The organism is Streptomyces sp. NPDC001663 (assembly GCF_042893105.1).
Taxonomy (GTDB): Bacteria; Actinomycetota; Actinomycetes; order Streptomycetales; family Streptomycetaceae; genus Streptomyces.
This window is the reverse complement of sequence record NZ_JBIAUR010000033.1, coordinates 1-56,432: the sequence shown is the minus strand read 5'-3', so window position 1 is coordinate 56,432 and position 56,432 is coordinate 1. Positions and strand designations below refer to the sequence as shown.

Here is a 56,432-nt window from a genome sequence, read left to right as displayed (position 1 = left end):
TCTACACCCGCGGCAAGGTCGTCACCACCCGCTGGCCCGACCCCGCCGACGCCCCCGCCGGCGTCGACCTCGGCTTCCCCCGCAACCACTGAGCATGCCCGGGCGCCGAAAAGCCGTGGGCAGTACAGCGGCGCTGGACATCGCGATCGACCGCACGAGTCCGGTACCGCTGTACTACCAGTTCGCCCAGCAGTTGGAGCAGGCCATCGACCGTGGCCTGCTCCTGCCGGGCGACCTGCTCGGTAACGAAGTGGAGGTTGCCGAACGGCTCGGTCTGTCACGGCCGACCGTCCGGCAAGGCATCAGAGCCCTGGTCGAGAAAGGGCTGTTGGTACGGCGCAGAGGCGTCGGCACCCAGGTCGTCCACAGCACTGTCAAGCGCCCTCTGGAGCTCACCAGTCTCTATGACGATCTGATGGAGGCGGGGCAGGGTCCGAGCACACGGGTGGTACGCAACGACGTCGTCCCTGCGTCTACCGAGGTAGCCGCGGCTCTGGGCATCAAGCAGGGCGACAGCGTGGCCCGATTGGAGCGGATCCGGTATGCGAACGGACTCGCCGTGGCCGTCCTGCGCAACTACCTTCCCACCGATCTGTTGCTCGACCTGGACACCGAACTGCTGGAGACCACAGGTCTGTACCGGCTCCTGCGCGCGGCCGGCATCGGTCTGCACAGCGCCCATCAGGCGGTCGGCGCCCATACGGCCACTGCTGAGGAGGGCGAATACCTCGGGGAACCCGCGGGTGCGCCGCTGCTCACCATGCGGCGCACGGCGTACGACGCCGGCGGTGAGGCCGTGGAGTACGGCACGCATCTCTACCACGCCGCGCGGTATGTGTTCGAGTTCCAGCTGCTGGTACGGACGTAGGAGGTTGGGCGCCCGATGCGCGGCAGGCAGGTGAAAGCAGGGGTGGTGGGGACGACCGTGGTTTCGTCCTCACCACGCCTGCGGCTCTTACTTCAGGAGCGCCGCTGCGGTCCGGTACGCCGCTTCGGCAGCCTCCCTCACCGGCAGCGCACGGTGCGTGTCCGAGAGGATCTCCACCCCCCAGGGGCCCGACCAACCGGCCGTACGGAGCGCTGCGATGATCCCCGGCAGGTCGAAGGAGCCCTCCCCGCACAGGCGGCGGCGCCGGACAGTGTCCTCGTAGAGGCTGCCGACGACCTCGCTGTCGGCGTCATTGAGCTCCACTCCCACGATGCGCGAACCTGGTACGTCCGCCAGCTCTGCCGGCGGAGTGTGGGCGCGCTCGGTGTGCCAGACGTCGATGATGACGCCGCCTGCCGCGTGGCCGGCTGCCTCGACGAGCCGGAGTCCGTCGTGCACGGTCTTGACATTGGACCAGGGCAGGAACTCGATCCCGACCCGCGCGCCCACGGCATCCGCCTGAGTTGCCAGCGCTGCGAACTCCTCGGCCCAGACGTCGAGGTGCAACGGTCCGTCGTCGACATCGCCATGGATCTTGATGTGGTGTGCGCCGAGCGCCTCGGCGGCCTCGAGGAGATCCCGGCGGACGGCGTCCGACGCAGCCCGCCGGGGTCCGTCGGTCCACCAGCCGGCGAGGGCTTCCAGTTCGACATGGACGAGGCCGTTGTCCTCGAAAATCGACCGGATGCCCGCAAGCCCGTACTCGCGCTCGGCCTCCACCAGGTCCGCGTGCAGCAGCCCGAAGCCCGTGAACCCGGCGGCGCTCGCCGCTTCCGCGCGTTCCCGAAGGCCCAGCGGACTGCGCTGGTCATTCCCGGCGGGATCAGCTTCGCCCGCAGTGGTCCAACACGTGGCCAACAGGTCCTCAGCAGTCATTTCCATTTCCTGCAATTCTCACGCTCGGAAAGATGCAAGGCGCGCCACAATCGGCAATGGCAAGAATAGACGCGAAGCTGCGTCGAAATTCTTAAGTGTCCTGCACGCGCCGGTCAATCCCCAAGAAGCCATCAAAAACACATCAGGTGCGTATACGATCACGCGGAGCTGCGAAGCACCGCGCGCAGATGTTCGGCGCTTTCCCACACGTCCTCTACCGGGCCCTTTTGCTTGGGTTCCTCGGTGAGGATGGTGTCCTGCTCCAGGACGTACCAGCCGTCGTATCCGCGCGCGCTGAGATGGGTGACGATGGCCCGCACGTCGACGTCGCCGGCGCCCAGCGGGCGGTACATGCCCTCGCGTACGGCTTCGGTGTACGTGAGGCGGCCCGACCGGACTTTGGCGGCGAGGGAGGCGTCCACGTCCTTCATGTGGGTGTGCGCGATGCGCTCGGGTGCCTGCCGGGTGAGCTCGGCGGGATCCGTGCCGCCGATGAGCAGGTGACCGGTGTCGAGGCAGAGGGAGATCGCCGAGTCCTCGAGGACCCGCCGGACCTCGCTGCCGTTCTCGATCATCGTGCCGACGTGCGGGTGCAGGACGGCTCGTACGCCCCGCTCGGCGGCCAACGAGGTCACTCGGTCGAGATTGGACAGCAGCCGCTTCCAGCCGTCCGCGTCGAGTTCGGGGCGGGAGTCGTAGCCGTCCTGCCCGGTGATGGCCGACAGCACGAGAACCTCCGCGTTCGAGGCGGCATAGCTCTCCAGGAGCTGGTCCACCTCGGGCAGCGGGTCGTGTCCGGGTACGTGCAGCAGCAGCGGCGTGAACCCGCCGACCGCGTGCAGGTCGTGGTGGGCGAGGACCTGGGCCATGGCGTCGGGCTCACCGGGCAGGAAGCCCTCGGGGCCGATCTCGGTGGCGGCCAGGCCGACCTCTCGCATCTCCTTCAGTACCCGATCGGGCGTCAACTGGTAGCCCCAGCCGGGCACTTCGCACACGCCCCACGAGATGGGCGCGCCGGCGATCCTGTTCAGGGATGGGATGGTCATGCCGTGGCCTTTCGGTGGTTCCAGTCGGGGTTGGCGACCGCGGCCGGCTCCCGGCCCGCGAGGGCGTCCGCGACACCGCGGGCGGCGTCGCGGAAGGTCAGTGTCATCGCCCGACGGGTCATGCCCATCAGATGCGGGGTGAGCACGACCTCGGGGTGGTCGAACAGCGGGTGGTAGAGGGCCGGTTCGGGGTCGAAGACGTCCAGGCCGACGCCGGCCAGCCGGCCCGACTCCAGGGCGGCCAGGGTTGCATCCGGGTCGAGGAGGCCTCCCCGGCCGCAGTTGATGAGGATCGTTCCCGGTTTGACGCGGGCCAGCAGTTCTTTGTTCACGAGGTGCCGGGTGCCCTCGGTGAGCGGGGCGTGCAGGGTGAGCACGTCGCTCGACTCGACGAGTTCGCCCAGGTCGCCGCAGGCGAGCTCGGACGGCACGGGGCTGTACGGATCGTGGGCGAGGGACCGCATCCCGAACGCGGCGGCGAGTTCGCCGACCCGGCGACCGATGCGGCCATAGCCGACGATGCCCATGGTGGCGCCGTCCAGGTCGCCGACCGGAACGGTGCTCCTCTCGGCCCAGCTGCCCGCCCTCACCAACTCGGTCAGCGGTTGCAGTCGCTTGGTCAGGTGCAGGGCCATCGCGAGCACGCCCTCGGCCACAGCGCGACTGCCGCTGTTGGGGGTGATGACCACGGGGATGCCACGGGCGGAGGCCGCCGCCAAGTCGACCAGGTCGACGCCGACGCCGGTGCGGGCGATGACCCGAAGCCGTGGGGTCCGTTGGAGGAAGTCCTCGTCGACGTGCTGGTCGGCGCGGACGATGGCGCCTTCGGCGACCGCGAGGTCGTCGGGGGTGGGGTCGGTGACAAAGGTGACCCGCTCGCCGAGAACGGGACCCACGGTGCCGGCGTCGACGGGGCCGAGGGCCACTACGACATGCTTGCTCATACGATCAGCTCCGCACCGGATGACCGAAGTTCGCCCCGGGCACCGCGAGCACCGGCTGCCAGGAGCCGCTTTCCGCAGAGGCGGCGGCCGCCGCTATCACCTGGGCGACGGCGTGCGCGTCCTCGATCGTCGAGTTGTGGTGCTCGATGTCGGCCACGGCGGCAAGGAACTTCTTGGCCTCGATGACCTTCAGGTCGTCGTAGCCCATGCTGTTGCCGGGGCCGGGCTGGAAGCTGGCGTAGTCGCCCATGTGGCCGTTGCCGAGCACGGTGGTGTAGCCCTGGTCGGGGCCGCTGCGGCCGAGGGCGATGCGCAGTTCGTTCATGCGCTCGAAGTTCCAGGTGAGCGAGCCGTCGGTGCCGTAGATCTCGAAACCGATGCCGCACTGCGGGCCGACGATGACGCGGGAAGCCTCCAAGCTGCCGACGGCTCCGCCGGTGAAGCGGACGAGGGCTGCGGTGTAGTCGTCGTTCTCCACCTCCGCCATCTCGCCGTCCTCGATCACCGCGAAGTGCGTGCCGGAGCCCATGGGCAGGATCGGGCGCTCGGTGTAGACGGTGCTGGTGAGCGCCGAGACCTCGCTGATCGGGGACACGACATAGCTGACGAGGTCCACGACGTGGCTCATCAGGTCGCCGAGCGCGCCGTGTCCGGCCAGGTCCCGCTTGAAGCGCCAGGACAGGGCGCCCCTGGGCTCGGAGGCATAGCCGGAGAAGAAGGTGGCGCGCACGTTGGTGATACGGCCGAGGCGACCCTCGGCGATCAACTGGCGGGCCCGCTCGACGGCGGGGGCGTGCCGGTAGTTGTAGCCGATGGAGGTGGCCACTCCGGCGGTGCGGGCGGCGGCGGCGACCTCGGCGGTCTCCTCGGCGCTGCGACCGACCGGCTTCTCGATCCAGAACGGCTTGCCGGCCTTGGCGGCGGCGATGCCGATCTCGTGGTGCAGGATGTTCGGTGCGCAGATCGACACGACCTCGACGCCCGGGTCGTCGAGAACGGCACGGTAGTTGGTCGAGGCCTTCTCGTAGCCGAGGACGTCACGGGCGTAAGCCGCGCGGTCCTCGGCCGTGTCGGCGGCGTGCACGAGCCGGGGCTTGATGCCCAGCTCGGGGTAGACGGACGGCAGTGCCTGATAGGCGCGGCTGTGCAGCTTGCCCATCCAACCGACACTGATCAGTCCAACGCCTATCTCACGGGCGGCACCCGGGGTGGTGGGGGTCATTGATGTCTCCTGATGGTGCTGAGCGGCCTTGGTGAGGTACGACGCCCCTTTAGGGGCGCGGGGAACTGCGCGACCAGCCACAACGGCGCCGCAGACGAAAGACGAGCCATCGCGGCATGACCAGCGGAGCGCCTACGCCCGGGCCTCGCCGAGCGCGGCGGACAGGGCGGCGGCGAGCAGGGTCGAGTCGGAGCCGATACCGATGAACGTCCAGCCCTCGGCCCGCTTGGCGGCCGCGGCCGCGCCGTCGTTGACGAGGAGCCCGCACGCCTTGCCGTGGTCGGCGGCGGCCTTACGGACGCGCTCCAGCGCCGCCCGGTAGACCGGGGCGCTGAACTCGCCCGGCACGCCGAGGTCGTGGCTGAGGTCGCGGGGGCCGACGAACAGCACGTCGACACCGTCGAGGGCCGCGATGGCCTCGACCTCGTCCAGCGCGCTCGCCGACTCGATCTGGACCACACCGAGGATCTCCCCCGCACGGTCCAGGGCTTCGGGGTCGAGTCCGAAACGGCAGGCCCGGTTGTAGGTGGCCACGCCCCGGTCCCCCGCGGGCGGGTACCTCAAGTGCCGTATCGCTTCCTGGACTTCGGCCGCGGAGTCGAGGCGCGGCAGCATGACTCCGGCGACGCCGAGGTCGAGGACGCGGCCGACGCGGATCCGTGCCACGGACTCGACACGTACGACGGTCGGCACTCCGTAGGCTGCCGCGGCGGGGACGGTCGTGCGGACCTGCTCCTCGCCTCCGGCGCCGTGTTCGAGGTCGAGCAGCACCCAGTCGGCTCCGGTGGCGGCGCACACCTCGGCCGAGACCGGGGAGGCGAGGCCGACGAAGGTACCCAAGGTTGCCTCGCCTGCTGCCAGTCGGGCACGCAGGCGGCCGTGGTCCAACGGGGAGCGATTCATCCGTACCACCTCTGGGTCGTCAGGCCGTCTTCGTACTCGCGGCGCAACTGCGCGACCGCCTCCTTCTCGGAGACCTCGGCGGGGGCCACATCCCACCACACCCCGGCACCGGGCAGGTCGGCGTGCGGGATCACGGGGACGACGAGGACGACGGGACCCTCGTGGTCACGGGTCTCGGCCAGGGCGGCGCGCACCTCGTCAGCGGTGGTGGCGCGGAGCGCGCGGGCGCCGAGGCCCGCCGCGGTCTGGACGAGGTCGATCTGGAGGTAGTCGCCCTCCAGGCGGGCGGGCTTGCCGGAGCCGATCTCCAGGCTGCCGTCGCGGTAGCGGAACTCGTTGCCGAACTCCCGTCCGCTGCGCCCCATTTGGAGCCGGTGGATGACCTGGTAGCCGTGGTTCTCCGGGATCACGATCGTGACCGGGAGCTTCTCCTGTGCGGCTGTGACCAGTTCGGTCGGTGCCATCAGGAAGGTGCCGTCGCCGAGCAGGGACAGCACCCGCTTCGACGGGTCCGGCTCGGCGAAGCGAACGCCGATCGCGGCGGGCAGTTCGTAACCCATGCAGGAGAAGCCGAACTCCAGGTGGGCGAAGCGGCCTTCGGTGGCGTCCCACACCTTCTGCAGGTCACCGGGCGGACCGCCGGCGGCAGCAATGATCGTGTCGCCGGACTGCGCGTGCTCCTGGAGCAGGCCGATCAGCTGGCCCTGGGTGAGGGCCGCATCGGTGTCGCGTACGACGTCGGAGTCGTCGGACAGCGACGCGAAGTCGAAGGGCGTGTCCGGGTCGAGCGCGGCGGCACGCTGTTGCTGCCACTGCTCGTCGAGAGTGCGCACCTTCTCCTGCCAGGCCGGTGACGTGGTGGTGCCGTTCGCACGTACGGCGTCGGCGAGCGCGGCGAGGGCCCGCTTGGCATCGGCCACGATCCCGGTCGCGCCCAGGCGGCCCGCGTCGTGCACGTTGACGTTGATGCTGGCGAACCGCACGTCCGGGTTCTGGAATATGGAGTGCGAGGCGGTGGCGAAGTCCGTCAGCCGCGAGCCCACGGTGAGCACCAAGTCGGCTTCCCGTGCGAGGGTGTTGACGGCCGGGGTGCCCTCCAGGCCGATGCCGCCGAGCTGCCACCAGGCGCGGCGCTGGACGGCGCCCTTGCCGGCGAACGTCTCCGCGACGGGGATCCCGGCCGCCTCGGCCAGCGCCTCCAGCTCCTCGCCGGCACCGGAGTACACGACCCCGCCACCAGCGATGATCAGCGGTTTCTCGGCCTCGGCGAGTAGGCATGCCACCGCCGTGACCTCGTCGGCGTCCGGCGCCGGGCGGCGAATCGGCCAGTCGCGTTCGGCGAAGAACTCCACCGGGTAGTCGTAGGCGTGCGACTGGATGTCCTGCGGAAGGGAAACGACAACCGCTCCCGTGTCCACCTCGGTGAGCGCGCGCATCGCCGCGGGCAGCGCGGTCAGCAGCTGCTCGGGCCGGGTGATGCGGTCGAAGAAGCGGGAGACCGGCCGGAAGGCGTCATTGACCGAGGCGTCGGCCTCGATGGGGTGCTGCAACTGCTGGAGTACGGGACCCTGGCGGCGGGTCGCGTACGTGTCGCCCGGCAGCAGCAGAACGGGCAGCCGGTTGACGGTGGCCAGGCCCGCGCCGGTCACCATGTTCAGGGCGCCCGGGCCGATGGAGGCGGTGACGGCCAGAGTGGCGTGCCGCTTGGTCGCCTTCCCGTAGGCGGTGGCGATGTGGACGAGCGCCTGCTCGTTGCGGCCCTGGACAAAGGGGAGTTGGTCGCTGAGCTGATCGAGGGCCTGGCCGAGTCCGGCCACGTTGCCGTGGCCGAAGATGCCGAGCGCGGCGGGGATGAGTCGGCGGCGGTGGCTGTCGGCCACGGAGTACTGCCGGGAGAGGTAGGTGACGACGGCCTGGGCGACGGTGAGGCGCACCGTGTGCTGTAGCTGTGGCGTCCGGTCAGTCATGAGTCGGCTCCTGATCGGGGGTTGTGCGGAGGGAGGGTGGCCGGATCACCAAGGGCGGCCGTGCAGCACGATGGTCTTGACCTCGGTCATCTCGCTGACCGCGGCGCGGGGGCCCTCCTTGCCGTAGCCGCTGCCCTTCAGGCCGCCGTACGGCATCAGGTCGGCACGCCACAGGGGCGTCCAGTTGACGTGGACGGAACCGGCGTCGATCTCCCGGATGGCGCGGACCGCTCCGGCGACGTCGGAGGTGAAGATGCCGGCGCCGAGGCCGTAGGCGGTGCCGTTGGCCTGCGCGATGGCGGACTCCCAGTCGGCGGCCGAGCTAACAGCCACCGCGGGACCGAACAACTCCTGCTGGCTGAACGAGGATTCGGGGTCGACGTCGGCGACCACGGCGGGCTGCACCACCGCTCCGTCGCGCGAACCACCGGTCAGGACACGCGCCCCGTCCGCACCGGCCTGGGCGATGGCCCGCTCGACCCGTTCCGCTTCTGCCGAGGTGATGAGGGCGCCCATGGTCGTGTCCGGGGACGAGGGGTCGCCGGTGCGGATGGCCTCGACCTTGGGGACGAGGGCGTCCAGGAAGTCGCCGGTGACGGCAGGATGGGTGATCACCCGCTGCACGGAGATGCAGACCTGTCCGGCGTTGACGTAGCCGCCCGCGGCGACGGCGCTCGCCGCGGCCTCGATGTCGGCGTCGGGCAGGACGACGACGGGGCAGGAGGCGCCGAGTTCCAGGGACAGCTTCTTCACTCCGGCGACGCGGGAGATGTGCTCGCCGGTGCCGGTCGAGCCGGTGAAGGAGATCTTGCGGACGCGGTGGTCGGTGACGAGGGCGTCGCCGAGCACCGAGCCGGAGCCGACGAGCACCGAGAGCACGCCTTCCGGCAGGCCCGCATCCACGAAGCACTCGGCGAGTTCGAGGGCGGTCAGCGGGGTGCTGGTGGCGGGCTTCAGGATGACCGCGTTGCCGGCCGCCAGGGCCGGGGCGAGCTTGTGCAGGACCAGCAGCGCCGGGTAGTTGAACGGCGTGATGGCCACGACGATCCCGCAGGGCTGGCGCAGCGTGAAACCGACCTTGTCGTGCCCGGTGCCGCGGTTGGCGTCGAGCGGGAGAGTCTCGCCGTAGAGCTGCGTGCCTTCGAAGGCGGCGAGCCGGATCAGGTCGCCCGAGCGGGACGCCTCGCCGGTGGCCTCGGTGATGGTCTTGCCGGACTCCGCGCTGATGGTCTGCGCGGTCTTCGGGGCTCGCTCGTCGGCGAGTTCCGCAGCGCGCAGCAGGATGCGCATCCGTTCGTGGGCGGGCGTACGGCGCCAGACTGCCGCGCCGCGCTCCGCCGCCGCGAGGGCGGTCTCGACGTCCTCGGTTCCGGCGAGCGCCACGGTGCCCGCCGTCGAGCCGTCGAACGGTGACTTGACCTCTCGGGTCTGCCCGGTTCCCCGGACCTTCTGCCACCGGCTGCCGATCAGCAACTCCACGGGCGCCATTGCCCTCTCCCTTCAGGAAGCCGTCAGAGAACGGCCGTGCGGGACATGGCACTCGGGTCTCGCAGGGCCGACGGCCAGGCCGTTTACGTGCTCGCAACGCTAGGACGGCGCCAGGGGGTTACTGAAGCCCTCGAATCAATCATTTGGCCATCATTGATGGCATCTTTTTTCCATCATCACGAGTGGGGTACCGCGCCTGGCCTACGGTCGGAGCAGGCCGTCGCCCCGGGCACGCAGCCGACCCGCAGCCCAGAAAGAAGCGATACGGCACATGGACACCACGGACACCTCGCACGCAGACCGGCACCGCTCCATCGCCTTCATCGGCCTCGGCATCATGGGCGGCCCCATGGCGGCCAACCTCGTCCGGGCCGGGCACCGGGTCACCGGCCACAACCGCAGCCGCGCCGCCGTCGACCGTCTCGTCTCGGTGGGCGGCCACGGTGCGGGAAGCATCGCGGAGGCGGTCAAGGACGCCGATGTCGTGATCACCATGCTCCCGGCCCTCTCCGAAGTCACCGAGGTCGTCCTCGGCGAGGCCGGCGTCCTGGCGCACGCCCGCCCCGGGATGCTGCTCATCGACATGAGCACGGTCAGCCCGCATACGGCGATCACACTCGCGGAGGCGGGCCGCGAGCGGGGGGTACGCGTCCTGGACGCGCCGGTCTCCGGCGGCGAAACGGGTGCCGTCGAGGCCGTGTTGTCCATCATGGCCGGCGGGTCGGCCGCGGACTTCGAGGAGGCCTCTCCCCTGTTCCACGCGCTTGGTACCACGGTGGTGCACGTCGGTCCGCACGGCGCCGGTCAGACCGTCAAGGCCGCCAATCAGCTCATCGTCGCGGCCAACATCCAGGCCCTGGCCGAAGCCGTCGTCTTCCTGGAAAAGGCGGGAGCCGATCTGGCGGCCGCGCTGACCGTCCTCGGCGGAGGCCTGGCCGGCTCGACGGTCCTGAGCCGCAAGCAGGGTGCCATGGTCAGCCGTGACTTCGCTCCCGGATTCCGAATCGATCTGCACCACAAGGACCTCGGCATCGTCATGGACACCGCCCGAGCCATCGGCGCGGTCCTCCCTGTCGGCTCCCTGGTCGCCCAACTCCTGGCGTCCTGCCGGGCCAACGGCGACGGCGGCCTGGACCACTCGGCCCTGCTGCGGGGGGTTGAACGCCTTTCCGGTGATGAGCGGATCGATTGAGACCGCCCGGGGAGGTCTGACAACCCCATCGGCTGACCGAGACGCGGACCCCGTCTCCTACACCTGAGACGCTCGGCGCGGTGACCCGGGGCACCCACCAAATGAGCCACCCTGTCCCGTAATTGGTTCCGCCGTCGCCACTCTGTGCTCAGAGGCTGCCTGGGCGGACCAGACCGGTTCTTTTGACACCGGTCAGGATGGGGGTGACGTCGATGGTGGAGATGCGGGTGAGAGCGCCGACGGTGTCGCTCACGAAGTGGTAGAGCGCATTGAGGTCAGCTGCGGCGACGGCCACGAGGAGGTTGGCCGGGCCGGTGGTGGCGGAGGCGAAGCGGACTTGTGGGTGACGGCTGAGCTGCCGGCCCGTCTCCTCCAGACCGCCGGGGGCGACGGTGATCCACATGAGTGCCTCGGTGCGGATGCCCAGCCGGGCGAGGTCGACCTCGGTCGCGAGTCTGAGGACCTGCCCGCCCACCAGTGCCTCCAGTCGGCGGCGGGCGGTGAGGGGGGTGGTGTCGGCGCGGCGGGCGAGGTCGGCGTATGAGGCTCGTCCATCCTCGACGAGCGCGCCGATCAGCGCGTGGTCGACGGGCAGGAGGGCTGAGCGGGCGGCTGGGGCGGATGTGTCCGGCCGCAGGCCGGCCAGCTCGTCTTCCGTGAGCAGGCCGCCGCTCCAGTCGAAGGCGGCCGGGAAGACCCGCAGGAGGACATGAGAGGTCCACGACTGGACCGCGGGGGTGGCGGGAAGATCGCGCAGCAGCAGCGTGTTGCGTGCGTCCGGCCCGTCCAGGAACAGGATGGTGCAGATTTCGTCGCCGCCGCCGAGGACGTCCACCCAGATGGTGTCGGGGCGGCGGGCCAGGGTGGCGGCGATGGCGCCGATCTGGTTGGGCCGGCACCGGATGCGCAGGGCCAGCGGAATCAGATCAGGGAACCACACGGGGTTGCGTATGGCTGTTGCGCGCAGCGTTCTGTCGTGAAAGAGCGGTGCCGCGCGACGCACCACGGTGCGCTCCGAGATGCCCAGGACGCGCCCGACAGTGCGCCACGAGGCACGTGGGGAAGCCAGTAGCGCGGCGGCGATCCGACCGTCCGTTTCATTCAAGTGATGGCTTACTTTCGCCATATTTCCTGATCGTTTGTCCTTCATTCGCGCTTCAGGCTCCTCATTCTGGCTCAGATCGATGCTCACGGATAGAAACGGCTCGGAGCAACCGAGACGAGAGAGGTGAGCACGATGACGGGCATCAGAGACCGGATCACGGAGACGGATCCCGGCAAGGTCAGGGGGGTCACGCAGGGGGAGGTGGTCTCCTTCCGGGGCATCCCCTATGCCGCGTCGCCGGTTGGTGCGCTGCGTTTCGCGCCGCCCCAGCCGCACCCGGGTTGGTCCGAGGTGAGGGAGGCGGTGCAGGCCGGACCGGCGGTCCCGCAGGCCGCCTCCCGGCTGGAACGGGTGATGGGAACCCGCGTGCCGGACTGGAACGAGGACGGCAGCCTGACCGTCAACGTCCACGCTCCGCTACGGGCGTTCGAGGGCGGTCCGACCCGCCCGGTCCTGGTGTGGTGGCACGGGGGCGGCTTCACCAGCGGCTCCGGAGGATGGGACTGGTACGACGGGGGCCGGCTGGCCGCGCTGGGCGACATCGTGGTGGTGACCGCGAACTACCGGGTGGGGCCGCTCGGTTACCTGTACCTGCCGGAGATCGGCGCCGAAAACCTCGGTCCCCAGGACCAGGCCGCCGTACTGCGCTGGGTGCGCGACAACATCGCCTCCTTCGGCGGCGATCCGCGCAACGTGACGGTCGGCGGACAGTCGGCCGGAGCGTATTCGGCACTGTCGCTGGCGCTGGATCCGCAGACCTCGGGTCTCGTCTCCCGGGTGCTGCTGCAGAGCGGCCCCTTCGGCCTCCTGCCGCAGGACCCGCAGAATGCGGCCAAGCACGCCGAGGCGTACCTGCGGCTGCTCGATGTGCCGGGCGGAGCTGACGCCGCAAAGGTACTGCGCGCGCTGCCCGTTGAGCGGCTGCTGTCCGCCTACGGCCGGCTCGCGGGGCAACTCGCGCGTCCCGGCAACGCCGCCCCACCCATGTATCCGGTGCTCGGCTGCCCCGGTGTTCCCCGCGACCTGCAGCGGGCGCTCGCGGACGGCGCCCTGGAGGGCAAGTCGCTGCTGATCGGTACCACCCGGGACGAGGCGACGGCCTTCACCGCCTTCGACCCGCGCATCCAGCACCTCACCGCCTCCGGCGCGCTGGACCTCCTGACCGGTCAACTCGGCGAACAGGCCCACGAGGTGTACCAGCGGTATGCCGCCCGGCTTCCGCAGGCCACACCGTCGCAGGTCTTCACCGCGGTGCAGACCGATGAGCTGTTCCGCAACGGCTCACTACGGATCGCCGACCATCACGCAGCCGGCGGCAACGCGACCTACGTCTACCAGTTCGACTACCAGCCGGCCGAGGACGAACACGCCCTCGGTGCCACGCACTGTGGCGAATTGCCCTTCCTCTTCAACACCTTCGACGCCTACCCGGACAGCCCGATGCTGGGCAGGCCCACCGACGCCGTACGGACCTTGGGGCACACCTTCGCGACCGCGGTGGCCGAGTTCGTCACGACCGGATCGGTGAGCGACTGGCTGCCCTACACGCCCACTACGGCCGCCCGCATCCGGCACTTCGACTGAGACAGGGGACGACCGTGAAGGGCCCCTTCGGCCGTGCCGCCATTCCGCCAGCGTCCCCTTCCCAACCCGCAGGGCGCCAGCCATCACGTCGCCGTGACTGCACAGGCCCGGCGGATGTCCGCGAGCCCTCACAGTCGAACACTGCAGTGACGCCCCCGTGACTGCTCCCCAAGATCTGTACCAGAACGCCGTTCTGACGTGCACGGCCGAGTGCTCCTACTCCGATTCCGGCCGTGGGCGCCATGTGCCGTCGAGCGGAATGCCGGCGGCCGCCGCGATCCGGTTGCGTGATTCGAGCAGTCGGGTCCTCAGCGCCGGCAGGTCCAGGCCCACCAGTATGCCGTCGCGTTTGACCACGCGGCCGGCGACGAGGACGGTGTCCACCAGGCCGGGATGGCCGGCGCTGACGATGGTGGAGGCCGGGTCGGTGACCGGGAACACGGTCAGGTCGTCGGCGCGCAGGAGGATGATGTCGGCGTCCTTGCCGGGCGTGATGCTGCCGGTTCGGCGGTCGAGTCCGCACGACTGGGCGGCGTCGACGGTGGCGAAGGCCAGCAGGTCCCGGGAGCGCAGGCCGCCGTCCAGGCCGCGCTGCACGGCGAAGGCCGTACGCATCGTGGAGAACATGTCGCCGCCGACCGACGGGACGTCGTCGATGGACAGCGTCGGGCGCAGGCCCGCGGCCAGCACCCGGCCGGTCATCGGCCAGCCGAACCCCATCTTCAGCTCGACGTCCGGGCTGATCGAGATCGAGCTGCCCGCGTCGGCGAGCATCCGCAGCTCTTCGTCGCTGATCCCGTTGGCGTGCACGAACGTTGTGGTGTCCCGCAACAGACCGTGCTCGCGCAACTCGGCGACCGGGCGCTGTGTCCCGTCGGAGGCGATGTGCAGGCTGGTGCGGAGGCCGAGTTCGGCCGCCAGCTTCAACTCCCGGGCGACGGTGTCCATGCCGGTGGACTCGGGCCCGCGCAGCCCGAACGCCATGGTGACCAGGCCGTCCCCGGCCAGGTCGGCGCTGACGCGGCGGACGGCGGCGTCGACGGGATCGGGGGTGCCCCATCCGGCGCCGAGACAGAAGATCGACCGCCCCGGCGCGTCCCGCAGCGCCGCGACGGCGGCGTCCTCGTGCTCGGGGCTCTGCGCGACGTGGTACCAGTCCAGCATCGTGGTCACGCCGGAGTGCAGGGCCTCCAGGCGGCCGAGCAGGGTGCCCACATAGACGTCCTCGGGCTGGTAATAGGGCTTGACCATGCTGTGCATGGCCACCGCCCACTCGGAGAACGTCCAGTCCGCGCCGACACCCCGGAACGCGGTCTGCCAGGAATGGCGGTGGTTGTCGACGAAGCCGGGCATGACGATCCGGTCGGTCGCGTCGATCACCTCGGCGTCCGGCGCGTCGATCCGTTCGGCCACCTCGACGATCACGCCGTCCTTGATCAGCACGTCGCCGCGGTCGAGATCGCCGACAGCCGGGTTCATGCTGACCACGGTGCCGCCAGTGAGCAGGGTCTTCATCGGATGCACTCCTTCACAGACGAGACGCTTTCGGATTGTTCAAGATCGTGTTGTGGTGGCCGGCTCGGCTCTGCTCGCGGCCGTAGATCAGCCGCGGGCGCTCAGGGCTTTCTCCCGCAGGTAGCCGACGAGGGAGAGCGCCACCGCCAGGCGGTCGGTGAAGTACAGCTGCACGCGGGTGTCGGGCCGGCGTTCCATGAGGGCCAGGACAGCTGGTACTCCGGCCAGCGCCACTCAGGTCAGTGCTTTCGCTGACCGGTAGTGCGAGGTCCTGTTCGAGACGGAGCAGCGGGCGCGTCGACGTGCGCCGTGCATCGGTCTGCGGAGGGCCTCTTCGGCAAGCTCCTGGACCTCTGGGGGCCGGTTGTGTCGGAGCGTTGTGGTGCGCCGTGCACGCAGACGTGTGGCCGTCGCACACGGTGCGGTGCGCGCTGTCGATGGTGCTCACGCCGCCCTGCCGCAGCCGTGGCCTCGGCCACGACGAGGGAGGGGCGCCTCAAGTCTCCTCATGCGTGCAACGGCCTCGGCGCAGCAGCGCAAACGGTCACTCAGGTGGTCGCAGCTTCGGCGAGCGCCGCGTCGGCCGCGGCGAGCGCGTCGGCGACCAGGTCGGCCGTGTCCTCCGTGCCCGCGGCCAGCCGGACCAGGCCCGGCGGAACAGACTCGGCGATCTGCTCCTCGCTGAGCATTCCGCGCCACATGGACGCCGGATGCACGGCCAGGGATTCCACTCCGCCGAGGCTGGCCGACCGGCGAGAGTAGCGCAGCCGGCCGAGGAATACGTCCGCCATTTCGAAACCGCCGGTGAACTCGATGCCCAGCACCCCGCCGAAACCGCTCATCTGACTGGCCGCCAGCTTGTGCTGCGGGTGGGTCGCCAGGCCGGGATAGTGCACCCGCGCCACTGCCGGGTGGTCGTGCAACGCCTCCGCGAGCGCCAGGCCGTTGGCGTTGTGCCGCGGCATCCGGAGGGGCAGGGTGCGCATGCCGCGCAGCAGCAGCCACGCATCGATCGGACCGAGCGTGGCGCCGGTGAGCAGGCCGACGTCCCAGATTCGGTCCAGGATCTTCGCCGGCCCGGCCAGCACTCCGGCGGAGACGTCCGAATGGCCGTTGAGGTACTTGGTCGCGCTGTGCCAGACCAGATCGATGCCAAAGTCCGCCGGTCGCTGGGTCAGTGGCGTGGCGAAGGTGTTGTCCGCCATGGTCAGCACGTCGTGCGCGCGGGCCAGGTCCGCGACGGCGCGCAAGTCGGTGATCTGCAGCAGCGGATTGCTCGGTGATTCCACCAGGATCAGGCGGGTCCGCGGGGTCAGTGCCTTCGCGTACGCCGCCGGGTCGGTCTGGTCCACCAGGGTGGTCGACACACCGAGGCGGGGCAGCAGGTTCAGCAGCACCGAGCCCGTGCCCCCGTAGGTGGACTTCTGCCCGATTACGTGGTCACCGGCGGACACCAGGGCCAGCACGGCGGTGGTGAGCGCGGCCATCCCGGAGGCGGTGACCATGGCCGCCTCGGTGCCCTCCAGTTCGGCGACGACGGCCGCGACCTGGGCGTGGTTCGGATTGCCGAAGCGGGTGTAGAAGTCCTTCCCCCGCGGGTCGACGGCGACCTGCGCGAACGTCTCGCCGTCCTCGGCCCAGAACGTCGCCGTCTGGTAGATGGGCGGTGCCACGGCGCGGCTGGGGTGGATTTCGCGATCGGCGTGGACGGTGATGGTGCTGTTGCCCGGCATGGCTGCCCTTCCGTGGACCGTTGGGTCTGACGCAATGAAGCGTGGCCGACCGTCGCTCCGATGCGACCGGTTCTGGGCAACTTTGGCAGCAAATTGCGCTCAGGGCGGGCGCATGATTGTGGTAGGCGAGCCCTAGGAGCAATAATCTGCCGCCATGGATGAGGTGGACCGGTCGATTCTGACCGTGCTCGAACAGCACGGTCGCATCAGCAACGCCGAGCTCGCCGCCCGGGTCGGGTTGTCGCCGTCACCCTGCCTGCGGCGCGTGCGGCAACTGGAGGAAGCCGGGGTCATCCGCGGTTACCGGGCGCTGATCGATCCCGCCGCGGTCGGCCGCAGCCTGCGGGTGTTCGCCGGGGTGCGGCTGATGCGGCACACCCGCGCGGACGTGGTCGCGTTCGAGCGTGGGGTCACCCGGCTGCCCGAAGTGGCCGCCTGCCACCACATCACCGGCAACTTCGACTATCTGCTCCAGGTCGAGGTCGCCGACTTGCCGGCCTACGAGGACTTCCACGCCAACCAGTTGGCCAGCCTGCCCGGCGTGGCCACAGTGACCAGCTACGTCACCATGAAGACGCTCTCCCCCGACGCCACCGCATGACGGGCGGTCAGAGAGTGATGGTGCCGCGGATGCAGATGATGGCGGCACCGCTGACCCAGACGGTGCCGTCCGCATCGGCGGCGATCTCGATCCTCGCGGCCCGTCCCAGCCTCGCGCCCTGGGAGACCCGGTAGGCGGAGGGCGCGGCGCCGGTGGAGATGAGCCACTGCCCGACGGCGGCGTTCATGCTGCCGCACGCAGGGTCCTCGGGCACCCCGGCGCCCGGGGCGAAGGTACGGATCTCGAAGCCGTACTCGGATCCCTCGGGGTAGGCGCCGATCGCGCCGACCATCGCGGCCGGGATGAGGGAGAAGTCGGGTTCGAGGGCGAGAACCTCCTCCGCCGTGGACAACTGGACCACGGCCCAGCCGGGACCGTTGTCGACCCACTGATGAGCCACAACCCGGTCACGCGTGATCCCGAATGCGGCCACGACCCGGTCCAGATACTTGTCGTCGAGCACGCCGTCACGCACACGCGGTGGGGCGGCAAAGGACAGAGTGTCCTCACAGCGGCGCACGGTGACCAGGCCCGCGGCGCACTCCTGCACGACACGGTCGGCGTGCCGTGGCATGCCGCCCCCGTCCAGCCAGGCCCGCGCGGAGCCGAGGGTGGGATGCCCGGCGAATGGCAGCTCGCCTCCCGGGGTGAAGATCCGCAGCCGGTAGTCCGCCTCCGGGACAGTGGGAGGCAGGACGAACGTGGTCTCGGACAGATTCGTCCAACGTGCCAAACGCTGCATCTCCTCATCGCTGAGGTCCGTCCCGTCCAGGACGACCGCCACCGGATTGCCGGAGTAGGGGCTCGTGGAAAACACGTCGACCTGCACGAACGAGCGTGTACGTGGCATGGTCATCAAGGCCCTTTCCAGCAGCTGCAGCGGATTCCGCGCGTCCCACCCGTCGGCGGAATCAGGTCCATCCCAACGGGCGCCCGCTCGGCCAGGACAGGGCCAATCACAACCAAGTGGATTGATTGGCCGGGACCTGAGGAAGACCTGCAGGTTCTCCTCGCCGCGGAGCGGGCGGCGTTGGCGGTGTGCAGGGTGAGGACTTCGGCATACCCTCCGGCATGGAGGTTCCCGGACCCTGCGGCGGCGTCAGTTCTGACAGTTGCACCCCGAACCGGCCTTCGTCTCGGTCACGATCAGTGCGGGGTCGGGTCGATGCGCCGGCCATGGTCGACCGCTGCCGAGTGTGCACGCAAGGTGGCGGAGCCAGTTACCTACATGTGGATCTTGGTACTGGTCAGCGTTCCCGCCGGGTGTGCTCGACGCCCTCGCGGTAGAGGACCAGGTGTTCGTGGAAGAGAACGCCGTCGCGAACGTCGCCGGTGGCGGTGAAGCCGGTGTCGTCGATGTAGTCGATGTGGTCGCCGGTGACGGTGTAGCTGCCGGTGTAGGCGCTGCGGCGGTTGCCACGGGCCTCGTCGTAGCGGCCGTTGGGCAGCAGTTCCTGGCGGATGAATCCGTCCGCGGTCACCCACATTCCGATGTACGGGTGTGAGGCGCGGGGCGTGTCGTTGTTGGTCATGGCTCTACGGTCGACCCGGCAGACCGCGACAACCAGGCCGCCGTCTTCCCAGGTGAGAGCTTCCTGGGTGCCGCGCACCCAGCATCGCGAGCGACGGGTCTCTTGGTGCGGTACGGGCAGCGGGGCGGGTCGTGCGAGACCGCCCCACGCCTGCTCCGTCGTACGCGCCGGGACGGATCGTGGGTGCCCGACACCTGGGATAACGGCGGCCTGGTTCCGATTCCACCGCGCGACGAACCTGGTGGTCAGGCGGCCGACGTAGCCGCCAGACACTCGCCTCGGACCCGCACCGGCGCTCACTTCGCGTATCGGCCACACCGACGAGGCGACTCCACCAAGGAGCACACAATGAGCGTCACTGGCACCGTGCGCTGGGACCCCGAGGCCCTCGACGAGATCCTCTCGAACGGCGAGGGGCGGCCCGTCCTGTTCACCAACGCCCGCATCCTGACGATGGACCCGCTGATCGGGACCATGACCGGCGCCGACCTCCTGTTCGTCGGCTCCCTGGTCGTGGGGGTCGGCCCCGGCATCATCACCGCGGCAGGGGACGACAACGCCATCGTCGTCGACTGCACCGGTTTGACCATCGCCCCCGCCGTCGTGGACACCGTGGCGCTGGCCGGCGGCCGCGGCCACCGCTCGGAGTACGTCGCGACGCTGACCCCGGGCAACACCCCCGACTTCCTGGTGGTGCCCGACGAGTTTGCGGCCGACGTGCCGAGCGCCGTGGCCGCGCTCCTGACCTCGCCGGAGCAGGTCCGCGCACTCGTCGCGGCCGGTCGGCCGGTCCTGTGGGCCGGTACCGACGTCCCCGGCCGGGCCACCGCTCCCGAGGCGGGCATCCCGGCCGCCGCGGACCTGGCCGGCAGCCCGCGCGTCGGCGTCTGGATCGACAGGAACGACTTCCTGCACCAGGAGCTCACTGCCGACGGCCGCTACGACGAAACCCGGGGCGGGCGCCCGCACGCCTACCAGGGCCGGTACTGGATCGACGGCGACCGCATCGACTACCTGGACGACCTCGGCTTCTGGGCCTACGGAGAGTTCCAGGGCGACGAACTGCACCATGCGGGCTACGTCATGAAGCTCGGCTGACCTGCCCCTGGTCGGCGCCCCCACGGTCTCGATCCTGGGTGCGCGACACCTGGGGAAACCGCGGCCTGGTTGCCGCAACCGGCGCGGCCGAGGCTGGTGTTCGAGCAGCCTTGGCCCTCCCCCAGCGACCCACCCTCCCCGCCCTCTGCAGCGGACGGCCCAACCTCCCGGCCCTCTCCGCCGTACCGAAAGAAGACCTCTCATGAACGTCAACGACACCACTAGCGCCGCCGTGCTCGAAGAGCTCCGGCGCCGACCCGCCGACCGCCGGCGCGTCCTGTTCACCGGCGCGACCATCGTCACCATGGACCCCGACCTCGGCGTCATCGACGGCGGCGACCTCCTCGTCGAGGGCGAGACCATCAGCGCCGTCGGCCGCGGCCTCGACGCGGGCGATGCCGTGGTCGTCGACGCCACCGGCACGATCCTCACCCCCGGCTTCGTCGACACCCACCGGCACGCCTGGGAGGCCCAGTTGCGCCGGATCATGCCGGACGTCGACGACCTCGGCGGCTACGTCATGGCCACCCTGGCCGGCTACGCCACCGTCTACCGGCCCCAGGACATGTACATCGGCACCCGGCTGGCCGCCCTGACCGCGATCGACAGCGGCATCACGACGATGCTCGACTTCTCCCACAACTCCCGTACCCGCGAGCACTCCGACGCCGCGATCGAGGCCCTCGTCGACACCGGCATACGCGGCGTGCACGCCTCCATGGGCCCGCACTTCGGCGAGTGGGACCGCCAGTGGCCCGGCGACCTGACCCGCCTCAAGGACCAGTACTTCAGCAGCGACGACCAGCTGCTCACCCTGCGTCTGGCGACCCTGGCCACCGACGAGATCGCCGGACCGGCGCTCGCCTACGGTCCCGAACTCGCCCGCGCCGCAAGGGAGCTGGGTATCGGGGTGAGTGTGGACGCTGTGTTCGGCACATCCGGCTCCGAGGCGGTCCTGCGCTGGGCCAAGGACGGCATTCTCAGCCCCGACGTCACCCTCATCCACTCCACCGGGCTGACCCCCGAGGCGTGGAAGGCAATGGGAGAGAGCGGCACCACCGTGGCTCTCGCCCCCACCTCCGACGCCCAGATCGGCCTGGAGACCGCGATCCCCGCCGTCGACGAGGCACTCGCCGTCGGCATCCGCCCCGGACTCAGCATCGACGTCGAAGTCGCCCTGGCCAGCGACATGTTCACGCAGATGCGAGCCCTGCACGCCATCCAGCGGATGCGCGCGGTCAACGCCGCCTACGGCACCGACCAGCAGCCCTCCCGCATCACCACCCACGACGTCCTCGACTTCGCCACCCTCCAGGGCGCCCACACCAACGGCCTGGCCGGCGTCACCGGCTCACTCACCCCGGGCAAGAAGGCCGACCTGCTGGTCATCCAGGCCGAGGACCTCAACAACATGCCGCTCAACGACCCGATCGGCACCGTCGTGCTGGGCTCCGACGCCCGCAACATCAGCGCCGTCCTCATCAACGGCGAGCCCCGCAAATGGGACGGACACGTCCTCGACGTCAACCTGGCGGCCCTGCGCGGCGAGGTGCACGGCTCGCGCGAGTACGTGCTGCACACCCCGGCTGCCTGAACATCCCAGCGATTGAACACCCCTTCGCCGCAGTCCCCCGGCCGCACCTCCCCCGGCCGGGGGCACCCACCCGGAGTTCCCATGTCCCACCCCACCGCGCCCCTCCGGCACACAGCCCGGACCAGCACACCGGACCAACCGCCGACCTGGGCACCCGCCGCGCCGACCATCGCCCTGCTGACCGCACTCGGCGTCCTGATGGTCGGCCAGATGTACACCGTCCTGGCCCTGCTGCACCCCATGGCCACCGCGTTCGGCACCACACCGGAGCAGGTCACCTGGACCGCGACCGCGTTCGGCTTCGCCTACGCAACGGGATTCCTCCTCGCCGGTCCCCTCTCGGACCGCTACGGATCGCGTGCCGTGATCACCGCCGGGCTCGTGGCCGCCACGGCAGCCACCCTGGCGGTCAGCGCCGCCCCCGACCTCCCCACGGCCATCGTCCTGCGCAGCGTGCAAGGACTGGCTACCGCGACCTTCGCGCCCTCCGCGATCTCCTACGCCGTCCACCACATCGCGCCACAGCGCCGCGGCACCGTCCTGACCTGCATCACCAGCGGCATGTTCGCCGCTGCCGTGCTCCTGCAGATCGGCGCCCAAGCCGTCGCGGCCGGGCTCGGCTGGCGCGCGGTCTTCTGGATCAGTGCCGTGCTGATGGCCCTGAGCCTGATCCCGGTGCGCCGCGTGCTGCGGCCCACCCTCCGCCACGGCACCGGCGGCGGGCTGCGCCAGGCGTTCGCGGCGATGCCGCGACTGCTGCGCCGACCTCGTCTGGTCGCCCTGTACCTGTCGACCGTGGCCCTGATGTCCGCCTTCGTCGCCGTCTACACCGCGGTGGCCATCGCCGGGCCGGCCGGCATCGCCGGGAACTCCTCCGCGATCCTGGCTCTGCGGGCCAGCGCGCTGCCAGCCCTGGTCGCCGTCCCGGTGCTCGCCCCCGTGCTCCAGCGCCTGGCCGCCCCCCTGCGCGCGGTCCTCGCCTTTGCGCTGGCCGCCCTCACCGTCACGGCCGGCTCCTTCCTCGGCGGGCACACTGTGCTGCTGGCCATCGCCCTGCTGCTGTTCGTGGCTGCCGTCGCGGCAGCGGCACCCGCCGCCGTCGAGACCATCAACGCAGGCGCCCCGCACGCACGCGGTGCGGCCGTCGCCCTCTACGGATGCAGCATGTTCATCGGCGCCAGCCTGGGTCCGCAGCTCACCGGCGCGCTGACCGGCCTGGGCTTCGGCGGCATCCTGCGTGTAGTCGCCGCCGCGCTCGTCCTGGGCGTCCTCCTGGCCCTGCCCGCGCTCCGCCACCACCGCGCCGAATGACCCCGTGCCCCTCCCGAGGGGACACCACGACCCGCGCATCAACGCACAGGCCGCCTGACGGCAGGAAGAGGAAGTGGAGCCATGAGCACCCACGACAGCGCGAAGGACCGACAGGAGCGTTTCGACCACGGCATGGCCGTACTGTCGAGCATCGACGGCGAGAGCGGACAGAAGGTCATCGACTCGCTGGCCGACATCTCCCCCGAGCTGGGACACCAGGTGGTCGCCTGGGCATTCGGCGAAATGTACAACCGCCCACAACTGGCCCCACGGGACCGCCAACTGGTCACCCTGGGCATGCTGACAGCCCTGGGCGGCTGCGAGCCGCAGCTCGACGTCCACATCAACGCAGCCCTCAACGTCGGCCTGAAGCCCGACGAGATCGTCGAGGCGCTGCTGCACGCCGCCGTCTACTGCGGCATGCCCAAGGCCCTCAACGCCACCTTCGTCGCCAAGAAGGTCTTCACCGAGCGAGGCATACCGGCCCAGCCGGACTCCCAGGAACGCTGCTCCTGAGAACGCCGTGGCCGACGCCGTCGCCGCCTACGCTCGGAGCTTCAGCCGATCATCCCTGTTGATTGAAAGGTGCTTGTCACCGTCATGCAAATAGTGAGCCATCCGAGCGGGCGTGCGCGGCTGTTGAGGCAGGCGGCCGTCTTGGCGGCAGCCGCGGCCCTGCTCGGTGCCTGCGGTGAGTCCGTCGCAGGTGCACCTTCACGTCCCACGGGCAGACCCTCGGTCCCCTCGTGCGTGACGCCGTCGGGGAATCTGCTGGCCGACATCGACGGCGACGGCCTCACAGACCGCGTGTCCGACCCCTCCCACATCGGTGCTCAACTGACCGTGTCCTTCGGCAAGAAGGAGGGCTATGGCACGCCGGTCGGGGTGCGGAAGCTGGTCGACAGCTCCGGTGCCGACGAGAAGGATGTGCTCGCGGCGGTGGCCGATTTCGACGGCGACGGCTGGAGCGACCTGGTCGTCGTGGCCACCGGGCAGAAACAGGGAGACGACCCGATCGAGCCGACCGTGGCGGAGCTGGTGTCAGGCCCCTTCTCGGCCTCCGGCCGGGGACAGCACACCCGGCATCTCGACCTCGGGGAGACACGTGGCATCGCCGTGGCCGACTACGATCACGACTCCCACCCCGACCTGGCCGTGTTCGCCTACGCCGGCGACGGCGTCTATCAGACGGAGGCGCGCCTCGGCGACGGTGACACGGGACTCGCCGACAGGACCGCCGACACGAACAAGTACAGCGTCTACGCCGACCAGACCGATGACGAGACCCCGAGCAACATGCCCGGCTCCGGCCTGCGCACGTTCTACTCGGAGTGCGCAAAAGCCGGAAGCCAGGGCTGAACTGGTACTGGTACGTGCAGCGGCCTCCCGCTCAGCCCGCGGCGGCGGTGAGCGCTCCGAGGGCGCTTGCCTGGGTACGCCAGTCGGTCTGGTTGGGGCCCGCGCCGGCCCAGCGTTCACCGAGGGCGTTGAGTGAGCTGCGGTCCTGCGCCCATAGGGTGTCCGCCTGCTTCTGGACGTAACTCCGGTAAGTGCTGGAGCCGGTGGCCTGCGCGAGGTCGGCGAAGTTCCGCATGAAGATGCCCTTGAACTGCTTCTGGTTGTCGTCGCAGGACGCCGAGCCGATGTCGCAGGACTCAGTGAGCACTCCGCCGGTGGTCAGCGCCGGACTGCCGACGGCGGCGTCGGCCAGGGTGCGTGCGGTGGTCAGCAGCGAGCTGTCCCCGGTCGTCTTCCACAGTTCGGTGAAGCCGCCAATGGCCAGTCCCTGGTTGTAACTCCACACGGTGCTGCCGTTGTTGGCGCAGGACGAGTTCAGTCCGTCGTTCACCAGCCCCGAGGAGTTGATCAACCCGCTGGCCTGGTACCAGGCGGCGGACGTCTTGGCCCGCTGGAGCCACGCCGTGTCGCCCGGGATGCGCTGATGCAGGGCCGTGGTCAGCCAGAGGTACTGCCCGTTCGTCACCGCATTCTTGTACGTCCGCTCCCGGTCCCACCACACGCCGCCACCGCAGGAGCCGGGGTCCCAGTACTGCTGCACGTAATTGGCAATGGTCACTGCCTCGTTGAGATAGCGGGCGTCGCCGGTGTAGTCGTACGCGTCGAGCCAGGCGATGGCCCACCAGCCCGAGTCGTCGATGGAACGGCTGATGAAATCGCCCTCGATCGGGTCCGAGCTGCGCACACCGGCGGCGAAGACGCCCCTGTTCTGCTCGAAGGTACGCGCGATGGCCCAGTCGTAGTCGTGCGTGCCGGTGGTCTTCGCGAAGTCGATGAGGGAGGTGAGGGTGGCGGCGGAGTTCCACCAACTGCTGGGCCACCAGCCGTTGTAGGGGTCGTACGAGGTCATCAGCGCGTCCGCCGCCGCGCGCGCCCTGCTTGGTGCGGGCCTTACCCACGCGGTGCAGCTGCCTTCCTGGTGGCTGGCTTCCCGGCCACAGGCGCGGACCGCGCCGCCGTAGAGGAGACCGCGCGGGTCGCGGGTGGCGTACATCGCGGTTCGGGTGCCGGTGGCCCCGGACGGGGTGCTGGTGCGGCCGAGTGAGGAGCCGCCCGGCCAGGTCGCGCCGCCGTCCCAGGAGCGGTCCAGCCAGATCTCGTCGCCGGCGCCACCGGTGTCGATGCTCGCCCAGGCCATGGAGTTCTTCTGGTCGACGTGCAGCCGGATCGCGCGGCCGTAGAGGGTGGTCGACGGCACCGGCTGGTCGTCTCCGGCCGCCTGGCCGGCATCGGTGCCGTCGCACAGCATGTCGCAGACTGTGGGGTAGACCCAGTTCGTGCAGCCGACGCCTGCGGCATCGCCGCAGGCCCGCACGAGACCGCGTCTGTGGTTGCGCGGATCGGTGATGTTGTACATCAGCGTCCTGGTACCGGCCCAGGTACCCGGGATGCTCGCCTTGCCGAGCAGTCCTTCCCAGGTGGCGCCGCCGTCCCAGGAGCGGTCCAGCCACACCGAATCGCCGGTCACGCCGTCGTCGATGCTGGCCCAGGCCATGTCGTCCGCGTCGGACACGTGCAGTTGGAGGCGACGGCCGCCCAGGTCCCTGTCCGGCACCGGGAAGCTCTCCTGCCGGGCCTGTGCGGGGTCCAGCGTGTCACAGGCCAGTACGCACACCTGGGTGGCGGCGGCCGCAGGCGTCGCCGCCGGGACCAGTGCCAGGCACACGAGAGCGGCCGCCAGCAGAATGCCGAGGAGTCGTGATCGTGCTCGCGTTCTGGCAACGATGTCGGCACTGCGCAAGGACACCGGAACTCGCCTCGATTTCACGATGGGGGATGCCGGTCGGCAAGCGCGGCCGAGGCCGACGACTCATGTCGAGTCGGGCCGAAATCAAGCACTGGTCCATACCTGCCTCCGAGGCAGTGAACCGGCTTGGCGAGGCCCTGTCAATGTCCTCGTCAACGCCTCAACGGGAGCCCGTCGCACGGAAGTTCGCAGTGGCGGCGACGGGTTGACACTCCGATTTCGCCCGCCCATCATCGGTGGAACTTCAGCGAAGTTCCTCGCGCATCCCAACTGTCCGATCGGGCACTGGGTCTCGTAGGCCACGATTTTGAATCGTTTCAGACATCGCGTTTCCGTGTTCCCGCACCCGTCCCGGGAGGTTCCATGCATCGTCGTTCCCCGCTGAGCAGATCGCCAGGTCGGTACCACTTGCTCAGCCTCACCATGGTCGCGGCCGCTGTGCTGACCACAGGTCCCGCGGCGTCGGCCGACACCGCGCCGACCGCAACGGGCGCCCACGAGGCGGCCCTTGACGCCCTGAACTACTCGCCCACCTCCCGCACTCTGAAGCCGACCGCCGTGTACTCCACGTCGGGCAGCGTCGCGAACCCGCAGAACGTCCTCAGCGGACTGCCGACGCGGATCTCCGGCTCTCGGTCGGCCATCACTCTCGACTTCGGCAAGGAGGTCGGCGGTCTGACAACGTTGTTTTTCGGCAGCACCAGCGACAGTGGCCAGCGAGTCGGCCTGGCCTTCAGCGAGTCGTCCCTGTACGCGGGCACCAACAGCGACCGGAGCAGCGGTCGCGACGGCGAGGACGGGGCCCTGTACACCACGGCCTCCGCCAACGGCACCTACACGGTGCCCACCGCCCAACTCCGGGGCGGATTTCGCTACTTGACGGTCTTTCTCGACACCTCGGGCTGGGTGGACCTCAAGGACGTCAGTCTCGGCTTCACCGCGGCTCCGGGGAAGACCAACCCGGCCGACTACGCCAACTACTTCCACTCCAGCGACGATCTGCTCAACCGCATCTGGTACGCCGGGGCCTACACCGTGCAGCTCAACACGATTGCCTCCGACCAGGGCCGCGCCTGGCCCCCGCCGACCACGGACTGGGACAACGGCGCCACCGTCGGCGTGGGCGACTCCGTCCTGGTCGACGGGGCCAAGCGCGACCGTACGGTGTGGCCCGGTGACCTGGGCATCGCCGTACCCACGCAGTACGCGTACTCGGGCGGCCTCACCTCGACCCGCAACGCGCTCACCACCATGTACGACGCACAGTCGGCAGAGGGCGAAATCCCCTGGTCGGGCCCGCCGTTCAACCTCACCGGGTCGGACACGTACCACACCTGGACGCTGCTGGGCACGGCCACGTACTACACCTACTCGGCCGACCGGGCGTGGCTGGACTCCCAATGGGCCGACTACAAGCACGGGATGGCCTTCATCATCAACAAGATCGACGGCAACAACCTCCTCAACGTGACCCGCACCCAGGACTGGGCCCGGGTCGGCCAGGGCGGAGAGAACATCTCCGCCAACGCGCTGCTGTACGCCGCGCTCAAGGGCGGAGCCGCCCTGGCCACAGTCGAGGGTGACAGCGCGCTCGCCGCAAGCTGGGCCGACAAGGCGGCCGCCGTCAAGTCCGCGGCCAACTCCCGTCTGTGGGACGCCTCGAAGGGCATGTACAAGGACAACCCGACCAGCGGCCTTTACCCGCAGGACGGCAACTCGCTCGCCGTCTGGTACGGACTCACCGACTCCACCGCGAAGTCGCGCAGCGTTGTCAGCCAACTCGCGACCCGCTGGGGCAGCTACGGTCCCACCACCCCCGAGTGGGGCGGCAACGTCTCGCCCTTCGCCGGCGGAATGGAGCTGAACGCCCACTTCACCGCCAACGACGACTACACCGCCCTCGCACAGATCCGCCGCACCTGGGGCCACATGCTGAACAGCGACATCGGCACCAAGAGCACCTTCTGGGAGGGCATCAAGGCCGACGGCGGCCTCGCCTACGGCGGTTCGTTCATGAGCCTGGCCCATGGCTGGTCCACCGCGCCCACCTCCACGCTCACCTTCGACGTGCTCGGCACGGCACCGGTGTCGGCGACCGGCGCGTACCGCTTCGTCCCGCATCCCGGCGATCTGACCAGCGCCGAGGGCCGCATCACCATGCCGCAGGGGGCCGTCAACGCCTCCTGGTCCCGTGTGCCCGCCGCCGGCACGTACGCGGCGCAGCTCACCAGCGCGGCCGGGACCACAGGCCGTATCGGAGTCCCGAAGTTCGGCGGCGGCAACATCACAGTGTCCGTGAACGGCAACGTCGTATGGAGCAATGGAGCCTTCACGCCCACCTCCGGCATCACCGGCGCGAACCAGGACGACACCTACGTCTACCTGACCGGCGTCGCCCCGGGCAGCTACACCGTGAACGCCACCGGACTGGGCAATCCGCCGGCACCCGCCGAACCCGGTACCGGCGCCCTGCGCGCGGGCTTCACCCGGTGCGCGGGCGAGGGCGGTACGTGCTCCTTCAGCGGCACCCGTGCGGTGGCCTACGGGGCGGGGTCGTACACGTACAAGACGGCGACCGGCAGTACTGCCTGCACCAACGCCTCCTTCGGCGGCGACCCGGCGGCGAATCTCCTCAAGTCCTGCTACGTCGCCGACGCTGGCGGCCCGCCCGGATACACCGTCTGCGCGGCCGAGGGCGGCACCTGCGCCGTGCCCGGATACAACCGCGACGTCGCCTACGGCGCCAACGGCAACTTCGCCCACCAGGTCACCAACGGCTCAGTCGCCTGCACCAACGCCCACTTCGGTGATCCCATCGACGGCGTCGCCAAGTCCTGCTATCTGCCGCCCGACGGGGGCCCGCCCGGAGGCTGGACCAAGTGCGCTTCCCAGAACGGTACTTGCTCGGCCGCGGCAGGACAGCCGGTGATGTACGGCGCCTTCGGAGCGTTCACCACGCTCAAGGCCACGGGCGACACCCCGTGCACGGACGCCACGTTCGGCGACCCGATCCCCGGCGAGTCGAAGGCCTGCTACTCCGCCACCGGCGGCCCGGCCGGCTACGCCACCGCCTGCTCGGACGAGGCGGCGACGTGCGCCTTCAGCGGACAGCGGACCGTCGCCTACGGTGCACGGGGCAGCTTCGTGTACAAGTCGTTCACCGGCGGCACCGGCTGCACGACTGCGGCATTCGGCACCGATCCGCTGCCCGGCGTGCGGAAGGGCTGTTACCTCACTCCCTGAGGAGTGTCAGGAGAGGCCGGGACGGTGGTCCATCGCGGCGTGCCGGATCACTCCGGATGGGCCGCCGCCTCCTTCTGCAGTTGCACCGCCGCCAGCAGGCTCAGTTTCGGTTCGGCCTGGCGCAGGGCCTTCACCGCCGCGATCGAGGCGATGTCCCACGTGAAGCCGACGGCGGTCAGCCGGGAGCGGACCCAGCGGGCACGCAGCTGGGTTTCGGTGGCGGCGGCGGACTCTACGAGTGCGGCGGCGCGTTCCAGGCCCGGGCGCTCCTCCGGCGAGGCCTCGGCCAGTGCCTGACGCAGAGCCGCCGCGACCATGTCCGAGTCCCGGACGGCCAGCACGAAGTTGTTCTTCTTACTCAGTCCCGTGATTCCCGTCATGGGGAGCAGCGTGACGGTCATGTTCCGCGCGTGCCAAGCGACTTGAGGAGTCTCAGAGACTCGGTTGTTCGCTGCCGCTCTGTGCGGTCAGGGCGAAGGCCAGCAGTGACGTCGTGGTGAAGTCCAGTGCGGGTTCCACGGTCTGCCAGGCGCCCACGTCGACGACGTACCGTGCGCCCCTGCCGTCGAAGTCGGTCCAGGCTCCTGACGGTGGGGCAGCGGTGCACTTCTTCGTGGTCGGGAAACTGTTCAACTCCTCCTGCTTCGAGGCGGCGTTGGGGCCGTTGAGTACAGCGCCCCGCAGGATGGCGCCCTTTCCGTCGTGGCTGCCCCTGAGGTTGGCCAGCTTGTGTTCGAGGCCCTGGCCCAGCGGGCCGCGTCGTCGGCCCTGTCGCTCTCCCGGTCGTCTCCGAGTCGCTGTGCGGCCAGGGCCAGTTCGGCACCGCCGAACTCCATGTCTCCTGCCATGAGTCCTCGGGATAGAAGGTGCCCGGGAAGGCGGTGGCGAGCAGCTCGTCGGGGTCGGCCAGGTCGTAGACAGTGGCGATCTTGTCGAGTCAGATTGGGGCTGATCACCTCGCCAGGTGAGGCTGCGCGGAACACCGGCCGGTGCTTGGTCGTGTTTTCGGGGTCCCCAGCTCGGGATCGACTTCCAAGAGCAATACGCGCATGGCCCGGAGCTCAGACGGCGTGGGCGCCGGGGCCTGCCGTCCACAACGCGCCACCGTTGCGTCGCTCGCAGACGGAACGAACGGAATTTGGTGATCCTTCCGTCGCCCACGCGTATCGCGTCGGCGGTCTCGAACGCCATCGCTGTCGTGTCGACCAATCCCGTCATGGCGGGGTGGGAACAGCACTCGGCTGTTCCCACCCCGCCATGACGGGACGGACTTCAGATGGCCTGGGCAGTGGGCATGACGGTGATCTCGGTGAGGTTGACGTGACGCGGGACGGCGGCCATGAAAGCGACGGTTTCCGCGATGTCGGCGGACTGCAGGCAGTCGATGTCGTGGATGAGGTCGGCCATCAGCTTGGAGGCGTCGGGGTCGGTGACGTGATCGGGGAGTTCGGTGTCGACCATGCCGGGTTCGATGGTGGCCACGCGGACCATCTTGGGACCGAGTTCGACGCGGAGCAGCCGGGTGAGGTGGCTGATGTAGGCCTTGGTGCCGGAGTAGATGGAGAACTTCGCCAGGATGCGGGTGGCCGCGATGGACGAGGTGTTGATCAGGTCGGCGGGCCTGCCCTGGGCGGCGGAGTCGGTCAGGTGCGGGAGGAACGCGGCGATGACGTTCATCAGGCCGCTGATGTTGAGGTCGATCTGGCGCTGCCAGTCGTCGACCTTGAGCTCCTCGATTCCGGAGATGAGCTGGACGCCGGCGTTGTTGAACACGAGGTCGGCCTTGCCGAAGCGGGCGGCCACCTGGTCGGCGGCGGTCTGGACGGCGGCGCGGTCGGTGACGTCGACGGCCAGGGCGAGCGCCGTGCCGCCACCGGCCTCGATGGTCTTTACCAGGCTGTCGAGGCGCTCCTTGCGCCGGGCCAGCACGACCACGGTGGCGCCGAGTTCGGCGAGGCGTTGGGCGGTGACGGCGCCCATGCCGCTGGAGGCGCCGGAGACGACGGCGACACGGCCGGCCAGGGGGGTGCCGGTGAGCAGAGCAGCAGACATCACAAAACCTCAATCTCTTTGATCGGATGGTGGGGGGAGCCGGATCGGTCGGTGGTGCGGTGCCCGGCCAGGCCAGGTCTTCCGGCCCGGCCAAGCTGTTTGAGAGAGCGCCGGGCGCCTGGACTGCGAGGGCGCCCGGCGGTGTGTCAGGCGGCGTCGTCGTGCGCGGTGGCGGCGGACTTCTCGCGCCACGGGGCGAGGTCCTCCTGCACCTGCTGGTGCTTGACGTCCAGCCGCTCGAGGGTGTCGCGCCCGAGGTAGAGATGGGTGGGCAGCTTCTCGGTGGAGGCGACCTCGACGATGAGCACGGCGCCCTTGACGGGGTCGCCGAGCTGGGCGTGGTTGGCCCGGTCGATCCAGTCCAGCGTCACGTGGGCGGGGGTGTCGTCGTAGTCGGAGATGCGGTTCGCGGCGACCGACAGGGAGCTGGCGTCGAGGAAGTCGGTGCGGAAGACGCCCGGCTCGACGACCATCGACTGGATCCCGAACGGGGCCATCTCGGCGGAGAGCGCTTCGCTGATGCCGGCGACGGCGAACTTCGACGCGCAGTACAGGCTGACACCGGGCTCGCCCTCGAAACCGGAGCGGGAACCGATGTGCACCAGCCGGCCAGAGCCCTGCTTGCGCATGACGGGCAGCACGGCGCGGGTGACGTTGATCAGGCCGAAGACGTTGAGGTCGAACAGCGAGCGGGCTTCCGCGTCGGTGATCTCCTCCAGCGCGCCGAGCAGGCCGCGGCCGGCGTTGTTCACCAGCACGTCGATGCCGCCGAACCGGTCCACGGCGGCCTCGACCGCCTGCGGGATGGTGTCGTTGTCCGTGACGTCCAGGGCGACCGCGAAGACCTTGTCGGAATTCTTCAGATCGTCCGGCACGCGTTCCGGGTTCCGTACGGCGACCACAACATTGTCACCCCCTGCCAGAGCGGCGCGGGCGATTTCCGCACCGATTCCACGGGAGGCGCCGGTGACAAACCAGGTAGCCATGGGGAAAACCTCTTTCGTCGGTTCCCCTTTTCGGGGATTTCCTGTTGACGTATTCGAGTGTGCCCGTCGGCTACAGAGCTATGAAGGCTGCGCCTTTCCTGGGTGTCCCACACCTAGGAAGACGAGGCGTACGTCCGGGCGAAGCACCGAAGGCTGAGCATCGGCTGCTCCCACAAGCCAAGGACCATCAACCACGGCGGTATTCGGGCCCTTCGGCCATGGGCTGCGCCCACCTGGGACCTTGGCTGGAGTCCGCAGGCAGCCTGCTGCGGCAAAGATGCTCGTGCAGCTGACGCCCTCGTACTAGCGCGTTCGCGGAAAGGACCGGGAAGCGATCAAGGCTGCCGCATCCCAGCGCGCGGAAAACGTGGGAGAGCAGTGATTTTCCGGCCGGAATTTCCGATGCCGCCGAGAGGAATACGCAAAACACCCCGGGGTGTGAAACGTGCCGGGCCCGCCAGGGCACATGCGTGTCCCGGCGGAGACGATTTCCCGGCGGTCTCCTGGTTCAGGAACCGTGTGCGGGATTCTGCTGGTGAGGTACTTCGGGTGCGCTGAGGGAGCCCAACAGGGACAGTCCATCGGCGGAGGGGGAACCCGGTTCGGCCTGCAGGATGATGAGCTGCTGTCCCGGGACGCTGCGGATGGTGAGGGCCTCGTGCCGCAACTCCAGATCTCCCACGACGGAGTGGTACACCTGCTTGACGTCGTAGGGCGGGACCCGGGTGTACTCGCGTGCCCACAAGGAGCGGAACTCGCCGCTGCGCACCGACAGTTCACCGACGAGCTCCAGGATGCGGGGATCCTCCGGAGTGCTGGCCGCGGCCTGCTGAAGGTCGGCGACCGCACGATGCCGGGCCCGCTCCGGATTCCGGTAGAAGGACTTCGCCGCGGGGTCCAGGAAGAGCATGCGCAGCACGTTGTCGTGCTGCGCGAAGTCACGGTAGAGAGCATCGGCCAACTCGTTGGTGGCCAGCAGGTCCTGGGCGTGCCCGATGATGAAGGCCGGCGTCCTGGTCCAGCTCTCGATCAGTTGCCGCAGGTGCGGGCGGACCCGCTCGACCCGGGAGGGGGACTTCGTACGGCGGGCTGTCGGCCGGGCCAGCCGGAAGAGCTCTCCCTTGTCCTCGTCCCCGAGTTGCAGCGCGCGGGCAAGGGCCTCCAGTACCCGGGAGGAGGGGCTGAGTTCACGGCCCTGCTCGAGTCGGCTGTAGTAGCTGAGGCTGACACCTGAGAGTGTCGCGACCTCGTCGCGCCGCAGGCCGGGCACCTTTCGCCGGCCCGCGCCAGGCAATCCTGCTGCGACAGGACTGAGGCGTTCTCTGCGGGAGCGGAGAAACTGGCCCAGCCCTCCAACCGGGTCAGGGTGTGTGTCGTTGTCCATGCTGCCAAGGTAGGCGGAAAACACCGGGCAAAGTTCTGCCGACGGTGGGTGCATTACACCCAGGAATGCGGGTGCCCCTCCGCGGGAAAGTACGTGACGGAACGTGGCACGTCATGATGGGTGCCTCGCGAGCGGGACGTACGAGTCGCCAGCGCCCCTCAGCTGCCCTCTTGCCGACAGCTCAGCCTCCGCAGCGAGTCCCGGGGCCGGAAAATCCCACCCAACAGGGCGGATGGCTACCCTTCGTGAAGGCAACGCCACGTGGTGCCACAGTGTGCGCCTGACAGTTCTCGTCTGCTGAAATGCATCTAGTCTTGCCGCATGAGCAATGGGACCCCTTTGGGTGATTTCCTCCGAGCCCGCCGAGAAGCCCTGAAGCCACACGACGTCGGTCTGCCCGAACACGGGCGACGCCGGGTTCCAGGACTGCGCAGAGAGGAAGTCGCACTGCTCGCCGGAGTCAGCTCCGACTACTACATCAGGCTGGAACAGGGACGCGAAAGCAGCCCGTCCCCGTAGGTCCTCGACGCCGTGGCGCAGGCGCTGAAACTGGACGCGGAGGCCGCCGACCATCTCAACCGCCTCTGCCTCACCGCCTCGCAACGCCCGCGGGACTGGGGAGAGACGGACGTCAGCCAGCAGTTGTTGCAGCTGATGGACGGATGGGAGCACACACCGGCCTTCGTCGTCGGCCCGGCCCTCGACATCATGGCGGGCAACTCCCTCGCCACGGCCCTCCACAGCGGGTTCGAGAAGTTCGACAACCTCGCCCGCATGGTGTTCGTCGACCCCGCCGGGCGCGAGTTCTACCAAGACTGGGAACGAGCCGCGCACTCCTGTGTCGCCGAAATCAGGGCCGCCTACGGACACGACCCCGAATCGGCCCGCATCGCCGAAGTCGTGGCTGAACTGTCCGCCCAGAGCGAGGAGTTCGCCGCGATCTGGCAGCTGCACGATGTGAAGGGCAAGTCCCAAGAGGGCAAGCATCTCAAGCACCCTCAGGTCGGGGACCTGCACATCAAATTCGCGGCGTTTACGGTCAACGGCGCGCCGCACCAGCAGCTGGTGGTCTATCAAGCCGAACCGGCCGGCCCGACGGCCGCCGCCTTCGAGACGCTGAGGGCCATGGCCACCCAGTCGAAGCAGGCCCAGGCAGCCGCTCCCGTCGCCGATCTCGCCGTCAACGAGCAGTAGCGGCGAACAATGAGCATGTGACGCCATCAAGGGTTCGACCCGCGCGAAGCGGCCCGCGATCCGTCCCATCAGGTCCTCGAACATCACGTGCCAGCGGGCAATGACCTTCGACAAGTGATCTTGACCGTTGACGGTCCCAGGCAGCCGCCTGTGTCCCCTACGTGTCCGATCGGCGGCAGCGGGCGGGAAATGCCGGGGTGCCGCTACGGCAACGGAGTCGGCCTCCTGCGCCGGGCGAATCGACGCCCGCCTACCCAGAGGTTGATCAGGAACAGCACTGATCCGGCTATGGGCCAGCCCACCGATCCACCGTCGCGGTACATCTCGATGCCCACCACCAACAGCATCGAGCCGACCGCCACGCCCATCAGGTCGAGGAGGACGTCTGCCTGCCTCACGATCTTCGAAAGGTTGACCACGGCTTGATGGTGACAGGTGACCCGCTCGCCGCCAAGGGCGAGTCTGTGCCGCGACCTGCATGTCTGCCGCGCGGTCGGCGGAGCGACTGTGACCAGGAGCTGCTGACACACCGCCAAACTCTCCTGGCAAACGGCCAAGATCTTCAGTCAGAGGCCAAGCAAAATCACGATCTACAGCATTGACAGTCCCCGTGCGCACATGCGACGACGACGCAGGCGCGATCGGAGTCAACGGGTCGGGCACCCCCACTCCCCCGCCCGCGGACGGCGGTACGACCTTCGAGACCTGAGGCACAGACGTGCGCACCCGCTCCAAGCCGAGCGTGCGGGGCTCCGTCGCGAAAGCTTCGCGGGCCCGACGCAGGTGTCGGTCCAGTGCCAGGAGCACGCGGAGACCGTCACCGCCGAGGTCTACAACAACGACATCTGGTCCAAGCTGGTCGACGATTCGTGGACGACGAACATCTACATCAAGTGCCCGGCCTCGCTTCCCGGCGTGCCCACCTGCTGACGCTCGGACGTCCCGGGCCCCGCTGGGGCCGCCGGGGTTGGATCTCCGGCGGCCCCAGCGAGCTGGGGCGGTGGTTTCCGGGCGGCGACGGTTTCGCGGAGGCGGCGTTGCGCGGCGGCCGGGGCGCCCGCGGTCAGGAGGGCCTCGGTCAGTGCGCCCGCGACCGGGGGCACATCCAGCACCCGGGGCCGGGACAGCGGTGCCTCGGTGGCCAGGCGGGTTCGAATGTGGTCCTGCAGCAGTACGTGGTCGTTCTGCAGCGTGCCGCCGCCCAGTACCACCGGGGTCGGGGTGCGCAGCAGACGGAGTCGGCGCAGCAGGGCGGTCACCATGGCGACGATCTCGTCGCCAAGGCGTTCCACGATGCCGCGTGCCACGGCGTCACCGTCGGCGGCGGTCGCGAAGACCAGGGGTGCCAGGCCGTGCAGTGCGGTCACCGGTATGTCGCCGCCGCTGACGGCCAGCGCGACGGACTCCACGCTGTCCAGGCCGAAGTGCCCCGGCAGTTCCTGCCGCAGCCGTGTCGCCGGTCCCCGCCCGTCGCCCGCGCGGACGGCGGCGCCCAGGCCCGCCCGGGCCACGGCGAGCCCGCCGCCCCAGTCCCCGGTGATGTCGCCGAGGGACAGGAAGCGGGCCGAGCGGCCCCCGGGATGAACCGCGGCGGCGTTGATGCCGGCGCCGGACACCACCGCGACTCCCCAGCCGTCGGGTGCGCCGGCTCGCAGGACGGCGAAGGTGTCGTTGCGTACGAGGGTCTGCTCGGCCACGCCCAGCCGGGTCAACTGCCGTAGCGCCAGCCGCTCCTGTGCGCGCCGGTCGACGTTGGCGAGGAAGTACGCGCCGACCGAGACCGGGGTCGTGTCGGGCAGGCCGGCCTCGGCCAGTGCGTGCCGGCCGAGGCGGGCGAGCCGTTCGGTGGTGCTCTCCATGCCCTCGGTGTGCGGGCGGGTGCCCGCGCCGCGCACCCAGGACAGCAGCCGTCCCTCGGTGTCCGCGAGGACGAGGTCGGTCTTGGAGTTCCCTCCGTCGACACCCACCACGAGGTCAGGCATCGACGACCTCGCTCGGCTCGCTCGCGAAGAACCGGGGCAGATGGGGGCGGTTGGCTTCCAGCAGGGCGTCCAACAACCCGTCCGCGACCGCCCATTCCCGTACGAGCGGGTTGGCCATGAGGGCCCGCCGGGCCACCGTCCGGTCCCCGGTCAGGGCGGCCTCGACGGTGAGGGTCTCGTACGCGGTGACCGCCTGGACGAGCCCGAGCATCTCGGGCGGCAGGGGCGGCACGGGGAGGGGGTGCGGCCCGGCGGTGTCGACGTCGGCCGCCACTTCGACGACAGCCTCGTCCGGCAGACCGGACAGCACTCCGTCGTTGCGTACGTTCACGTAGTGGTGGGCGCCGTCGCCGGTGAGCAGGCTGGTGACCAGGGCGGCCGCGGCCTCGCTGTAGTGGGCGCCGCCCCGCCGCTCCAGCAGGTCGGGTTTGCGGTCCAGACTCGGATCCGCGTACAGAGTGAGCAACTCCCTTTCGATGGTGAGGACTTGTTCGGCGCGGTGCGATCCGGCCTGTTGGGCCCGTACCTCGTCCTGCGTGCAGTAGAAGTAGTGGAGGTAGTACGAGGGGATGGCGCCGAGGTCGCGCAGTGCCCCGGCGGGGACGCGGACCTGCGCGGCGAGTTCGTCCAGCGCGTCACCGCTCAGCAGTTCCGGCAGGCGGTCGACTCCGTCCACGGTGACCGAGCGGATCCAGGACAGGTGGTTGAGGCCGGCGTGGCCGAGCCGTACGCGGTCGGGGTCGGTTCCGAGGCGGTCGGCCAGCTGCCGCTGGAACTTGATCGCCACGTTGCACAGGCCGACCGCGCGATGTCCGGCGTCCAGCAGGGCGCGGGTGACGATGCCGACCGGATTGGTGAAGTCGACGATCCAGGCGCCGGGTTGGGCTCTACGGCGTACTTCCTCGGCGATGTCGAGCACCACCGGTACCGTGCGCAGGGCTTTCGCGAAGCCGCCGGGGCCGGTGGTCTCCTGGCCGAGCAGGCCGAAGCGGTTCGGCAGGGTCTCGTCCACCAGCCGGGCCGCCTGTCCGCCCACACGGAGCTGGACGAGCACGGCGGCGGCTCCGTCCACCGCGAGGGCGAGGTCGGTCGTGGTGGTCAGGCGGCCGGGGAAACCGTGCCGGGCGAGGATACGGCGGGCCAGGCCGCCGATCACCTCCAGGCGCTGGGCGTCGATGTCGTGCAGGACGAGTTCGTCGACCGGTAGCACGTCGGCACGCCGGGCGAAGCCCTCGATGAGTTCGGGCGTGTAGGTGCTGCCACCGCCGACAACGGTGATCTTCATCGTGCTCCCAGAGGTATGTGCGGGTGCGGGAGTTCAGCCCTTGACGCCGGTCAACGCGATGCCCTCGACGAAGACCTTCTGCGCCAGGAAGAACAGCACCAGGACGGGCAGCAGGAACATCAGCGAGGCCGCCATCTGCAGCTCGTAGGCGTTCTGGTGGCCGTTCTTGGCGAGCTGGCTGAGGGCCACCGCGAGGGTCTGGCCGGTGTCGCTGTTCCCGGTGTAGAGCAGCGGGTTGTAGAAGTCGTTCCAGGCGTACAGGAACGCGAAGAGCCCGACGGCGGCGATCGCCGGCTTGGCCATGGGGATCAACACCCGGCACAGGATGCGCAGTTCGCCCGCGCCGTCGACCCGGGCCGCCTCGGTGAACTCGTCGGGGATGGTGAGGAAGAACTGGCGCAGCAGGAAGATGCTGAACGCGTCGCCGAAGAAGGCCGGGACGATGAGCGGCTTGAGGGTGCCCACCCAGCCGACGTGCGCGTACATCACGTACAGGGGAAGGCTGGTGACCTGCGCCGGAATCATCATCGCGGCGAGGACGACCAGGAAGACAGCCTCCCGGCCGCGCCACCGCAGCCGGGCCAGCGCGTAGGCCACGGGCACCGAGGAGACGACGACGCCCACCGTGGAAAGTCCCGCGTACAGCATGGTGTTGAGCAGGTCGCGGCCGAACGGCATGGCCGAGAAGACCTTGCGGAAGTTGCCGAACTCCCAGGGCGAGGGCCACAGCGAGCCGGTACCGGCCTGGTGCTGGGTCATGAACGCGGTGAGCACGCCGATGGTCAGCGGCAGCAGGAAGCAGAGCGCGATGGCGACGGCCGGCGCGTGTTCGGCGAGCAGGTACAACAGGCGCCGCCCGACAGAAGGTTGACGCTTCGTCAGCTGGAGAGTACTCATCGGCCACCGCCGGCGTGGTGCACGAAACGGCGCGAGGCGCGGATGAACACCACGGTCGCCGCGAAGATGACGAGGAACAGCAGCCAGGCCATGGCCGAGGCGTAGCCGGTCTTGAAGTACGCGAAGCCCTGCCGGTACAGCTCCGTCGAGTAGAACAGCAGCGAGTTGGCCGGGTAGCCGATCAGGTCGTTGCTGGAGGAGGTGGCGTTCGCGGAGCTGGAGGCGACGAACGCCTCGGTGAAGTACTGGAACGTGTAGATCATCCCGGTGAGCAGGGCGAAGAAGATGACCGGGGAGATCGCCGGGAGGGTGACGCTGCGGAACTTCTGCAGCGCGCCGGCGCCGTCGAGTTCGGCGGCCTCGTACAGCTCGCGTGGTACGTCGAGCATGGCGGCGGAGAAGATGACCATCACGTTGCCGCTGGCCCATAGCGCCATCATGACGAGGCTGGGCTTGGACCAGGCGGGGTCCGAGAACCAGCCGGGGCCGCCCACGCCCACCAGGTCGAGCAGCCGGTTGAGCGGTCCGACCGGGTTGAGCAGCACGATGAACGACAGGGCGGCGGCCACCACCGGCACCATGGACGGCAGGAAGAACAGCGTGCGGTACACCGCCCTGCCGCGCTTGACGCGGATGATCACCCAGGCGGTGAGCATGGCCCAGGCGGTGCGCAGCGGCACCATGACGACGACCATCCACAACGTGTTGCGTACGGCCACCCAGAAGGTGTCGGACTGGCTGAACAGGGCGCGGTAGTTGCGCAGTCCCACGAACTGCACCGGCCGGTAGGAGCCGGCCTGGAAGTCGGTGAGCGAGTAGTAGAGCGTGGCGATCACCGGGTAGAGCACGAAGACGGAGCACCCGATGACGAACGGGGACAGGAAGGCGAGCACCACCCACCAGCGGGCCCTGCTCGGGCGGCGCCGCCCGCCCCGGGCAGGGCGCGGGCGCGCCGTGCCCGGGGCGTCGCCCACGGGGGCGAGAACGGTCGTCATCTCTACTGCCCGCTCTCGGAGTTGAGACCGTCGATCTTCTTCCCGGCCCCTGCAAGGCCGCTCGCGGCGTCCTTCACCTTGCCCTGTTCGTAGTCGAGCAGGAACGCGCGCCAGCTGTCCATGTCCTCGACGCCCGCCGGGGTGAGCGTCTTGTAGGAGGAGTGCGGGTTCTCGAAGATGTCGACGAACGGCTTCCAGTGCGGGTCCTCGCGCTTGTCCCAGGCCTTCAGCGCGGCGAACGTGGTCGGGATGTTGTAGACCGTGTCGGCGAGGGTGTTCAGGAACGTGGTGTCGGTGGTGAGCTGCTGGAGCGCGAAGAACGCCTCCTGCTTGTGCCGGGAGCCGGCCGACAGGTAGGCGACGGTGCCGAGCGTGGTGCCCGCGCCGTAGGTGCCCGACGATCCGTCCAGGACCGGCATCGGTACGACGCCGTAGTCGAAGTCCTTCTTCTCCGTGGCGATCTCACCGACGTGCCATTCGCCGTCGTACTCCATCGCCGCGGCGCCGGTCAGCAGCGGGTTGCCCGCGTCGTCGGCGTGCGGCTGGTAACGGCCCACGAACTTCTGCACGTTCGCCTTGCCGTAGTAGCCGATGAGGTCCTGGTCCCACTTGAGCAGCTGCTGCCACCTGGCGTCGGAGGCGAAGGTGGTCTTGCCGTCCTTGCCGTAGAAGTCGGTGCCGCTGTGCGCTCCGACGAAGAGGTAGCGGTTGACGTCGTAGTCGGAGCGGGGGACGAAGCCGTAGGTCTTGATGGAGCCGTCCGCGTTCTTGACGGTCAACTTCTTGGCGTCGGCGGTCAGTTCGGCGAGCGTCGTGGGCGGCTTGGTGATGCCGGCCGCGGCGAACATCTTCTTGTTGTAGTAGAGCGCGAAGGCATCGGTCAGCAGCGGCAGCGCGCACTGCTTGCCCTGGTAGCGGGTGTAGACCAGGGTCGCGGACGGGAAGGTCTTGGCCGTGTCGATCTTTGCCGAGGACAGGTACGGGCCGACGTCGGCGACCGTGCCGTTGTAGCAGAACTTCGCCACGTTGTCGGGCGTGGAGCTGATGAACACGTCCGGCGGGTCGCCCGCGGCGACCGCCTTGGCGTAGGCGGCGTCGTCCTTGTTGGGCACGAACTTCACGGTGAGCCACGGGTACTTGGCGTGCAGCCGGTTCAGGGTCGCCTTGAACGCCGCGACCTCGTTGGGGAGATGGTTGAACGTCCAGACCGTGACGGTGGTGGCCTTGTGCGAGGCGCCCGGCGAGATGGCGGAGTCGGGCTGGGAGGATGCGGGGCCGGCGGAGGTACAGCCTGCCAGCAGCAGCACGCCGGCGGCCGTGGCGGCCGCGGCCCCGGTGATAGGTTTGAACACTGATCGTCCTTCCTCGGAGACGGGATTCCCTGGGTGACGGATCGGTCGTCGGTCGGTCGGGCGCGGCAACGCCCGGTGACCCCGAGCGGCGACGCTGTCCGGCAAGACGGCGTCGCCGCGGTGTTTCAGGACACGGCGGTGTTTCTGGGCACAACAACTCTGGATACAGCGGTACTTGTGGACTTCAGGACAGAGACGACGGTGGCTCTGCCTGGGCGACGGGAGTGGTGGCGGCGGCGAAGGCGGCCTCCCGGGCCAGCTCCGCCGACATGGTCGTGGCTCCGGTGAGCACGGCGTCCTGACCGAGGCCCGACGCGACGATGGGCGGCCGGAACGTACTGAAATCGGCCAGATGACGGGCGACCGGTTCGAGCAGCAGGTCGCCGTTGGCGCCGATGGCGCCGCCCAGCACGATGAGTGCCGGGTCGATCAGGGGTACGACGCAGGCCACCACGTAGGCGACGCTGCGGGCGGTGTCGTCCACGATCTCCAGCGCGCCTGGGTCGCCGGCGCGGGCGAGTTCGAAGACGGTGCGCGGGCTGCCGTCACCGGGCAGTCCGCGCCGCTGGGCCTCGGCGCTGATGTAGCGCGCGCCCAGGTGTTCCTGCACGAGGTCGCGGCGCTGCCCGACCGGCGCGACCATGCGGTCGCTGGGCAGATAACCGGCTTCTCCGGCCACGCCCGTGGCGCCCCGCCGGACCCGGCCGTCAACCACGAGCCCGAGGCCGAGCCCGACGCCCAGGCTCACCAGGACGAAGTCGTCGGTCTCGGTGCCGCGTCCGTGGGTGCGCTCGGCGAGCGCCGCGAGGTTCACGTCGTTCTCCAGGACCAGCGGCACCGGCATCGCACGGCCGAGCGCCTCGCCGAACCCCCGCCCGGCGTCGGGCAGTCCGGTGGCGTACGACAGGTGCCGTCCGTCCGGGCCGACCGCGGCCGGCATCCCCGCGACGGCCTGAGTGATCCCCTGCAGCGGTCGGCCGACCTGCTCGGCCAGGTCCACGCACATGTCCAGGATCTGTCCGACGAGAGCGTCGGCGCCCCGGTCACCGTGCTGTTCGGACTCGGCACGCCCGCGGATCCGGCCGGTGACGTCGGCGACCGCGGCACGGATCTTCCGGTGCCCGACGTCCACGCCGATCGCGAACGCGCAGTCGGGGTTCACCCGGTACTGCGCCGGTGCCGGACCCTTGCGGCCCGTCACCGGGCCCACCTCGGTGATCACGCCGCGCTCTAGCAGCAGCCCGACCGCGGCGGCCACGGTGGGCCGCGACAACGGGATCCGCCCGGCCAGGTCGGTGGTCGTGACGAGGCCCGCCTCGTCGATCGCCTCCAGAACGGCACGGCCGTTGAGCGAACGCAGCAACCGCTGCGGACCTGCTGGATAACGGCGGGTCACGGTGCCCTCATCTCGCCATCAACTTCTGTAAGAAAGAAAGTTGCTTATTTATACGCCCGAGCTTGGCCGGGATCAACCCTTCGGCCCACGCGCCTGCGTCTGCGGCCCCGTCCGCGGAGGCACAGGAGGCGCCCAGCGTGGGAACCTCGTATGCCCACGGTCCCGGCCGCCCCGGCGTCATGGAGAAGGTCCTCGCCCACGGCGACGAGCACGTCATCAAGTTCGCCGACACGGCCTTGGACGTCGGCGACGACCGGGCCCTGGCGGCGGCGCAGCGCGCGATCGAACTCAGCGTGCCGCTGGGCTAGTTGCCGCTCGTCAGGGCGTCTCCGAGGGCTGTCCGCCCGTACAGCACGTAATAGCCCTGGCGCCGAGCGTCGAGCAGGCCCGCCTCGCGCAGCGCCGTGAGGTGGGCCGACACGGTGGACCGGGCCAGGGTGTGCCGGCGGGCCAGTTCCGTGGTTGAGGCGGGGGTGGTCAGGCCGGCGAGGAGGGCGGCGCGCTGGTGGCCGAGGAGGCGGGCGAGGGCCTGCGGCGGGCGCGGCACCGGGGCGGTGTGCAGGCGGCCCATGCCGCGGGCGGGGTAGATGACCGTCGGCTGCCAGGGACGGGCGAAGCCGCTGACCACGTCCGGCCACACGAACACGCTCGGCATGAGCAGGATGCCGCGCCCGTCGGGCCGTTGGGCCTCGGCCTGGTCCTCGTACCTGTGCAGGGTGAGGGTGTGGCCGGCCCAGTCGACGGTGGGGTGCAGGCCGGTGAGCAGCGCGTCGAGACCGACATCGGCGGCCCTGCGGGAGCGGTGGGCGATGTCGGCCTCCAGGACGGCGCGGTGGCGCGGCCAGTCCGGGGCGAGCAGGGCGTGCCAGGCCAGTTCGGTGAGGTCGGCGAGCCGGCGGACGGTGCCGGCCGGGTCGTCGAGTGCGGCGCGGCCCTGCGGCGACTGGGCGAGCCCGGGCGTGCAGGAGAGCGAACGGGCCATCTCGGCGCGGGCCAGGCCGGGTTCGGTGGCGCGCATGCGGGCCAGTTCGTCGTCGATGGTGGGGTACGGCTCGTCGGGCGGCGGACCGAGGAAGTCCGGGGTGTAGCCGCCGGGCCGCGGGACGAACAGCCACAGGGGCGACAGGTCGAGCCCTTTCAGGGTGCGGCCCATGCGGCGCAGCCAGGCGTGGTGGTAGCCGTGCCGGGCGGGGCGGCGCAGCATCCGCAGCGCCTCGTGGGTCTGGCACAGGGGTGAGATCGCGAACCGGCAGCGCGTCAGGTCGTCGGCGCCCAGATGCAGGGTCAGCGGCAAGGCGGCCTCCGTGAGCGGCACCGGTCGGTGCGATTCGGTCTGCAACGAAACAGTAGAAGCCCTCCTTCTGGGACCAGCACGCTTGCCCCGGCCGTTTCCCGACTCCGGCTGATTCGCGAAATCCTGGAGGGCTCCTGGATGGGCAGCGTACGTCCGGCCGCGTGGCGCAGGGGCGCCGTCGTCGCGGCGCTGATGCTGGCGGCGTTCACCTTCAACACCGCCGAGAACCTGCCCGTGGGCCTGCTGTCGCTGATGGCGGCCGACCTCGGGGTGTCGCTCGGGGCGGTGGGCGCGCTGGTCACCGGGTACGGCCTGACGGTAGCCGTGGTGTCGCTGCCTGCCGCCCATGTCACGCGATCCGTGCCCCGCCGGTTTCTGCTCACCGGGCTCCTGGGGCTGTTGGCCCTGGCCAGCTGGGTGTCGGCGCTGCACAGCGTCTCGTACGGGCCGCTGCTCGCGGCGCGGGTGGTCACCGCGCTCGCGCAGGCCGCGTTCTGGGTGCTGATGGGACCGGTCGCGGTCGGGCTGTTCCCGCCCGAACGGCGCGGCCGGGTCATGGGGTTGCTGTCGGTCGGCGGTTCGCTGGCCACGGTGCTGGGGGTGCCGGCCGGGACCTGGCTGGGCGGTCACGGCGGCTGGCGGGCGCCGTTCGCCGTGCTCGGCGGACTCGCGCTCGTCTCCCTCGTCATCATCGCCGTACTGCTCCCCACCTCCCGGCCCCAGGAGAATCACGCGGCGTACGGCACCGCCCCGGACCGGCGCCGGTTCCTCGTCGTCGTCGCGACCACCGCCCTGTCGGTGACCGGGATGTTCGCCGGATTCACGTATGTCGCCGCCCTGCTCGAGGACGTCAGCGGGTTCGACGAGGACGCGGTGAGCGGTGTGCTGTTCGCGTTCGGCGTGGCCGCACTGGCCGGCGTCACCCTCACCGGGCCGCTCCTGGACCGCTTCCCGCGCGCGACGCTCACCGTGCCGGTGGCGACGCAGGCGACCGCCCTGCTGGGCCTGTACGCGGCCGGGAGCAGTCAGGTGGCGGCGGTCGCACTGTTCATGCTGCTCGGCGCCTCGGTCGCGCCCGTCTTCATGGCGACGCAGAGCCAGGTGCTGCGGGTGGCGCCGGCCCGCACCGAGTCGGCGCTCGCGGCCAACTCGGCCGCCTTCAACGTGGGGGTGGCCGCCGGGGCGCTGCTCGGCGCGGGTCTGCTGCCGGTCGTCGGGGTGCGCGGCACGTTCCTGGCCGGTGGACTGCTCACGGTGGGCGCGCTCGCGGTGCTGACCCGGCCGGAGTCCAGGGTGTCGGCCGCGGTCGCGGAGCCGCGGTAAACCCTTGGATCACCGGTGGAGGGCCTGGCTACTGTGCCCGCATGGACACGGAGGAGGACTGGGTCCGCGCACGGCAGTTGTTCGAGGGGCTGCGGGATCACTCGGGTGCGGACGCGTACGGCACGGTGGTGGAGCCGTGGCTGGAGCGAGCGGCGGGCGAGTACCGCGCGGAGCTCGTCGCGGGGGCGGGGCTGCTGCCGCGGTGGGCCGTCGACGGGCCGGACGAGGGGTGCCAGGAGCTGCTGTGGGAGCTGTATGCGCTGAGCCGCGTCAGTGACGTGCTCCTGCTGGCGTTTCAGCCGTACGCCGGCAGGGACGAACCGTGCTCGTCGGCAGTGACGATGTGTCAGTACCTGGAGCTGTTCGGGCGGCTCGGCATGGCGTCGTTCGAGGAGAGCGGCGTCTTCGATCCGTTCCTGCACGAGATCGTCGAGGTCGAGCAGGCCGAGGATCCGGACGAGCCGATCCGGATCACCGGTGTCGTGTGGCCCGGGCTGTGGCTGGGACCGCTGCTGTTCGGCCGGGCCGGGGTCCGGGTGCGCGCGGGTGTCCGGCACGCCGAGCGTGGTGTGGCGGACCGGTCCCCGCTCTACTGGGCCTACCGGCGCCGGCACCGCCCGACCGTCGATCTGTCCCAGGGCTGGGGGCACAACTCGCAGTGGCGTACGGACCTGCGGGTGGACCTGCGCACCGCTGCGGGCGCGGATCTCAACGCCTTGGGGGACGGCGACGGCATCGACGTGGAGTGGACCGGCGCCGTGCTGACTTTGGACGAGCGGTGCGAGCTCCTGCGTCACCGCTGCCTGGTGCGCACTCCGGCCAGGGCGGCCGAGCTCGCCGGGACGCCGGGCTGGCAGGAGGACCTCTTCCCCTTCGACTGGCGGCTGCCCCCGGTGTGATCCGCCCCCTGAATGGGGCCGTACGGCACGGGAGGCCCCTCCGGAAGGTCTATCGTGTCCGCATGTCCGTCCCCGAACTGATCCGTATCGTCTCCCGCGACTCGCCGATGGCGCTCGCCCAAGTGGAGCGTGTCCGCGCCGAGTTGGCCGTCCTGCATCCGGGTGTGCGCACCGAGGTGGTGCCGGTGAAGACGACCGGTGACAAGTGGATGGGCGCGCTGTCCAAGGTGGAGGGCAAGGGGGCGTTCACCAAGGAGGTGGACGCCGCGCTGCTGGCCGGCGAGGCCGATCTCGCGGTGCACTGCCTCAAGGACGTGCCGGCCGACCGGCCGCTGCCGGCGGGCACGACGTTCGCCGCGTTCCTGAAGCGGGACGACATCCGCGACGCCCTGGTGCATCCGGGCGGCCTCACGCTGGACGAGCTTGCGGAGGGGACCCGGGTCGGCACCTCCGCGGTGCGCCGCGTCGCCCAACTCGCCGCCACCCACCCGCACCTGGAGTGCGTGCCGTTCCGCGGCAACGCCAACCGGCGGCTGGCGAAGCTGGCGGCCGGCGAGGCGGACGCGCTGCTGCTCGCGGCGGCGGGCCTGGAGCGCATCGGACGCCAGGACGTGATCACCGAGACCCTCTCGCCGGAGACGATGATGCCGTCGATCGGCGCGGGCATCCTCGCCCTGCAGTGCCGGGAGGGCGACACGGACCTCATCGACGCGGTCAGCGGTCTGGGTGACCCGGACACACATCGGGAGGCCACCGCGGAGCGGATGTTCCTGCATGTGCTGCAGGGGCACTGCAACAGCCCGATCGCCGGGTACGCGCGCGTGGACCAGGGGGGCGAACTGTCCCTCCGCGCCTGCGTGTTCACTCCGGACGGCAAGACGCGGCTGAACGCCCACGAATGGGCGGGCCGGCTCGACCCCGCGACGCTGGGGACTTCGGTCGCCGTGGCGCTGCTGCGTCAGGGCGCCCGCGAGATCATCGACGGCATCCCGCATTGAGGGCGGGCGCCGCTCAGGCGGTGCCCTCTTCCGCCTGGTCCCGCAGGAAGTTGCTCACCTGGTGGGCCAGGCCCTCCCGCCCCGCCTTCGCGTGGGCGCAGGCGGGCTCCTCGTGCAGGCCGATGCCGCCCGCCCACAGCCGGCGGTCGGTCCACTCCTCCTCGACGCGCAGCTGGACCTGCACGTCGACCTGGCTCAGGGCGGCCTCCGGGCCCGCTGCGAACAGCACGGCGGTGGCCCGGCGCAGCGGGTAGACGTCGAAGCCCTCGATGAACTGCGAGTTGCGCCAGTCGATGAACGCGGCCTCGCCGTCGGGGCCGATCCTGACGTCGATCTGGCCGTCCTCGAGGGTGACGCCGAGGTGGCGGCTGCCGCGGTTCTCCACGGTCACCCGGAGGCTGAAGTACGTCAGCCCGGCGGCCGCGTCGTCGCGTCCGCGCGGCGGCTCGGCGGCTTCCAGACGGTGGACGCGCAGACGCAGACCGGCATGCTCGTCGTACTCCTGCCAGTCCCCGACCACGTTGGGCTCGTACACAGTCCACCTCTTCGACCTCAGAGAGCTGCTTCCTATCTGTGCCCTGAGCGCACTGTCAAATGAGCAGAATGCGCTGTGGCCAGCGGCTTCGCCCCCTTTGATCAGTGATCAAGCCGTGCGCAGGAACAATCGGCGCACGGGCGCAGCAGGCGCGTACGCGCGCGTGCCGCACATCACGTTCCGAAGGGCATGATCAGCGGGCCAGCCGGCCGAGGAGCGAGGAGGCGGCCGCGATGCCGAGTGCGGCGGCCACGAACAGCACCGCCAGGTCGAGGGCCACGTGCGCGTGTGTGCCGAGCAGGAGGCCGCGCAGGGCGTCGACCTGATAGCTCAGGGGGTTGACCTTGCTGATCGCCTGCAGCCAGCCCGGCATGATGGACACGGGATACAAGGCGTTGGAGCCGAAGAACAGCGGCATGGTGATGGCCTGTCCGATGCCCATGAGACGGTCGCGGCTGAGGACGATGCCGGCGATGGTCATCGACAGGCAGGAGAAGAAGGCGGACGCGAGGACCACGATCGCCGCGACGCCGAGCAGCTTCAGCGGGTTCCAGGTCAGCGCCACGCCGAGCAGCGCGGCGATGACGATGACGACGACGGCCTGGATCAGCGACTTCACTCCGGCCGCGAACGCCTTGCCGGTGATCAGCGCCGAGCGCGGGGTGGGCGTGACCAGGAGCTTGTTGAGGATGCCGGCGTCGCGCTCCCAGATGATCTGGATGCCGTAGAAGATGGCGATGAACATCGCGGACTGGGCGATGATGCCGGGCGCCAGGTAGTCGACGTAGGGGATGCCGCCCGTCGGGATCGCCTTGATGCGGGTGAAGGTCTGGCCGAAGATCAGCAGCCACAGGGCGGGCTGCACGGCACGGGTGTAGAGCTCGGTGCGGTCGTGGCGCAGTTTCTGCAGTTCGACGGCGCACATCGCCCCTACCCGGGCGGGCAGCAGCCGCCAGCCCGCGCGGGGCTGGGGTGGCTTGAGCAGCAGGTCGATGCCTTCGGCCGTGGCGCGGTCAGCCGACGCGGTTCGCGGTGCGGCGGGTGCTTCGGACATCGCGGAAATCTCCTGCCTGGTCGTCGAGGCCGCTGCCGGCGACGTCACGGAAGACGTCCTCCAGTGTCGGCAGGGTGTCCGTGCCCCGGCTTTCGGCGAGCCCCTCCCTGAGTTCGGTGGGGGTGCCGAGGGCCCGGATGCGGCCGCGGTGCATCAGGCCGACCCGGTCGCAGTAGTGGTCGGCCTCGTCCATGTAGTGGGTGGTCACCAGCACGGTCATGCCGGTGGCGCGGCGTACGGCGTTGATGTGCTCCCACACGTCGGTGCGGGCGATCGGGTCGAGGCCGATGGTCGGCTCGTCGAGGATCAGCAGGCGGGGGGCGCTGACCAGGGCCTGGGCGAGTTCGAGGCGGCGGACCATGCCGCCGGAGTAGGTGCCGGCGAGCCGGTCGGCGGCGTCGGTGAGGTCGACGGCGGCCAGGGCCTGGCCGACGCGTGCGTCGCGTTCGCGGCGCGGGACGTCGAAGACGCGGGCGAACAGGGCGATGTTCTCGCGTCCGGTCAGGCCGGCGTCGGCGGACAGCTGCTGCGGTACGTAGCCGAGCAGGCGCCGTACGGCCATGCGGTCCCTGGCGGCGTCGTGGCCGAAGACGTGGACCATGCCGGTGGGGACCGGCAGCAGGGTGGTGATGCACCGGATCGCGGTGGTCTTGCCGGCGCCGTTGGGGCCGAGGAGTCCGAAGACCTCGCCCTCCCCCACCGACAGTTCGAGGCCGTCCACGGCCCTGGTGTCGCCGAAGGAGTAGGCGAGTCCGGTGCAGGCGACGGCCTGCGCCGGGTCGGTGTCTGCGTCCCGCGTCATGTCTCCTCGGCCTCCTCGTGCAGGTTGTCGGCCAGCTTCCGCAGCGCCGGGATGGCCGCGGCGAGCGCCTCCCGGTCTGCTTCGTCGAGTCCGGCCAGTCCGTCTCGTACGAGTTCGCCGCGCCGCTTGCGCCACTCGGCGAGCCGGGCCTCGGCCGCGGCGGTCGGCATCAGGCGGGCGGCGCGCCGGTCGGCGGGGTCCGTCTCGCGGACCAGATAGTCCTGCCGGGAGAGCTGGTTGACCAGCGTCGACACCGAATTGCTCGCCAGGTGGAGGTCCTTGGCGGCGTCCGAGATGCCGATGCCGGGCTGCGCCACGACCAGGCGCAGCAGCTCGACCTCGGCGCCGCGCAATTGCGGGGCGATCTGCCGGCGCAGTCGGCGCCGGAGGAGTCGCTGGACGCCGATGAGGGCGTCGATCAGCTCGTCCGGGAAGGTTTCCGGTTCCACATCAGCAGATTAGCTCTGTAACAGAGGTAATGAGCTCAAGCGGCGGTAAAGCGTGGCGGTGCACAGTCGCAGGGCCGCGGAGCGTCACCGTCATGTCCGGATTGTTTTGTATGCCCCATCCCGGGCATCTGCATGGAGTGCTTCGGACAGAAGGCACGTCCATGGGAGCCGGTCAGGCTCCGGATGTCTCCAGGTCCGAGCCCGCATCTCCCGTGGTGTCCGTCCCTCCGGCATCGCCTCAGGGAGGTGCGCACGATGCGTAGCACCAGCGGCAGAACGAAACCCCACACGCATGACGACGCGCCCGACACCGCCGAGGGGTTCGAGCGGCTCGCGCGGCTTCCCGACGGCCCGCAGCGCCGTCGGCTCAGGGACGAACTCGTGCAGGCCTGGCTGCCCATGGCCGAGCGGATCGCCGTCCGGTTCAAGGGGCGCGGCGAGTCCCTCGAGGATCTCTACCAGGTCGCGGCTCTCGGTCTGGTCAAGGCCGTCGACCACTACGACCCGGCCCGCGGGCACGCCTTCGAGGCGTACGCGGTGCCGACCGTCACCGGCGAGATCAAGCGGCACTTCCGCGACCACATGTGGACGCTGCACGTGCCGCGCCGGGTCCAGGACCTGCGCAACAGGGTGCGGCAGGCCGTGAAGGAGCTGTCCCAGACGACACCGGGGCGGGCACCGACCGTGGCCGAGATCGCCGCGTGCGCGCAGCTGAGCGAGTGCGAGGTGCGCGCCGGCATGGAGGCCCTGGAGTGCTTCTCCGCGCTGTCGCTGGACGCCGAGATGCCCGGCACCGACGGCTACGCGCTGGCGGACGCGATCGGCGGCCCCGATCCGGCGTACGACGTCGTCGTCGACCGCGTGGCGGTCGGGCCCTGTCTGAAGGCGCTGCCGGAGCGCGAGCGCACCATCCTGTACCTGCGGTTCTTCGGGGGCATGACGCAGAGTCGGATCGCCGACCAGCTCGGCATCTCGCAGATGCATGTGTCCCGCCTGCTCAGCGGCTGCTTCTCGCAGCTGCGCGAGGAACTCCTCGCGCAGGCCCGCTGAGCCGTGGCGCCGCCGTACGGTCCCTGGTGGGTTCCTCGCCTCACCGCTCCGGTGGGGCGTCGGGGATCTGCGTGGGGCCGTAGCGGTCCAGGGCGTCCTCCAGCTGGGCCCTGATCTCCGGGGGGATCGTTCCGCTGCGCCCCCAGATGAGGATGAGTTCGGCGACGTTGCGCAGCTTGATGTTGGTGTGCTGGGAGACCTCCTTCAGCACCTGCCAGCCCTCGTCCGGCGTCACCCGGCCGAGTGCGACGACCATGCCGATCGCCTGGTCGACGACGGCGTGCGAGGCCATGGCCTCCTTGAGCTGTTCGACCTGTTCCTGCAACGCGAAGATCTGGTCCGAGCCCTCGTCCACGGGCATGGTCACCTCCCGTCGGCGGCGTCAGGTCACACATCCGGCCCCTCCATCGTGTCACTCATCCGCCCTCCTGCCACCGGGCGGCGGCAGGGCGCACCGCCCGTTTCGGGGCGGCCGAGCGGGTACTCGGCAGGCGCATGGAGCGGTTCCGGTTGGACACTGGTACGAGACCGGTGGCTGCCGGTGGACGAGACCAGGACGCGACTGCCATGAACCACGACATCTCACGCCCCCGCCGCACGACACACGTCGTCTCCTCGCACTCCGTGGCCGGGGCGCCCTGCTGGGTGAGCCTGACCAGCCGTGATCTCGACACCACCGAGGACTTCTACGGGGCCGTGCTGGGCTGGGAGTGGCGCTCCGCCAGGCTGGGCGACCGCTTCCGGATGGCGCTGGTGGACGGGACGCCGGTGGCCGGGATCGCCGGTGTCGCCACCATGTGGCAGATGGCGGTGGCGTGGACGCCGTACTTCGCCGTGCCCAGCGCGGACGAGGCCGTGGCGCGGGCCACGGAGCGCGGCGGTACGGCCGCGGTCGGGCCGCTCTCCTTCCCGCCCGGGCGGGCGGCGCTGCTGGCCGACCGGGACGGGGCGACCTTCGGGATCTGGGAGGGCGCGCTCGTCGCCGACTGGGAGAAGTGGCGGCTCGCGGCCCCGACCTTCATCAGGCTGCACACCCGGGACGCCTTCGACGCCGCGATCTTCTACGGCGAGGTCCTGGACTGGGCGACCGAGCGCCCCGGTTGCTGCGAGGTCCAGTACGAGGGCGGCGAGGTGGTGCTGCGCAGCCAGGGCGACATCGTGGCGCGCATCGTCTCCGGAGCCCTGGGAGCGGCCCCCGACCCCACCATCCGGCCGCACTGGCAGATCCACTTCGCCGTCGAGGACGTGGCGGCCTGTGTGCGGGCCGCGGAACAACACGGCGGCAGCGTCCTGTCGAAGGGCAGCGAGGAGGCCGTGCTGCGCGACCCCGACGGCGCGCAGTTCACGGTGACCTCCCGCCGCGAACGCTGAGCGTCAGCCGGCCGTACGGGAGGGGCGGGTGAGCAGGACGAGGCTGCGTGCCTCGACGGTCATGGTGCTGCCCGCCTTGTGCTCCGTCTCGTCGGGGGCGCCCAGCGGGACGGCGGTCTCGACGAGCGTCGTCCAGCGTTCGCCGTAGGTGACGTCCGGCAGCAGGAACTCCACCGGCTCCCAGTAGCTGTTGAGCAGGAGCAGGAACGAGTCGTCCACGACGGGGCGGCCGCACGCGTCGGGTTCGGCTATGGCGTCGCCGTTGAGGAAGACGCCGACGGAGTGCGCGTCGGAGCGCTGCCAGTCCTCCTCCGTCATCTCCTGCGCGTCCGGTGCCAGCCACACCAGGTCGGGCAGCGGCTGGCCTGCGTGCGTCCGGGTCTCGCCGCGGAAGAACCGGCGGCGGCGCAGCACGGGGTGGGCGGCGCGCAGACCGATGACGTACCGGGTGAAGTCGGCGAGTTCGCGCTGCCCCTCGGTCAACTCCCAGTCGATCCAGGAGACTTCGTTGTCCTGGCAGTAGGCGTTGTTGTTACCGCGCTGGGTGCGGCCCAGCTCGTCGCCGTGGCCGAGCATCGGGATGCCCTGCGAGAGCAGCAGCGTGGCCAGGAAGTTGCGCTGCTGGCGGGCGCGCAGCTCCAGCACGCCCGGCTCGTCGGTCTCGCCCTCGGCACCGCAGTTCCAGGACCGGTTGACGCTCTCGCCGTCCCGGTTGCCCTCGCCGTTGGCCTCGTTGTGCTTGTCGTTGTACGAGACCAGGTCGCGCAGGGTGAACCCGTCGTGCGCGGTGACGAAGTTGACGCTGGCACGAGGCCGGCGCCGGCTGTGCTGGTACAGGTCGGAGGAGCCGGTCAGCCGGGAGGCGAACTCCCCGAGCGTGTGTTCCTCCGCGCGCCAGAAGTCCCGCACGGCATCACGGTACTTGCCGTTCCACTCCGACCACAGCGGCGGGAAGTTGCCGACCTGGTAGCCGCCCTCCCCCACGTCCCACGGCTCGGCGATCAGCTTGACCCGGCTGATCACCGGGTCCTGCTGGATCAGGTCGAAGAAGGCCGACAGCCGGTCCACCTCGTGGAACTGCCGGGCCAGCGTGGCCGCGAGGTCGAAGCGGAAGCCGTCGACGTGCATCTCGGTGACCCAGTACCGCAGCGAGTCCATGATCAGCTGCAGCACGTAGGGGTGCCGCATCAGCAGGCTGTTGCCGGTGCCGGTGGTGTCGTAGTAGTGCCCCCAGTCGCCGTCCACCAGGCGGTAGTACGAGGCGTTGTCGATGCCGCGGAAGGAGAGCGTGGGGCCCTTCTCGTTGCCCTCGGCGGTGTGGTTGTAGACGACGTCGAGGATCACTTCGAGGCCGGCCGCGTGCAGCGCCTTCACCATCGACTTGAACTCGGTGACCTGCTGGCCGCGGGTGCCGTGGGCGGCGTAGGCGTTGTGCGGGGCGAAGAAGCCGATCGTGTTGTAGCCCCAGTAGTTGGACAGGCCGCGGCTCTGCAGCACACCGTCCTGCACGTACTGGTGCACCGGCATCAGCTCCACCGCCGTCACGCCCAGCGAGGTGAGGTGCTCGATCACCGCCGGGTGCGCCAAACCGGCGTAGGTGCCGCGGAGTTCGGCGGGGACGTCGGGGTGGGTGCGGGTCAGCCCGCGGACGTGCGCCTCGTAGATGACGCTGTCGGCGTACGACCGTCGGGGCGGACTGTCGTCGCCCCAGTCGAAGGCGGGGTCGGTGACCACGCCCAGCATGGTGTGTCCGGCGCTGTCGGACCGGGACCGGCCGTCGGCCGCGCGCTCGAAGAGCGAGGCGTGGTTGTCGACCTGCCCGTCCACCGCCCGGGTGTACGGGTCGAGGAGCAGCTTGGCCGGATTGCACCGGTGGCCCAACTCCGGCTGCCACGGCCCGTGCACCCGGTAGCCGTAGCGCTGCCCCGGGCCGACGTCCGGCAGGTGGCAGTGCCAGACGAAGCCGTCGACCTCGGTCACCGGGACGCTGCGCTCACCGCCGCCGTCGTCGACGAGGACCAGTTCGACGCGTTCGGCGACCTCGCTGAAGAGGGCGAAGTTGGTGCCCTTCCCGTCGAAGGAGGCACCCAACGGGTAGGGGTGCCCGCTCCAGACGGGCACCCCTGCCTTTGCCTTACGGCGGCGTTTCGCGGTCACCGGGCGTCCTCCAGGACGCCGTCCGGATCGCCTGCCGGGGCTGCCAGCGCCGCGGCCGGCATCTCCCGGGGCACCTGGAGCACCTCGCGCAGGCTCGGCGCGGGCGCCAGCGGCACCAGGGGCACACGCTCGCCGGCCCGGGCCCGCTGCGAGAACCAGATGACCTTGCTGCCGTTGTCCGTGGCGCAACAGCCCCAGCCGTCGCTCATCGCGGCGATGCGTTCCAGGCAGGAACGCAGGTCCTGGTCGGGGCGGAGCTCGCAGTCGTTCTCCCCGATGGCGGTGATCAGATGCTGGCCGTTCCACCACATCTCGATCGACGTGCTCTTGTCCGTCGCATGCTCGTCTATGGCCTTCAGCAGCAGTTCGGTCCCGCCGCAGACGGGCTCGACCAGCGTCTCGAGATCCCAGAGCCTGAGGTGAGCGGCCAGGATGCGCCCGACCTGTCCGATCCGCTCCGGGCCGACTTCCACATCGAGGTGGTAGTAGCAGGGCACTGCGGTCTTCATCTTCGTTGGCTCCTCACCGGCGAAACTCCCGCTCCTTCCCCGTCCCGGCGGGACGGGCACCCGAACGCGAAGCGTGAGCGCTGATCGCTTCTGAGTCACCTCAAGAGTGGGAGCACTACGCCATACGTGCAACACGAGCGCACATCCGGGGTTGTCGGGGCGATTCGGGCGGCAGGGATGGTTGAAGATCCAACAGGACGTTGAGTGCTCATGCATGCACCATGTGTGAAGACCTCGATGCCCGTAAACGCATCCGTGCGTGCCCGCGCACGCACGGCCGCCACCCGACGGTCGGGAGACGCGCGATCGAGCCCGGAAGGGGAACGGCGCCATGCTGCTACCGGCCAAAGCCGAAGTCGCCCGGCAATTGCGGCGGTACCGGGCCTGGGAACGCGTCATGCTCGCGTCTCCCGCGGACCGAGCGGTGCGGGCCACCTTCGAAGACTCGGGCTACACCTTGTGCGTGCTGATGGGCAAGCGCTGTGCCCGCGAGGCCGCTGACGCCGCGGAGCGCTATCTGCGCTCCACCCTGGGCGCCTATCTCCAGGAGCAGGACGAACGGCCCCGGACACCGGCCGCCGGCCGGCGCGGTCCGCCGACCGCGCACCGACGTTCCCCCGCGGAGGCCTAGGCCCTCCGGCGCAGCTTGTACCCCCGACCGGGCCAGAAGGGCCCGGTCTTGAGCACGGTTGAGGTGAGACCCATGAGTTCTATTCCGGCCATCGGCCGTATCCCGGTGCGGGACGTCCACCCGGCCGTGGAGTGCGGAAAGCGCCCGGCCAAGGCCGTGGTGGGGGAAACGTTCGAGGTCACCGCGATCGTGTTCCGCGAGGGCCACGACGCGGTCGCCGCCAATGTCGTCCTGACCGATCCGGAGGGCCAGCACGGCCCGTGGACGCCGATGCGGGAACTGGCCCCCGGCTCCGACCGCTGGGGAGCCGAGGTCACGCCCACCTCCGAGGGCCGCTGGACCTTCCGTGTGGAGGCCTGGAGCGACCCGGTCACCACCTGGCGGCGCACCGCCCGCATCAAGGTCCCGGCCGGCATCGACACCGGCCTGGTCCTCGAGGAGGGCGCCGACCTGTACGAGCGGATGGCCGCCGGGGTGCCCCAGGGCCCGGGGCGGGCGGCGGTGCTGGCCGCGGCGGCGACGCTGCGCGACGACACCCTGCCGGTCGCCACCCGTTTGGCGGCGGCGTTGACGCCGGAGGTGGATGCGGTGCTGTCCCGCCATCCGCTGCGGGAACTGGTCACCGCCTCGCAGACCCTGCCGCTGCTGGTGGAACGCGAACGCGCCCTGTACGGCGCCTGGTACGAGTTC

The 56,432-nt window shown here is 70.1% G+C and carries 51 protein-coding genes and 1 pseudogene; 19 read left to right on the top strand and 33 right to left on the bottom strand.

Features of this window, described 5'->3' with window-relative positions:
* Positions 1-94 precede the first annotated feature (94 nt).
* Positions 95-868, top strand: a complete 774-nt coding sequence (locus tag ACFY1L_RS53940; protein ID WP_388842930.1) for a GntR family transcriptional regulator — start codon at positions 95-97, stop codon at positions 866-868.
* 87 nt (positions 869-955) lie between these two features.
* On the opposite strand, the gene ACFY1L_RS53935 is transcribed toward ACFY1L_RS53940, so the two are convergent.
* The 7 genes from ACFY1L_RS53935 to ACFY1L_RS53905 form a co-directional block, all read right to left on the bottom strand.
* The gene (locus tag ACFY1L_RS53935) at positions 956-1,804 is read right to left on the bottom strand and encodes a sugar phosphate isomerase/epimerase family protein (RefSeq protein ID WP_388842929.1); all 849 of its coding nucleotides are present in this window, start codon (positions 1,802-1,804) and stop codon (positions 956-958) included.
* 158 nt (positions 1,805-1,962) lie between these two features.
* Positions 1,963-2,850 carry a sugar phosphate isomerase/epimerase family protein gene (locus ACFY1L_RS53930; RefSeq protein ID WP_388842928.1) on the bottom strand — a complete coding sequence of 296 codons (888 nt, stop codon included), beginning with the start codon at positions 2,848-2,850 and terminating at the stop codon, positions 1,963-1,965.
* A complete protein-coding gene (locus tag ACFY1L_RS53925) occupies positions 2,847-3,794 on the bottom strand; it encodes an NAD(P)-dependent oxidoreductase (RefSeq protein ID WP_388842927.1) in 948 nt (315 codons plus the stop codon). The genes ACFY1L_RS53930 and ACFY1L_RS53925 overlap by 4 nt, the downstream gene beginning before the upstream one ends.
* A 4-nt stretch (positions 3,795-3,798) precedes the next feature.
* Positions 3,799-5,016 (bottom strand): Gfo/Idh/MocA family protein, encoded by a 1,218-nt coding sequence (locus ACFY1L_RS53920; protein ID WP_388842926.1) that lies wholly within the window; start codon positions 5,014-5,016, stop codon positions 3,799-3,801.
* Positions 5,017-5,148: 132 nt separating this feature from the next.
* The gene (locus ACFY1L_RS53915) at positions 5,149-5,919 is read right to left on the bottom strand and encodes an HpcH/HpaI aldolase/citrate lyase family protein (protein WP_388842925.1); all 771 of its coding nucleotides are present in this window, start codon (positions 5,917-5,919) and stop codon (positions 5,149-5,151) included.
* A complete protein-coding gene (iolD, locus tag ACFY1L_RS53910) occupies positions 5,916-7,886 on the bottom strand; it encodes a 3D-(3,5/4)-trihydroxycyclohexane-1,2-dione acylhydrolase (decyclizing) (protein ID WP_388842924.1) in 1,971 nt (656 codons plus the stop codon). The genes ACFY1L_RS53915 and iolD overlap by 4 nt, the downstream gene beginning before the upstream one ends.
* 45 nt (positions 7,887-7,931) lie before the next feature.
* Positions 7,932-9,374: an aldehyde dehydrogenase family protein gene (locus ACFY1L_RS53905; protein ID WP_388842923.1), complete on the bottom strand. Its 1,443-nt coding sequence runs from the start codon at positions 9,372-9,374 to the stop codon at positions 7,932-7,934.
* A 271-nt stretch (positions 9,375-9,645) separates the two neighbouring features.
* Between ACFY1L_RS53905 and ACFY1L_RS53900 the strand changes: the two genes are divergently transcribed.
* Positions 9,646-10,566: a 2-hydroxy-3-oxopropionate reductase gene (locus tag ACFY1L_RS53900; RefSeq protein ID WP_388842922.1), complete on the top strand. Its 921-nt coding sequence runs from the start codon at positions 9,646-9,648 to the stop codon at positions 10,564-10,566.
* A gap of 148 nt (positions 10,567-10,714) precedes the next feature.
* On the opposite strand, the gene ACFY1L_RS53895 is transcribed toward ACFY1L_RS53900, so the two are convergent.
* Complete coding sequence (locus ACFY1L_RS53895) at positions 10,715-11,506, bottom strand: Lrp/AsnC family transcriptional regulator (RefSeq protein WP_388842921.1); 792 nt, start codon at positions 11,504-11,506, stop codon at positions 10,715-10,717.
* A 297-nt stretch (positions 11,507-11,803) separates the two neighbouring features.
* On the opposite strand from ACFY1L_RS53895, the gene ACFY1L_RS53890 reads away from it, so the two are divergent.
* The gene (locus ACFY1L_RS53890; protein ID WP_388842920.1) at positions 11,804-13,255 is read left to right on the top strand and encodes a carboxylesterase/lipase family protein; all 1,452 of its coding nucleotides are present in this window, start codon (positions 11,804-11,806) and stop codon (positions 13,253-13,255) included.
* Positions 13,256-13,471: 216 nt separating this feature from the next.
* Here ACFY1L_RS53890 and ACFY1L_RS53885 read toward each other — a convergent pair whose 3' ends face one another.
* Positions 13,472-14,770: an amidohydrolase family protein gene (locus ACFY1L_RS53885; protein ID WP_388842919.1), complete on the bottom strand. Its 1,299-nt coding sequence runs from the start codon at positions 14,768-14,770 to the stop codon at positions 13,472-13,474.
* Positions 14,771-15,318: 548 nt separating this feature from the next.
* Positions 15,319-16,503 carry a trans-sulfuration enzyme family protein gene (locus tag ACFY1L_RS53880; protein ID WP_388842918.1) on the bottom strand — a complete coding sequence of 395 codons (1,185 nt, stop codon included), beginning with the start codon at positions 16,501-16,503 and terminating at the stop codon, positions 15,319-15,321.
* A 154-nt stretch (positions 16,504-16,657) separates the two neighbouring features.
* Here ACFY1L_RS53880 and ACFY1L_RS53875 point away from each other — a divergent pair, with 154 nt between their 5' ends.
* On the top strand, positions 16,658-17,104 hold the full coding sequence (locus ACFY1L_RS53875) for an Lrp/AsnC family transcriptional regulator (protein ID WP_388842917.1): 447 nt from the start codon (positions 16,658-16,660) through the stop codon (positions 17,102-17,104).
* Positions 17,105-17,111: 7 nt separating this feature from the next.
* Here ACFY1L_RS53875 and ACFY1L_RS53870 read toward each other — a convergent pair whose 3' ends face one another.
* A complete protein-coding gene (locus ACFY1L_RS53870) occupies positions 17,112-17,954 on the bottom strand; it encodes a PhzF family phenazine biosynthesis protein (RefSeq protein WP_388842916.1) in 843 nt (280 codons plus the stop codon).
* A gap of 397 nt (positions 17,955-18,351) precedes the next feature.
* Positions 18,352-18,636 (bottom strand): Atu4866 domain-containing protein, encoded by a 285-nt coding sequence (locus tag ACFY1L_RS53865; protein ID WP_388842915.1) that lies wholly within the window; start codon positions 18,634-18,636, stop codon positions 18,352-18,354.
* Between the two features lie 348 nt (positions 18,637-18,984).
* Between ACFY1L_RS53865 and ACFY1L_RS53860 the strand changes: the two genes are divergently transcribed.
* The 5 genes from ACFY1L_RS53860 to ACFY1L_RS53840 all read left to right on the top strand — a co-directional run bounded on the left by ACFY1L_RS53860 (position 18,985) and on the right by ACFY1L_RS53840 (position 23,998).
* Entirely contained in the window at positions 18,985-19,734 is a 750-nt protein-coding gene (locus ACFY1L_RS53860; protein ID WP_388842914.1) for an Atu4866 domain-containing protein, read from the top strand.
* 202 nt (positions 19,735-19,936) lie between these two features.
* Complete coding sequence (locus ACFY1L_RS53855) at positions 19,937-21,328, top strand: amidohydrolase family protein (protein ID WP_388842913.1); 1,392 nt, start codon at positions 19,937-19,939, stop codon at positions 21,326-21,328.
* Positions 21,329-21,409: 81 nt separating this feature from the next.
* Complete coding sequence (locus ACFY1L_RS53850) at positions 21,410-22,639, top strand: MFS transporter (protein WP_388842912.1); 1,230 nt, start codon at positions 21,410-21,412, stop codon at positions 22,637-22,639.
* A gap of 81 nt (positions 22,640-22,720) precedes the next feature.
* The gene (locus ACFY1L_RS53845; RefSeq protein ID WP_388842911.1) at positions 22,721-23,155 is read left to right on the top strand and encodes a carboxymuconolactone decarboxylase family protein; all 435 of its coding nucleotides are present in this window, start codon (positions 22,721-22,723) and stop codon (positions 23,153-23,155) included.
* Between the two features lie 234 nt (positions 23,156-23,389).
* The gene (locus tag ACFY1L_RS53840; RefSeq protein WP_388842910.1) at positions 23,390-23,998 is read left to right on the top strand and encodes an FG-GAP repeat domain-containing protein; all 609 of its coding nucleotides are present in this window, start codon (positions 23,390-23,392) and stop codon (positions 23,996-23,998) included.
* Between the two features lie 31 nt (positions 23,999-24,029).
* Here ACFY1L_RS53840 and ACFY1L_RS53835 read toward each other — a convergent pair whose 3' ends face one another.
* The gene (locus ACFY1L_RS53835; RefSeq protein WP_388842909.1) at positions 24,030-25,904 is read right to left on the bottom strand and encodes a glycoside hydrolase family 76 protein; all 1,875 of its coding nucleotides are present in this window, start codon (positions 25,902-25,904) and stop codon (positions 24,030-24,032) included.
* Between the two features lie 408 nt (positions 25,905-26,312).
* Here ACFY1L_RS53835 and ACFY1L_RS53830 point away from each other — a divergent pair, with 408 nt between their 5' ends.
* Complete coding sequence (locus ACFY1L_RS53830) at positions 26,313-29,147, top strand: trehalase family glycosidase (RefSeq protein WP_388842908.1); 2,835 nt, start codon at positions 26,313-26,315, stop codon at positions 29,145-29,147.
* A 47-nt stretch (positions 29,148-29,194) separates the two neighbouring features.
* Here ACFY1L_RS53830 and ACFY1L_RS53825 read toward each other — a convergent pair whose 3' ends face one another.
* The 5 genes from ACFY1L_RS53825 to ACFY1L_RS53805 form a co-directional block, all read right to left on the bottom strand.
* Complete coding sequence (locus ACFY1L_RS53825) at positions 29,195-29,527, bottom strand: hypothetical protein (RefSeq protein WP_388842907.1); 333 nt, start codon at positions 29,525-29,527, stop codon at positions 29,195-29,197.
* A 52-nt stretch (positions 29,528-29,579) separates the two neighbouring features.
* Complete coding sequence (locus tag ACFY1L_RS53820; protein ID WP_388842906.1) at positions 29,580-29,780, bottom strand: hypothetical protein; 201 nt, start codon at positions 29,778-29,780, stop codon at positions 29,580-29,582.
* A 639-nt stretch (positions 29,781-30,419) separates the two neighbouring features.
* Positions 30,420-31,202 (bottom strand): SDR family oxidoreductase, encoded by a 783-nt coding sequence (locus tag ACFY1L_RS53815; protein WP_388842905.1) that lies wholly within the window; start codon positions 31,200-31,202, stop codon positions 30,420-30,422.
* A 143-nt stretch (positions 31,203-31,345) separates the two neighbouring features.
* The gene (locus ACFY1L_RS53810) at positions 31,346-32,185 is read right to left on the bottom strand and encodes an SDR family NAD(P)-dependent oxidoreductase (RefSeq protein WP_388842904.1); all 840 of its coding nucleotides are present in this window, start codon (positions 32,183-32,185) and stop codon (positions 31,346-31,348) included.
* A gap of 508 nt (positions 32,186-32,693) precedes the next feature.
* The gene (locus ACFY1L_RS53805) at positions 32,694-33,569 is read right to left on the bottom strand and encodes a helix-turn-helix transcriptional regulator (RefSeq protein ID WP_388842903.1); all 876 of its coding nucleotides are present in this window, start codon (positions 33,567-33,569) and stop codon (positions 32,694-32,696) included.
* A gap of 321 nt (positions 33,570-33,890) precedes the next feature.
* On the opposite strand from ACFY1L_RS53805, the pseudogene ACFY1L_RS53800 reads away from it, so the two are divergent.
* A pseudogene (locus tag ACFY1L_RS53800) lies at positions 33,891-34,763 on the top strand (helix-turn-helix transcriptional regulator).
* 203 nt (positions 34,764-34,966) lie between these two features.
* On the opposite strand, the gene ACFY1L_RS53795 reads toward ACFY1L_RS53800, so the two are convergent.
* The 7 genes from ACFY1L_RS53795 to ACFY1L_RS53765 form a co-directional block, all read right to left on the bottom strand.
* Positions 34,967-35,161 (bottom strand): hypothetical protein, encoded by a 195-nt coding sequence (locus tag ACFY1L_RS53795; protein WP_388842902.1) that lies wholly within the window; start codon positions 35,159-35,161, stop codon positions 34,967-34,969.
* A 486-nt stretch (positions 35,162-35,647) separates the two neighbouring features.
* Positions 35,648-36,745 carry an N-acetylglucosamine kinase gene (locus tag ACFY1L_RS53790; protein WP_388842901.1) on the bottom strand — a complete coding sequence of 366 codons (1,098 nt, stop codon included), beginning with the start codon at positions 36,743-36,745 and terminating at the stop codon, positions 35,648-35,650.
* Entirely contained in the window at positions 36,738-38,030 is a 1,293-nt protein-coding gene (locus ACFY1L_RS53785) for a 6-phospho-beta-glucosidase (RefSeq protein ID WP_388842900.1), read from the bottom strand. Before ACFY1L_RS53785 ends, ACFY1L_RS53790 begins: the two co-directional genes overlap by 8 nt.
* A gap of 33 nt (positions 38,031-38,063) precedes the next feature.
* Complete coding sequence (locus ACFY1L_RS53780; RefSeq protein WP_388842899.1) at positions 38,064-38,927, bottom strand: carbohydrate ABC transporter permease; 864 nt, start codon at positions 38,925-38,927, stop codon at positions 38,064-38,066.
* A complete protein-coding gene (locus ACFY1L_RS53775; protein WP_388842898.1) occupies positions 38,924-39,922 on the bottom strand; it encodes a carbohydrate ABC transporter permease in 999 nt (332 codons plus the stop codon). Before ACFY1L_RS53775 ends, ACFY1L_RS53780 begins: the two co-directional genes overlap by 4 nt.
* Positions 39,923-39,924: 2 nt before the next feature.
* Positions 39,925-41,274, bottom strand: coding sequence for an ABC transporter substrate-binding protein (locus tag ACFY1L_RS53770; RefSeq protein ID WP_388842897.1), 1,350 nt, complete (start codon positions 41,272-41,274; stop codon positions 39,925-39,927).
* A gap of 184 nt (positions 41,275-41,458) precedes the next feature.
* Complete coding sequence (locus ACFY1L_RS53765; protein ID WP_388842896.1) at positions 41,459-42,670, bottom strand: ROK family transcriptional regulator; 1,212 nt, start codon at positions 42,668-42,670, stop codon at positions 41,459-41,461.
* A gap of 137 nt (positions 42,671-42,807) precedes the next feature.
* On the opposite strand from ACFY1L_RS53765, the gene ACFY1L_RS53760 reads away from it, so the two are divergent.
* Positions 42,808-42,978 (top strand): hypothetical protein, encoded by a 171-nt coding sequence (locus tag ACFY1L_RS53760; protein WP_388842895.1) that lies wholly within the window; start codon positions 42,808-42,810, stop codon positions 42,976-42,978.
* Here the strand turns inward: ACFY1L_RS53760 and ACFY1L_RS53755 are convergent.
* A complete protein-coding gene (locus tag ACFY1L_RS53755; RefSeq protein WP_388842894.1) occupies positions 42,975-43,964 on the bottom strand; it encodes a DUF5937 family protein in 990 nt (329 codons plus the stop codon). The two genes, ACFY1L_RS53760 and ACFY1L_RS53755, sit on opposite strands and share 4 nt — an antisense overlap.
* A gap of 138 nt (positions 43,965-44,102) precedes the next feature.
* Between ACFY1L_RS53755 and ACFY1L_RS53750 the strand changes: the two genes are divergently transcribed.
* From ACFY1L_RS53750 to hemC, 3 genes are all read left to right on the top strand, one after another.
* Positions 44,103-45,287, top strand: coding sequence for an MFS transporter (locus tag ACFY1L_RS53750; RefSeq protein WP_388842893.1), 1,185 nt, complete (start codon positions 44,103-44,105; stop codon positions 45,285-45,287).
* Positions 45,288-45,328: 41 nt separating this feature from the next.
* Positions 45,329-46,186, top strand: coding sequence for a hypothetical protein (locus ACFY1L_RS53745; RefSeq protein ID WP_388842892.1), 858 nt, complete (start codon positions 45,329-45,331; stop codon positions 46,184-46,186).
* A 62-nt stretch (positions 46,187-46,248) separates the two neighbouring features.
* Positions 46,249-47,184, top strand: a complete 936-nt coding sequence (hemC, locus tag ACFY1L_RS53740; protein ID WP_388842891.1) for a hydroxymethylbilane synthase — start codon at positions 46,249-46,251, stop codon at positions 47,182-47,184.
* Between the two features lie 13 nt (positions 47,185-47,197).
* Here the strand turns inward: hemC and ACFY1L_RS53735 are convergent, their stop codons facing one another.
* The 4 genes from ACFY1L_RS53735 to ACFY1L_RS53720 form a co-directional block, all read right to left on the bottom strand.
* Complete coding sequence (locus tag ACFY1L_RS53735; protein WP_361269455.1) at positions 47,198-47,719, bottom strand: hypothetical protein; 522 nt, start codon at positions 47,717-47,719, stop codon at positions 47,198-47,200.
* 193 nt (positions 47,720-47,912) lie between these two features.
* Positions 47,913-48,773, bottom strand: coding sequence for an ABC transporter permease (locus tag ACFY1L_RS53730; RefSeq protein ID WP_388842890.1), 861 nt, complete (start codon positions 48,771-48,773; stop codon positions 47,913-47,915).
* Complete coding sequence (locus tag ACFY1L_RS53725; RefSeq protein WP_388842889.1) at positions 48,733-49,575, bottom strand: ABC transporter ATP-binding protein; 843 nt, start codon at positions 49,573-49,575, stop codon at positions 48,733-48,735. The genes ACFY1L_RS53730 and ACFY1L_RS53725 overlap by 41 nt, the downstream gene beginning before the upstream one ends.
* Complete coding sequence (locus ACFY1L_RS53720) at positions 49,572-50,024, bottom strand: MarR family winged helix-turn-helix transcriptional regulator (protein ID WP_388842888.1); 453 nt, start codon at positions 50,022-50,024, stop codon at positions 49,572-49,574. Before ACFY1L_RS53720 ends, ACFY1L_RS53725 begins: the two co-directional genes overlap by 4 nt.
* A 255-nt stretch (positions 50,025-50,279) precedes the next feature.
* Between ACFY1L_RS53720 and ACFY1L_RS53715 the strand changes: the two genes are divergently transcribed.
* Complete coding sequence (locus ACFY1L_RS53715; RefSeq protein ID WP_388842887.1) at positions 50,280-51,074, top strand: RNA polymerase sigma factor SigF; 795 nt, start codon at positions 50,280-50,282, stop codon at positions 51,072-51,074.
* Positions 51,075-51,114: 40 nt separating this feature from the next.
* On the opposite strand, the gene ACFY1L_RS53710 is transcribed toward ACFY1L_RS53715, so the two are convergent.
* Complete coding sequence (locus tag ACFY1L_RS53710; RefSeq protein ID WP_388842886.1) at positions 51,115-51,435, bottom strand: ANTAR domain-containing protein; 321 nt, start codon at positions 51,433-51,435, stop codon at positions 51,115-51,117.
* Between the two features lie 206 nt (positions 51,436-51,641).
* Here ACFY1L_RS53710 and ACFY1L_RS53705 point away from each other — a divergent pair, with 206 nt between their 5' ends.
* Entirely contained in the window at positions 51,642-52,445 is an 804-nt protein-coding gene (locus ACFY1L_RS53705) for a VOC family protein (protein WP_388842885.1), read from the top strand.
* 3 nt (positions 52,446-52,448) lie between these two features.
* Here the strand turns inward: ACFY1L_RS53705 and glgX are convergent, their stop codons facing one another.
* Both glgX and ACFY1L_RS53695 read right to left on the bottom strand, forming a co-directional pair.
* A complete protein-coding gene (gene glgX / locus ACFY1L_RS53700; RefSeq protein WP_388842931.1) occupies positions 52,449-54,566 on the bottom strand; it encodes a glycogen debranching protein GlgX in 2,118 nt (705 codons plus the stop codon).
* Positions 54,567-54,598: 32 nt separating this feature from the next.
* Positions 54,599-55,111, bottom strand: a complete 513-nt coding sequence (locus ACFY1L_RS53695; RefSeq protein ID WP_388842884.1) for a pep a2 — start codon at positions 55,109-55,111, stop codon at positions 54,599-54,601.
* A 331-nt stretch (positions 55,112-55,442) separates the two neighbouring features.
* Between ACFY1L_RS53695 and ACFY1L_RS53690 the strand changes: the two genes are divergently transcribed.
* Together ACFY1L_RS53690 and ACFY1L_RS53685 are read left to right on the top strand one after the other, a co-directional pair.
* Positions 55,443-55,742, top strand: coding sequence for a DUF5133 domain-containing protein (locus ACFY1L_RS53690; RefSeq protein WP_388842883.1), 300 nt, complete (start codon positions 55,443-55,445; stop codon positions 55,740-55,742).
* 72 nt (positions 55,743-55,814) lie between these two features.
* Positions 55,815-56,432: maltotransferase domain-containing protein (locus ACFY1L_RS53685; RefSeq protein ID WP_388842882.1), on the top strand; the 618-nt coding region annotated here is incomplete at its 3' end.

Bases quoted from the DNA above. Each gene is read 5' to 3' on its own strand.
- ACFY1L_RS53750 (WP_388842893.1), top strand. From the start codon at position 44,103: ATGGGCAGCGTACGTCCGGCCGCGTGGCGCAGGGGCGCCGTCGTCGCG.
- ACFY1L_RS53780 (WP_388842899.1), bottom strand. From the start codon at position 38,927: ATGAGTACTCTCCAGCTGACGAAGCGTCAACCTTCTGTCGGGCGGCGC.
- ACFY1L_RS53775 (WP_388842898.1), bottom strand. From the start codon at position 39,922: ATGACGACCGTTCTCGCCCCCGTGGGCGACGCCCCGGGCACGGCGCGC.
- ACFY1L_RS53690 (WP_388842883.1), top strand. From the start codon at position 55,443: ATGCTGCTACCGGCCAAAGCCGAAGTCGCCCGGCAATTGCGGCGGTAC.
- ACFY1L_RS53875 (WP_388842917.1), top strand. From the start codon at position 16,658: ATGGATGAGGTGGACCGGTCGATTCTGACCGTGCTCGAACAGCACGGT.
- ACFY1L_RS53905 (WP_388842923.1), bottom strand. From the start codon at position 9,374: ATGGCGCCCGTGGAGTTGCTGATCGGCAGCCGGTGGCAGAAGGTCCGG.
- ACFY1L_RS53855 (WP_388842913.1), top strand. From the start codon at position 19,937: ATGAACGTCAACGACACCACTAGCGCCGCCGTGCTCGAAGAGCTCCGG.
- ACFY1L_RS53865 (WP_388842915.1), bottom strand. From the start codon at position 18,636: ATGACCAACAACGACACGCCCCGCGCCTCACACCCGTACATCGGAATG.
- ACFY1L_RS53745 (WP_388842892.1), top strand. From the start codon at position 45,329: ATGGACACGGAGGAGGACTGGGTCCGCGCACGGCAGTTGTTCGAGGGG.
- ACFY1L_RS53935 (WP_388842929.1), bottom strand. From the start codon at position 1,804: ATGACTGCTGAGGACCTGTTGGCCACGTGTTGGACCACTGCGGGCGAA.
- ACFY1L_RS53730 (WP_388842890.1), bottom strand. From the start codon at position 48,773: ATGTCCGAAGCACCCGCCGCACCGCGAACCGCGTCGGCTGACCGCGCC.
- hemC (WP_388842891.1), top strand. From the start codon at position 46,249: ATGTCCGTCCCCGAACTGATCCGTATCGTCTCCCGCGACTCGCCGATG.
- ACFY1L_RS53940 (WP_388842930.1), top strand. From the start codon at position 95: ATGCCCGGGCGCCGAAAAGCCGTGGGCAGTACAGCGGCGCTGGACATC.
- ACFY1L_RS53870 (WP_388842916.1), bottom strand. From the start codon at position 17,954: ATGCCACGTACACGCTCGTTCGTGCAGGTCGACGTGTTTTCCACGAGC.
- iolD (WP_388842924.1), bottom strand. From the start codon at position 7,886: ATGACTGACCGGACGCCACAGCTACAGCACACGGTGCGCCTCACCGTC.
- ACFY1L_RS53705 (WP_388842885.1), top strand. From the start codon at position 51,642: ATGAACCACGACATCTCACGCCCCCGCCGCACGACACACGTCGTCTCC.
- ACFY1L_RS53715 (WP_388842887.1), top strand. From the start codon at position 50,280: ATGCGTAGCACCAGCGGCAGAACGAAACCCCACACGCATGACGACGCG.
- ACFY1L_RS53845 (WP_388842911.1), top strand. From the start codon at position 22,721: ATGAGCACCCACGACAGCGCGAAGGACCGACAGGAGCGTTTCGACCAC.
- ACFY1L_RS53900 (WP_388842922.1), top strand. From the start codon at position 9,646: ATGGACACCACGGACACCTCGCACGCAGACCGGCACCGCTCCATCGCC.
- ACFY1L_RS53785 (WP_388842900.1), bottom strand. From the start codon at position 38,030: ATGAAGATCACCGTTGTCGGCGGTGGCAGCACCTACACGCCCGAACTC.
- ACFY1L_RS53710 (WP_388842886.1), bottom strand. From the start codon at position 51,435: ATGCCCGTGGACGAGGGCTCGGACCAGATCTTCGCGTTGCAGGAACAG.
- ACFY1L_RS53925 (WP_388842927.1), bottom strand. From the start codon at position 3,794: ATGAGCAAGCATGTCGTAGTGGCCCTCGGCCCCGTCGACGCCGGCACC.
- ACFY1L_RS53930 (WP_388842928.1), bottom strand. From the start codon at position 2,850: ATGACCATCCCATCCCTGAACAGGATCGCCGGCGCGCCCATCTCGTGG.
- ACFY1L_RS53810 (WP_388842904.1), bottom strand. From the start codon at position 32,185: ATGGCTACCTGGTTTGTCACCGGCGCCTCCCGTGGAATCGGTGCGGAA.
- ACFY1L_RS53860 (WP_388842914.1), top strand. From the start codon at position 18,985: ATGAGCGTCACTGGCACCGTGCGCTGGGACCCCGAGGCCCTCGACGAG.
- ACFY1L_RS53825 (WP_388842907.1), bottom strand. From the start codon at position 29,527: ATGACGGGAATCACGGGACTGAGTAAGAAGAACAACTTCGTGCTGGCC.
- ACFY1L_RS53890 (WP_388842920.1), top strand. From the start codon at position 11,804: ATGACGGGCATCAGAGACCGGATCACGGAGACGGATCCCGGCAAGGTC.
- ACFY1L_RS53920 (WP_388842926.1), bottom strand. From the start codon at position 5,016: ATGACCCCCACCACCCCGGGTGCCGCCCGTGAGATAGGCGTTGGACTG.
- ACFY1L_RS53880 (WP_388842918.1), bottom strand. From the start codon at position 16,503: ATGCCGGGCAACAGCACCATCACCGTCCACGCCGATCGCGAAATCCAC.
- ACFY1L_RS53790 (WP_388842901.1), bottom strand. From the start codon at position 36,745: ATGCCTGACCTCGTGGTGGGTGTCGACGGAGGGAACTCCAAGACCGAC.
- ACFY1L_RS53805 (WP_388842903.1), bottom strand. From the start codon at position 33,569: ATGGACAACGACACACACCCTGACCCGGTTGGAGGGCTGGGCCAGTTT.
- ACFY1L_RS53850 (WP_388842912.1), top strand. From the start codon at position 21,410: ATGTCCCACCCCACCGCGCCCCTCCGGCACACAGCCCGGACCAGCACA.
- ACFY1L_RS53915 (WP_388842925.1), bottom strand. From the start codon at position 5,919: ATGAATCGCTCCCCGTTGGACCACGGCCGCCTGCGTGCCCGACTGGCA.
- ACFY1L_RS53725 (WP_388842889.1), bottom strand. From the start codon at position 49,575: ATGACGCGGGACGCAGACACCGACCCGGCGCAGGCCGTCGCCTGCACC.
- ACFY1L_RS53695 (WP_388842884.1), bottom strand. From the start codon at position 55,111: ATGAAGACCGCAGTGCCCTGCTACTACCACCTCGATGTGGAAGTCGGC.
- ACFY1L_RS53885 (WP_388842919.1), bottom strand. From the start codon at position 14,770: ATGAAGACCCTGCTCACTGGCGGCACCGTGGTCAGCATGAACCCGGCT.